This window comes from Roseovarius tolerans (assembly GCF_900109855.1).
Lineage (GTDB): Bacteria > Pseudomonadota > Alphaproteobacteria > Rhodobacterales > Rhodobacteraceae > Roseovarius > Roseovarius tolerans.
Window position 1 is genome coordinate 57672 of the sequence record NZ_FOBO01000013.1, and the last position, 54260, is coordinate 111931.

The window sequence follows — 54260 nt, forward strand, 5'->3', positions numbered from 1 at the left end:
AGCGTGCGCGTCGGGGCCTCGATCGGATAGACGCCCTGCCCACCGACCGCACCGCTGATCGCCACGGTCGAGCCGTTGCCCGCCAGACGGCGCACCTCGACCTGCGGATCGGGGGTCTGCTGATCGAGTTTTTCGGTGATCACCCGGCGCACGCCTTCGGGCGTATTGCCCGCCGCACGAATGCGGCCCGCATAGGGAACGAAGATAAAGCCGGACCCATCGACCTGCACCTCTTCGAGGATGGTCTGGTTCGACGTCTCGCCCGCCAGGAGCCCGTCATCGACGTTCTCCCAGATCGTCAGGCCAAGCGTGTCGCCGGGGCTGATCGTGTCCGACCCCAGAAGGCCTGCATTCTTGAACGCGTCGGTAAAGCCGAGCGCGGGCTGCACGGCGGTGGCCCGCGTCACCCGGTCATTGACCGATACGACAAAGGCATCGCCCTGCCGCTGCACCGAACCGGCGTAGATTTCTCGCTTGTTGGGGCCCACGCGGGGCAACGCGCATCCGGCCAGGATCAAGACGATCGCCAGTAGCGCGACGGGCTTCGCCCATCGGGTATGTCGGGATATCACTGCTCGGTCTCCTCGACCTGTTATTGTTCTGCCTCAGTTCTTTTTTTGCCAAGTTACCGGAGTTGCATCCCAAAATCCAGCTTTTGTGTGCCCCTGCGTCAGGGGACCAGCCGCAACTGTTGCCGTGGTGCCGCGGTGCCCCGGCTGAGCGCGTCATAGGGATCATCCGGGGCAAGCATCATGTCGACCACCTGCCGCAGCACCTGCCTGCGCCCGCGCGAGGAATAAAACCCGCCCGCGATCTGGCTGGTTTCCAACAGGAACCGGCGGTAATCTGCATAGGCGCTCCGGTCCGGACGCTCTGCCCCGGCGAAGAAATCGCGCAGCGGCTTGGTCGAGACGAATTGCGGCTTGGCATAGACCGCCTGCCCGAAGGTGCGCAACGGAATGCCTCGCCAGAGCACCTGTTGTGCGGCGGTGGAATTGACCGTGACAGCCGAGCGGGCCTCGTCCAGCAGCCGCGCCAGCTTGCCGCCACGCAGGTAATGCACGCGGCCCTGCAGCCCTTGCAGCCGGATCAGACGGCGCAGCGTGGCGCGAATGGGGGCACGCCCGTCCTCCAGCGGATGCGCCTTGATCACCAGATGATGATGCGGCGGCGCACCCCGTGCAAAGCCGTCGATCACCGCCTCGAGAAATTCAGAGACCGTGGAGAATGGCGAATGCGCCTGGAACGACGCGTCATGCTCCAGTTGCAACAACACGACGTGATAGGGAAAGCCGCCGGTGCGGACGCGCCGCGTGGTGATGCGTCGCTCGATTGCCTGCACCGGCATCAAGAGCAGCCGCTTGAGATAAAGCGAGAATTCCTGTCCCACGCTGAGGCCGCGATGCGGGCGAAATCCGCGATACCGCTGGTTCAGGAACAGCACGCAGCCATGATAAAGCGCACCGTAAAAGATGTGCTGACGCATGTCTCCCCAGCTTGCCGGGGGCATGGCAGCGTCCATGTCGGACTGCGCCAGCGCCGCGCGCATCTCGGGCACACTCATCTCCATCAGGCGTGAATTGCCGTTGGTGCCGCCACGCTCATAGGTCACCCAGTAGGGGCGCATGTAGCCTTCCTCGAAAACATGCACCGTCACCCCCGCCGCACGCGCGATCTCGACCGCCTGCGCATGGATCGGGCGGGTGTCGCCATAAAGCACGATATCGGTGATGGATTTTTCCGCGATCAGACTGCGCAGCGTCTCGGGCCAGTCCTCGGCCCGCCCGCGATAGGCGATATAACGCGTCGCGTCGCGCCAGAACATGCCGTCGCCCGCATTGAAGCCGACGCGCCAGACATCGACGCCCGCGCGTCGCAGCATCTCACCTAGCCGGTGAAAGAACGGCCCGTGCGGCCCCTGAAGAAACAGGAACGCGCGGCCTGTGCCGGTCAGCCCTGACATCGTCTACGCAGCCCCTCACGTTGATTTTCGCCTTGATAGCCTGAAATCCTGGCGAAAATAAGCCCCGTTTGACGGCGCGGCTTGTCTTGGCCGCGGTGCGAGGCTAGGTCCGGAGCACAGCAGAGGGAGAGCCGCACATGTTCACAGGGATCATCACCGATATGGGCCGTATCCGTGCCATCGAGCAGCGCGGCGACATGCGCGCGCGGATCAGCACAGGCTACGACACCGCGAAGATCGAGATCGGTGCCTCGATCGCCTGTGATGGCGTATGCCTGACGGTGGTCGGTCTGGGGCCTGACTGGTTCGACGTGGATATCTCCGCCGAGACGGTGTCGAAGACCAACCTCTCCACCTGGGCCGAGGCCAAGCGCGTCAATCTCGAGCGCGCGCTCAAGGTCGGTGACGAGTTGGGCGGGCATATCGTGTCGGGACATGTCGACGGGCTCGCCGAGGTGGTGGACCTGCGCGACGAGGGCGACAGCACCCGCGTCACCCTGCGCGCGCCCGAAGACCTCGCGAGGTTCATCGCGGCCAAGGGATCCGTGGCGCTGAATGGCACGTCGCTTACCGTGAACGAGGTCGCGGGCCGCGAGTTCGGCATCAATTTCATCCCGCATACCAAGCAAGTTACGACATGGGGCGACGTCGCCGTGGGCGACCGGGTCAATCTGGAGATCGACACGTTGGCGCGCTATGTCGCCCGGCTGGCCGAGGCGGGATAAGCGCGGACTGAACGGGCATTTGGGGCCTGTTGCTGCCGTTGCCGTGAGCCGCGCGAAACGCACCGAAGGTGCTATGTCCGCTGAAGGCCAAAATTACCCTCGCTCACCGTCCGGTTCAGTTCCCGGCCCGCTCCGCCTCGATTTCGCGCCAGCGCGCGACGTTGCGGTTATGCTCGGCCAGCGTTTCAGCAAAGGCATGCCCGCCGCTGCCATCGGCCACGAAGAATACGTAATCCGTGCTGTCGGGATCGACCGCCGCCTCGATGCTCGCGCGGCCGGGATTGGCGATTGGCGTGGGCGGCAGCCCCTCGATCACATAGGTGTTCCACGGCGTCGCCCCGCGCAATTCGCTCTGACGCAATCCGCGCCCCAGCACGCCGCGCCCCTCGGTGATGCCGTAGATCACCGTCGGGTCGGTTTGCAGGCGCATGCCGCGCTCCAGCCGGTTGACGAAGACGCTCGCCACCTGACGCCGCTCCTCGGCAACACCAGTCTCTTTTTCGATGATCGAGGCGAGGATCAGTGCCTCCTCGGCGCTGTCGAGCGGCAGCCCCTCGGCACGGCCCTCCCAAGCGGCGGCAAGGATAACGGCCTGTGCCTCGGCCATGCGGGTGAGCACGCTTTCGCGGCTATCGCCTGCGCGCACCTCATAGCTGTTTGGCGCGAGCCTGCCCTCGGCGGGCACCTCCTCCACGTCGCCTTCCAGCACGTCGACGACTTTCAGCCCTTCGACCACCTGCCAACTGGTGATCCCCTCGGCAAAGGCGATGCGATAGCGTGTGTCGGCCTGATCGCGCACCCGTTCGAATATCGCGGGCGCGCTGACCTCCTCAGCCATCGGATCAAAGGCAGCACGCTCCTCGTAGCGCCCCGTGGCGGTATCCAGTTCGCGCACCACGACCTCTGCCGATGTCACGCCGATCCGGTAAACCACCTCGGTGCCACAACTGCTGGCCCCGCCCCGGGTGATGATGTCGGTGATATCCGACATGCTGGCCCCCTGCGGAATAAGCCAGCTCCCGGCCTTCAGATCACTGGATTTCTCGGCATAATCCGCGCCGATGCGAAAGATCGCGCCGCTGGTGACCGCGCCCTCGCTTTCCAGCTTGCGCGACACGATGCGCATGTTGCTGCCCGGCTCCACTCGCAGGCAGATCGGATCACCATGCGGACCTTGGGCTGTGTACTGGCTTTGCCCCCAGAGGATCACCCCCCCCAGCAGGAACACCACCACCACCAGAAGCGTCAGGAAGTTCGAGGCGATATGACGCCACATCAGCGCGGCTTCCCAAGCACCAGCGCGGCATTGGTGCCGCCAAAGCCGAAGCTGTTCGACAACGCCACGTCGATCTTGCGCTCGCGCTTGGCATTGGGCGCAAGATCGAGCGGCGTTTCGACTGCGGGGTTGTCGAGATTGATCGTCGGCGGGGCCACCTGATCGCGGATCGCGAGGATCGAGAAAATCGCCTCGACCGCGCCAGCCGCCCCCAGCAGATGACCAACCGAGGACTTTGTCGAACTCATCGTGGCCTTGCCCGCCGCATCGCCCAACAGGGTCTCCACGGCTTTCAGTTCGATCGTGTCGGCCATGGTCGAAGTGCCATGTGCGTTTATGTAATCGATATCCGACGGCTCCATGCCGGCATTGCGCAGCGCCGACCGCATCGCCCGCAGCCCGCCATCGCCATCCTCGGATGGAGCGGTGATGTGATAGGCATCGCCCGACAGCCCGTACCCCAGCACCTCGGCATAGATCTTGGCGCCGCGTGCCTTGGCATGCTCGTATTCCTCGAGCACCACAACGCCCGCGCCTTCGCCCATGACGAACCCGTCGCGCTCCACGTCATAGGGGCGGCTGGCACCTTGCGGGTCATCGGCACGCTTGGTCGAGAGCGCCTTGCAGGCATTGAATCCGGCAATCCCGATCTCGCAGATCGAGGCCTCGGCCCCGCCAGCGACCATGACGTCGGCATCTCCGAACATGATCAGCCGTGCCGCGTCACCAATCGCATGCGCACCCGTCGCGCAGGCGGTCACCACCGAATGGTTCGGGCCCTTGAAGCCGTAGCGGATGCTCACCTGCCCGCTGATCAGGTTGATCAGCGCACCAGGGATGAAGAACGGCGACACGCGGCGCACGCCCTTGTCACGAATGATATTCGCGGTCTCCTCGATCGAGCGCAGACCGCCGATGCCTGAGCCCATCATCACGCCCGTGCGTTCGAGGCTTTCGGCATCGTCGGGCATCCAGCCCGCGTCCTCGACCGCCTGTTGCGCGGCGGCCAGTCCGAACAGGATGAAATGGTCCACCTTGCGGCGTTCCTTGGGCTCCATGTAGTGGTCGGGGTCGAACGTGCCGTCACTGCCATCGCCATAGGGCACTTCGCATGCGTATTTCGTGATCACGTTCACCGGATCGAATCGAGTGATCGTTCCGGCCCCGGACTGCCCGTCCAGAAGTCTGCTCCAGCTTTTTTCGACCCCATCGGCCAATGGGGTCACCAGACCCAGACCCGTGACAACGACACGCCGCATCATGCTGCCCTTTCTCGTTCGTTCGTTCGCCGCTCTTACCCCGGGTTGACCCCAAGGGGCAAGAGCGGCGAGGGCTGCGCGCAAGCGTCTGCCGGTTTCAAACCTCGCACATGCGCTTCCGGGTTACTGGAATTCGGCGGTCGGTTCCGGTGCCGGGCGCGCCACGGCCAGCGCCTCGGACAGATCAACGTCTTTCGACAACAGCGCCCGGCCGATCAGGGCACCCGCAATATTGGGGATGTAGCGCAGGCGCGCCACGTCATCGACGCTGCGCACCGTGCCGCGCGCCATGACCTGCTGACGGGTCTTGGCCGCAAGGCCGGAGATGACCCCGAGGCTGCCGTCGCTGTCCTCGATATCGGCGTCGATGTCGGTGATGATGATTCCCGCCAAGGGCACACCGTCGAAGGCGCGGATGAAATCATCGGCCCCGAACGCACTGGTCGAGCGCCAACCATCGCTCATCAGCTGACCCTGATAGACATCGACCGCAACGACGATCTGGTCGGGGTGATACTTGGCCAGTTCCTTGACGCCCTCGGGGTCCTGAATGGCCATCGTGCCCAGCACGATCCGGCCGGCACCCTTGTCGATCCAGCGGCTCGCCGCCTCGCGCGACCGGAACCCGCCGCCCAATTGCACTGGGATGCCCACGGCGCGGATGATCTCCTCGATCAGCGCCGCATCATCGCCCTCGCCACGCAGACCGTTCATGTCGGTGAGATGCATCCATTCGGCCCCGGCCTGTACGAATCCGCGCGCGGTCTCGACCGGATCGACATGCCAGATCACCGGCTCGTCGAGCCGACCGCGCGTGAGGCTCACGCATTTGCCATTGAGAATTTCCAGAGTCGGATAGAGGATCATCGTCAGGCCCCTTGTCAGGTAAAGCCCCCGGCGGATGTGCCGGGACGGGCCATTCCTGCACGCGCTTGCGGGCATGCGCTGTTCTCAAATCGGCATCATAGCCGCTGTTCGCGCCGCGCACGCGCGGGTTGCACCGTAAAACGATGCAGGCCAAAGGGCGCGTCCAGACCTCAGCCGCGCAGCGATGGCAGGCCGATCCCCGTAGCCTCGAACCCGCCATCTACAGCGATAATCTGACCGGTGACGTAGCTGGCTTTCTCCGAGCACAAAAAGCAGATCACATTCGCGAGTTCCTCCTCGGTGCCGTAGCGGTTCAGCGGGATCGCATCGTGATAGGCAGCGATGATGTCGGGCGTATGCACCGCCATGGCCAGCTTGGTGGCCACCGGACCGGGACAGACGCAATTGGCGCGCACGCCGAACTCGCCCAGCTCGGCGGCCTGCTGCAGGGTCAGGTGCTTCACCGCCGCCTTGGAAGTGCCATAGGCCACCCGCAGCGTCGAGGCGCGCAGGCCCGAGATGGATGCGATATTGACGATTGCTCCACGCGCGGCACAGAGCGCCTCGCGCAGCGCCTGCGACATCAGGAACACGCCGTCGAGATTGGTTTCCATGACAGTGCGCCAGCGGGCGAAATCGGTTTCGGCAAGGGGTCCGAAATCGGCCACACCGGCATTGTTCACCAGCGCATCCACGCGGTCAGTGGTCTCGGCGAGATAGGCGGCCATCTGATCGACCTGCCCGGGCTGCGACACATCGCAGACCACCGGATCGACACCCGCGAGCGGCGCGGCTGCCTCCTCCAGCGCGGGGGCGTCCCGGTCGATCATCACCACGCGCCAGCCCTCGGCCAGGAACGCCCGCGTGGTGGCAAGACCAATCCCGCGCGCCGCGCCGGTGACGACGGCGGTCTTTTGTGCTGCACCGCTCATGTCGCGGTCTGTCCGGTCTCTGCCGGGTCACGGCGAAAGCCTGTGCGTCCGACGCTCTCATAGGCGTCGAACCCAGCGCGCCGCGCATCGCGCGACGAGTAGATATTGCGCAGGTCAGCCATGCGCGGTGTCGCCATCTTGCGCGCCATGCGGTTGAGATCGAGTGCGCGAAACTCGTTCCATTCGGTCAGGATCACCAGCAGATCGGCGTTGTGCGCGGCCTTGTAGGGGTCGTCCTGCCAGATCACACCCGGAAGCAGCGCCTCGCCCTCGCGTTGGCCTTGCGGATCGCAGACCCGGACCTTGGCCCCGCCTCCGACCAGTGCGGGGATGATGGTCAGCGACGGCGCATCGCGCATGTCGTCGGTATTGGGCTTGAAGGTTACACCCAGCACCGCGATCGTTTTACCGTTGAACGTGTCGTCGCAGAGATCCAGCAGCTTGTCGATCATCCGGCGCTTGACCTCTTCATTGACGGTGATGACCTTCTCGGTGATCTGCATGGGCAGACCATGGTCCTGCCCGATCCGCGCCAGTGCCTTGGTATCCTTGGGAAAACAAGAGCCGCCATAGCCCGGGCCCGCATGCAGGAACTTGTTGCCGATGCGTCCGTCTAACCCGATGCCATGCGCCACTTTCTTGACATCCGCACCGGTGCGCTCACACAGCGCCGCGATCTCGTTGATGAAGGTGATCTTCGTGGCGAGGAACGCGTTGGCCGCGTATTTGATCATCTCGGCGCTTTCGAGATCGGTGGTAACGATCGGAAAATCGCGCAGGTAGAGCGGGCGGTAGATCTCGGCCATGACCTCTGCCGCACGATCGGTCTGCACGCCCACGACCACGCGGTCGGGCTTCATGAAATCGTCGAGCGCGGCGCCCTCGCGCAGGAACTCCGGGTTTGAGGCCACGTCGAATTCGAGGGCGGGATTGGCTTTTTTCACCGCCTGTTTGACGGCTCGGTTAGTGCCCACCGGCACGGTAGACTTGGTGACGATCACCACATAGTCCTTGGCGGCGCGCGCGACCTCTTCGGCGGCGGCCATCACATAGGTCAGATCCGCATGCCCGTCGCCGCGCCGCGTCGGCGTGCCCACGGCGATGAACACCGCCTCGGCCCCATCGATGGCCGTCTCCAGCTCGGTGGTGAACCGCAGCCGTCCGGCCTCGACATTCTTCGCCATGAGCGTATCGAGTCCCGGCTCGAAAATCGGCACTTCGCCGCGCTCCAGCATGGCGATCTTTTCGGGGTTCTTGTCGAGACAGACCACGTCATGCCCGAAGTCCGAAAAACACACCCCCGAGACAAGCCCGACATACCCCGTCCCGATCATCGCGATCTTCATGACCCCTGCCCTCGCTGCTCTATCACTTTTTATTCGGTATGCGCGGCTGGGGCGGCCCTGTCAATTGATCCGGCGATGCCCCGCCAAGCGGTGTTGCAAGGATTGGACAGGCCCCGCCTGCCGCGCTATGAGGCGCATACCGGGTCGGCTCCGCCGTGCAAGTCATTACTCAGGAGAAGTCACTTATGAGCAAGAAATTATTTGGCACCGATGGCGTGCGCGGGCTAGCCAATAGCTGGCCGATGACCGCCGACATGGCGCTGCGTCTCGGCGCGGCTGCGGGGCGCTATTTCCGGCAGGACAAGCAGGAACACCGGGTGGTGATCGGCAAGGATACGCGCCTCTCGGGGTACATGCTGGAATATGCGCTCACCGCCGGGTTCACCTCGACGGGGATGAACGTGTTTCTTCTGGGGCCAGTGCCGACCCCGGCCATCGGCTATCTGACCCATAGCCTGCGGGCCGATGTGGGGGTGATGATCTCGGCCAGCCACAACCCTGCCTCTGATAACGGGATCAAACTCTTTGGTCCCGATGGCTACAAGCTGAGCGACGAGGCCGAGGCCGCTATCGAAAAGCTGCTCAACGAGGGGGTGACGCCGTCAGCCCCGCAGCATATCGGCCGAGCGCGCCGCGTCGATGACGCACGCGGGCGCTACGTGGAATATGCCAAGACGACCTTTCCAAATCGCCGTCGGCTCGACGGGCTGCGCATTGTGGTGGATTGCGCCAATGGTGCCGCCTATCGCACCGCACCGGAGGTTCTGTGGGAACTGGGCGCCGAGGTCATACCCATGGGGGTAGAGCCCGACGGCTTCAACATCAACCTCAACTGCGGCTCCACCCGGCCCGAGGCCGCCGCGCGCAAGGTGCTGGAAACACGCGCCGATCTTGGCATCTGCCTTGATGGTGACGCCGACCGCGTGGTGCTGATCGACGAGCAGGGCCGGGTCGCCGATGGCGATCAGTTCATGGCGCTGATCGCGACACGGTGGGCGCAGGAGGGGCGGCTTGCGGGCAATGCGCTGGTGGCGACGGTGATGTCCAATCTCGGGTTGGAACGGCATCTGAATGCACAGGGGATCGAGCTCAAGCGCACCCCGGTCGGCGACCGTCACGTGGTCGAGGCGATGCGCGCCGGCGGGCACAATCTGGGCGGCGAACAATCGGGCCATATCGTGATGACGGATTACGCCACCACCGGCGACGGGCTGATCGGGGCGCTTCAGTTTCTGGCCGCCATGGTCGAAACCGGCCAGCGGGCGAGCGATCTGGCACAGGTATTCAAACCGGTGCCGCAGCAATTGATCAATGTGCGCTTTGCCAAGGGCAAGACGCCGCTGAAAACCGATCTGGTCCAGACCGCGATGGCCGAGGCCGAAAAGGAACTGGGCCAGGACGGGCGCTTACTGATCCGCGAATCGGGCACCGAACCGCTGATCCGCGTGATGGCAGAGGCGCTCGACCCCGGGCTGCTGGACAAGGTGATGGACAAGGTGGTGGGCGCGGTCCGGCAGGAAAGCTGACGCCGCGCGGGCGGTTCACCTAGCCACGTTTGCGCGCCACCTTGCGCTTGGCCTTGGCAGCCTTGTGCTTGGCCGCCGCGTGCTTGCGCCGGGGCGACTTGCCGCGCCCGCTGCCACGCCCGCCCTTGGGCATCTGCTCGCCCTCAATGCTCACCAGGTCAAGCGCGATGCCGCCCGAGACCGGGAGCGCCTCGGCCAGCCGCACCGTCACGCGCTGCCCCAGCCCGATGGTCAGCCCGGTATCCGAGCCCATCAGCGTGCCGGCCTCGCGGTCGAAATGGAAGAATTCCCGCCCAAGGCTGCGCACCGGAATGAGACCGTCCGCGCCGGTTTCATCCAGCCGCACGAAGACACCGAACTTGGCGACGCCGCTGATCCGCCCAGAGAATTCCTCGCCCAGCCGTTCCGACAGGAAGGCCGCGAGATAGCGGTCATTGGTGTCGCGCTCGGCCATCATCGACCGGCGCTCGGTCTCGGAAATATGCTGCGCGGTGTTCTCTAATTGCTCGATTTCAGCCGGGCTCAGCCCGTCCTTACCCCAGCCATGCGCGGTGATCAGCGCGCGATGCACGATCAGGTCCGCATAGCGTCGGATCGGCGAGGTGAAATGCGCATAGGACTGCAACGCAAGGCCGAAATGCCCGAAATTCTGCGGCGCGTAATAGGCCTGCGTCATGGCGCGCAGGGTGGACATGTTGATGACCTCGGAATGGTCGGTGTCCTGAGCTGCATGCAACAGCGCGTTGAGATGCGCGGTGCGCAGCACCTGCCCCTTGGCCAGCACCAGCCCTGCCGCCTCGGCCACCTCGCGCAGGCTGTCGAGCTTTTCGGGGCTGGGTTCCTCGTGCACGCGGAAAAGCAGCGGCGATTTGCGACCCACCAGCGTCTCGGCGGCGGCCACATTGGCCAGCACCATGCATTCCTCGATCAGCTTGTGCGCGTCCAGCCGGTCGGCGAAATTGACCGACAAAACCTTGCCCTCGTCGCTCAGCACCACCTTGCGCTCGGGCAGGTCGAGGTCGAGCGGCTGCCGCTTGTGACGGGCCTTTCGCAGCGCGTCATGGGCGGCATAGAGCGGGCGGATCACCTCGTCCATCAGGGGGCCGCATTTGTCATCCGGTGCGCCGTCCATCGCGGCCTGAATCTGCTGATAGCTCAGCGAGGCAGCAGAGCGCATCAGACCACGCACGAAACGGTGCCCGACCTTCTCGCCGTGGGCGTCGATCTGCATCCGCACCGCCAGGCAGGCGCGCGGCACGCCTTCGTGCAGCGAGCACAGATCGCCCGACAGCCGGTCGGGCAGCATCGGCACCACCCGGTCGGGGAAGTAGCTGGAATTGCCGCGTTTTCTGGCCTCGGCATCGAGCGCCGAGCCAGGGCGCACGTAATGCGCCACATCGGCGATCGCGACCCAGATGACATGACCGCCCTCGTTCTTCGGGTCGTCATCGGCATGCGCCCAGACGGCATCGTCGTGGTCGCGCGCATCGGACGGGTCGATGGTAATGAGCGGCATGTCCCGGAGGTGGTCGCGGCCCTTGAGACCGGCGGGTTTCATGGCGTCGGCCTCGGCGATCACGTCGTCGGGAAACTCGTCCGGAATGCCGTGCTGATGGATGGCGATGAGCGACACCGCCTTGGGGGCAGAGGGATCGCCCAACCGCTCCAGCACCCGGGCGCGGGGCAGGCCGAGGCGGGTCTTGGGGCCGGCCTGTTCGGCCTCCACCAACTCGCCGTCCTGTGCGCCGCCGGTGGCGTCGCGGGGGACCTGCCATTCCTTGCCGTCGCCCTTGTCGATGGGCACGATCCGGCCGCCTTCTTCGCTCTTGCGGAAAACACCCAATACTTTCCGAGGGTTGGCGCCAATGCGACGGATCAGACGGGCCTCATAATGATGCGCCTCGGCTTTCACCTCCTGCAGACGCGCAAGGATGCGGTCGCCCTCGCCCAGGGCCGGATCAGAGGCGCGGGGGATCAGCAGCACGACCGGCTCCACCCCTTCGCCCTGCCATTCCAAGGGCTTGGCCAAGAGCTCTCCGTCGGGGGTCAAGGCATTGATTTGCAATACAGATACCGGCGGCAGGCGGTCGGGGTCGCGATAGGTCTTCTTGCGCTTTTCGAGATGGCCCTCGTCCTCCAGCTCCTTCAGCAGGCGCTTGAGGTCGATCCGCGCAGCCCCCTTTATTCCAAAGGCCTTGGCGATATCGCGTTTCGCGGTGAGGGTCGGGTTGTCGGAGATCCATTCGAGGATTTCCGCCTTGCTGGGCATCTGGCTCATGGCTCGCACGTAGCACGATGCAGGCGGCGCGTCATCCGCGAAAACGGGGGCTGTATCACGTCGGTATCGCGTCGGTATTGCGTCGGTCCGACGGTCGCGCATGATTTAGAGATTGATTTTGTCATGGAATCGCCTCAGCGTGAAAATTATCGACAAATTTTCACGAGCCTCACCGCCCATGCATCAGTCCGACATCAAGCGCATGCAGAGCCTCGGCGCCGATCTGCGCGCCCTGCGCAAGGCCCGCGGGCTGACGCTGGCGGGGTTGGCGGGGCGGCTTGGCCGGTCGGTCGGCTGGCTGTCTCAGGTCGAGCGCGACCTGTCGGAGCCGTCGATCAGCGATTTGCGGCAGGTGGCCGTGGTGCTGGGCGTGCCGATGTCCCTTTTGTTCGGGCATGCAAGCGCGCCCGCCGAGGAACAGGGCTACGTGGTGCGCGAGGGCGCGCGGCGTCCCATGGGCTCGGGCGAGGAAGGGCTGATCGAGGAATTGCTGTCCCCCGATCTGACCGACGAGTTCGAGGTGATCCATTCGACCTTCGGCCCCGGCTCGAAAATGCAGCGCCCGGCGCAGCGACCCACGCAGGAGGTGGGCTATATCGTCTCGGGGTGGCTCGAACTGAAGATCGGCGAGCGGCGCTTCACCCTTGGCCCCGGCGACAGTTTCCGGTTTCGCGGCGAGCCCTATTGCTGGGCCAACCCATATGATGAGCCCTGCGTTGCGATCTGGGTGATCGCCCCGCCGGTCTATTGAGGGCGCGCGCATGAGCTGGGACGCATGGACCATCTTCGCGCTCTTCTGGGTGGTGTTCGTCACCACGCCGGGGCCCAATCACGTCAATTGCATCACCAATGGCATGACAGTGGGGTTCCGGCGCGGATTGTGGGGCGTGGCGGCGATTCTGGTGCAGGCGGTGCTGTTCCTGACCCTTTCGGCGGCGGGGATCACCGCGCTTATCGCCGCCTCGCCGGTAGCGTTCGAGGCGGCGAAACTGCTGGGCGCGGGGGTGCTGATCTGGCTGGGCGTGCGCGGCTGGATGCGGGCAACGCGGCCCATCGAGGCGGGCACGCAAACCGGTGGGTCGGTCTTTTGGCGCGGCTTCATGGTGGCCACGATCAACCCCAAGAGCGTGGCGGGTTATCTGGCCGCGTTCAGCCAATTCGTGCAACCGGATGTGCCGATCTGGGAGCAGATGTGGGTGATCTTTCCCACCGCCCTCACGATCACGGCGCTGAGTTACACCGGCTTTACCGCGCTTGGCGCGGGGCTGGGACGGGCGGCCTTGGGCGCGGTGTTCAACGTCTGGCTGCGGCGTGCGATGGCCGCCGCCTTCGTGATCTACGGCGTGGCATTGGGCAGCGCCGCAACACCGGGGAGGGTGTGATGCTGACAGGAGCGTGTCTGTGCGGCGATGTGACATTCACCGTGGGCGCAAGCCCGCAAGGGCCGAGCGTGTGCCATTGCGGGCAGTGCCGCAGGCAGTCCGGCCATCTCTGGGCGTCGGCCTATGTGGCGCGGTCGGATTTGAGTATTTCGGGAAAGGTGAACTGGTACGCGGCGAGCGAGACGGCCAAGCGGGGCTTTTGTCCGCGCTGCGGGGCGTTCCTGTTCTGGGCGGCGCACGCGGAGGACACGATGAGCTTTGCGCTCGGTTCGCTGGAGGCGCCCACGGGGCTGCGGCTGGAGAAGCATATCTTCGTCGCCGACAAGGGCGATTATTACGACATCGCGGACGGCGTGCCGCAGAAGGACTGAGGGAGGCGAGACATGGCTGACATACCAACCACCGCGCGGGCGGTCATCATCGGCGGCGGCGCGGTCGGGGCGTCCTGCCTTTATCATCTGGCCAAGGCGGGCTGGACCGACTCGGTGCTGTTGGAGCGCAACGAGCTGACCGCAGGCAGCACATGGCACGCGGCGGGCAATGTGCCGACGTTCTCCACAAGCTGGTCGGTGATGAACATGCAGCGCTATTCGACCGAGCTTTATGCCCGGCTGGGGGCCGAGGTCGATTACCCGATGAACTATCATCAGACCGGCTCGATCCGCCTCGCGCATTCACGCGAGCGGATGCAGGAATTCGCGCGCGCCAAGGGGATGGGCAAGCATCAGGGGATGGACCTGGAAATCCTCGGGGTGGACGAGATCAAGGCGCGCTATCCGTTCATCGAGACGCATGATCTGAAGGGCGCACTTTATGATCCCAACGATGGCGATATTGATCCGGCGCAGTTGACGCAGGCGCTGGCCAAGGGCGCGCGCGAGATGGGGGCACGCGTGATCCGTTTCTGCCCCGCCACGGGTGTGCGGCGCGAGAACGGCGAATGGATCGTCGAGACCGAGAAGGGTGAAATCCGCTGCGAGATCGTGGTGAACGCCGCCGGTTACTATGCGCAGCGGGTCGGCGAATGGTTCAAGCCCTATGGCGGGCGCACCGTGCCGATGATGGTGATGAGCCATCAGTATCTCTTGTCCGAGGAAATCCCCGAGATCGAGGCGTGGTCGAAGGAGCAGGGCCGCAAAATGCCGCTGTTGCGCGATGTCGATGTGTCCTATTATCTGCGGCAGGAAAAGCACGGCTTCAACCTCGGCCCCTACGAGCCACGTTGCCGGGCGCATTGGGTGGACCCAAGCGATCCGATGCCCGACGATTTCAGCTTTCAGCTCTGGCAGGAGGATATCGACCGGATCGAGGAGATCGTGACCGATGCGATGGCGCGGGTGCCTTTGCTGGGCACCTCGGGCATCAGCAAGATCATCAACGGGCCGATCCCCTATGCGCCGGACGGGATGCCCTTGCTGGGGCCGATGCCGGGGGTGCCGAATGCGTTCGAGGCCTGCGTCTTTACCTTCGGGATCGCGCAGGGCGGCGGCGCGGGCAAGGTGCTGGCGGAATGGATCACCGAGGGCGCGCCGGAATGGGATATGTGGTCTTGCGATCCGCGCCGCTATACCGATTACACCGATCCGGAGTATTGCGTCGCCAAGGGGATGGAGGTTTACGGCCACGAATACGGGATGCATTTCCCGTGGCACCGCTGGCCTGCCGCGCCTGATCGCAGGGTCTCGGCGCTGCATGAGCGGCTCAGGTCGGCGGGGGCGCAGATGGGGGCCTATAACGGCTGGGAGCGGGCCAATTGGTTCGCCGGGCCGGGTGATGACACTTCGGAAGAGGCGACGCAGACCTGGGACCGCGCGGGACCGTGGGAGCCGCGGATCCGCGAGGAGGCGCTCGCGGTGCGCGATCATGCGGGGGTGATTGCGATATCGGGCTTTACCCGGCTGGCTGTCGAGGGGCCGGGCGCGCGCGCGCATGTCGATGGGCTGACCGCCTCGCGGCTGCCGCGGCCGGGGCGGATCGGGCTGGCGTATTTCGGCGATGACCGGGGCCGTATCCTGACAGAGATGTCGGTGATCCCGCGTTCGGAGGATGAGATCTGGCTGATCACCGCCGGGGCGGCGCAATGGCATGACCGCGACGTGCTGGCCCAGGGCCTGCCCGAGGGGGTGACGGTCACCGACCGGAGCGAGCGGTATGACTGCCTGCTGGTCACGGGGCCTGCGGCGCGCGATATCCTCGGGCCGCTCACGGATGCGGACCTGTCGCTGCCCTCGCTGAGCGTGCAGGATACGCGCGTGTGCGGTGTCGGCTGCGTGCTGATCCGGGTGTCCTTTGCGGGGGAGTTGGGCTGGGAAATCCATTGCCCGGCGGCGGAGGTGCCGGTGATCTGGGACGCGGTGACGGCAGGAGGGGCCAAGCCGTTCGGCATGTGGGCGCTGAATTCCCTGCGCATCGAGAAAGGCTATCGGGCGTGGAAGGGGGATCTTTCGACCGATTACTCGTTGCTCGAGGGCGGGCTGGAGCGGTTCGTGAAATTCGACAAGCCGCAGGCGTTTCCGGGCAAGGCGGCGCTGCTGGCCGAGGCACAGAGGGGCGTGGCGAAGCGGTTCGCGCCGCTGATCGTCGAGGCGGGGGCGGCGGATGCGCCCTATATGTCCTCGATCTGGCACGGGGGCGAGATCGTGGGCGAGACCACATCGGGTGCCTGGGGCTACCGGGTGGGGGCGTCGGTGGCGCTGGCCATGCTGCGCGCCGATCTGGCGGTGCCGGGCACCAAGCTGGAGGTGGAAATCTTCGGCGAGCGGGTCCCGGCAGAGGTGCAGGCGGATGCGCCGCTTTGGGACCCGGAGAACGAAAGGCTCAAGGCATGACACTCGAAACCTATCTGCTCTATTTGGGGGTGGTGGCCGCGTTCTTCGCGACGCCCCCGGACACAAGCCAATTGCTGATCATCTCCAACAGCCTGCGCCATGGCCTGCGCCGCAGCCTCGCCACCGTGGCCGGCGACCTGAGCGCCAATGCTATTCAGATGACGCTGGCCGCCTTCGGGCTGACCGCGGTGATCGCCACCAATGCGGATGCGCTCTGGATCGTCAAATGGGCGGGGGTCGCGTATCTGGCCTGGATCGGGGTCAGGCTGCTGCTTGCCCGTCCCGAGACGACAGCGCCCGATGCCGCACCGGGTGGCAGGCTCTTTCGGCAGGGCTTTGTGACCTCCTCGGCCAACCCCTACGCGGTGGTGTTCTTCGGCGCGCTGTTTCCGCAGTTCATCAACCCGGGGCAGCCGATCTGGCCGCAACTCCTGATACTGGGGCTGACCTATCTGGTGGTGGACGGCCTGATCCTGCTGCTCTGGGGCTGGGCCGCGACCCGCACGCTTGGCCGGGTCCGGCGCCTGACCGGGATCTGGATCAACCGCGTCTCGGGCTGTCTGATGATCGGCGCGGCGGTCTTGCTGGGCTTCAAGGACATCGAACGAGAGGCCACGCGTTGACCCTGCCCGCCACCATGTCCGGCGTATACCTCACCCGCCACGGCGGGCCGGAGGCGCTGGAGTGCCGCGAGGATATCCCGGTGCCGCGCCCCGGGGCGGGCGAGGTGCTGGTCAAAGTGCGGGCGGCGGGGGTCAACAACACCGATATCAACACCCGCGAGGGCTGGTATGCGGCGGAGGTGACCGGGGCCACGGGCGAGACGGATGAGGGCGTCGCGGCGGGCGGCTGGTCGGGGGCGCTGCGCTTTCCGCTGATACAGGGCGGCGATCTCTGCGGCGAGGTGGTGGCGCGCGGCAATGGTGTCACCACGCCTGCGCTCGGTGCCCGCGTGACCTGTCCGATCAACATGCCCCGCCCGACGCACGACACCCCGGTGGGATTCGTGGCGCTCGGATCGGAGATCGACGGGGCCTTTGCCGAGTATTGCCTGATGAAGGCTGACGACTTGCACGATGTGACCGATGCGCCGCTGTCGGACGTGGAGATCGCCGCCATCCCCTGCGGTTTCGGCACCGCGATGGGGCTCTTGGATCGCGCCGGGGTCGAGGCGGGGCAGCAGGTGCTGATCACCGGGGCCTCGGGCAATGTGGGCCTCGCAGCGGTGCAACTGGCCGCAAAGATGGGCGCGCAGGTGACCGGCGTCGCGGCCCCCACCAAGGCCGCGACGGTCCGCGAAGAGGGCGCGGCGGAGGTCATCGCGCGTGATACCCCCCTGCCCCAAGACCACTATCACGCGGTGATCGACCTTGTGGGCGGGCCGGGCTTTGCTGCGCTGATCGACGCGCTCCGGCCCGGCGGGCATTACGCCGTGGCGGGGGCCATTGCGGGGCCGATGATTCATGCCGATCTGCGCCGCATCTACTTGCGCGACATCACCATTCACGGCTGCACCTATCAGGCCCCGCGCGTCTTTGCCCGACTGATGGACATGGTCCGCGCCGGAGAGGTAAGACCCCGGATCAGTAGCACCTATCCGCTGCGCGACATCGCCCGCGCGCAGGCAGATTTCCAGACCAAGGCCCATGCCGGCAAGCTGGTCCTCTTGCCACCGGAGACAGACACATGACCGACATCACATTGCTCGACGGCTCCATCGGACAGGAACTTGTCAAACGTTCGGGCGACCGGGCGACGCCGCTCTGGTCGACGCAGGTGATGATGGATCACCCGCAGATCGTGCGCGACGTGCATGACGCCTATTTCGCCGCCGGGGCCACGGTGGCCACGACCAACACCTACGCGGTGCTGCGCGACCGGCTGGTGCGGGTGGGGTTGGAGGATGCGGTGGACCGCCTCGCCGATACCGCTGTCAGTGCCGCCATCGCCGCCCGCGACGCGCATGGCGCGGGCCGGGTGGCGGGGGCCGTGGGGCCATTGGTGCAATCCTACCGCCCGGACCTGTGTCCGCCTGCGGCGGAGGCTGCAAAGATCTATGCCGAGCCGGTGGCGGCCATCGCGCCCCGCGTCGATCTGCTTTTGTTCGAGACCATGTGTTCGGTCGATCAGGCGCGCGGTGCGTGTCTGGCAGCACAGACGGCAGGCCTGCCGCTCTGGCTCGCGGTGTCGGTGATGGACGAGGATGGCACGCGGCTGCGCTCGGGCGAGCCGCTGTCGGCGCTTGCGCCGCTGCTGGCCGAATTCACGCCCGCCGCGATCCTGATCAACTGCTCCCCGCCCGAGGCGATCACCCAAGGCCTGCCGCATATCGCGGCGTTCGGCCTGCCGTTCGGGGCCTATGCCAACGGCTTTACCCGGATCAGCGAGGGGTTTCTGGGCGCGGCCCCGACCGTCGATGCGCTGGAGCAGCGCGGCGATCTCGGCCCGGCCGTCTATGCCGAGGCCGCCATGGGCTGGATCGCGGCGGGGGCCAGCATCGTCGGCGGTTGCTGCGAGGTCGGCCCCGATCACATCGCCGAACTGGCGCGGCGCATTCGCGAGGCCGGGCATGAGATTGTCTGACCCGGCGTTTCTTTTTGGTAAAAATACTCGATGCCCAACGCTGACAAGAGGCACGACATGACCGATCTTCCAAACCGGGCCCGCGTGGTCATCATCGGCGGCGGCGTGGTGGGATGTTCCGTCGCCTATCACCTGACCAAGCTGGGCTGGACCGACGTGGTGCTGCTGGAGCGCAAGGCGCTCACCTCGGGGACCACGTGGCATGCGGCGGGGCTGATCGGGCAGTTGCGCGCCAGTGCCAACATGACCCGGCTCGCGCGCTACTCAGCCGAGCTTTATACCGGGCTGGAGGCCGAAACCGGTATCGCCACGGGCTTCCGGCAGGTGGGGTCGATCTCGGCGGCGCTGACGGGCGAGCGGCTGGAGGAACTCAAGCGCAGCGCGGCGATGGCGCGCGCTTTCGGCGTGCCGGTGGAGGAGTTGTCGCCGTCCGAGATCGGCGAGCGCTACTCGCATCTCAACCTCGATGGCGTGACGGGCGGCGTCTGGCTGCCCACCGACGGGCAGGCCGATCCGGCGAATATCGCGCTGGCATTAGCCAAGGGCGCGCGGGGGCGCGGTGCGAAGGTGCAGGAGCGGGTGAAGGTGACGGGGATGGCCCGGTCGGGCCGCCGCGTCACGGGCGTAGACTGGCAGGGCGAGGATGGCAGCGCGGGCCATATCGCCTGCGAGATGATCGTGAATTGCGCGGGCATGTGGGGGCATGAGGTGGGGCGCATGGCGGGTACCAACGTGCCGCTGCATGCCTGCGAGCATTTCTATATCGTATCGGAGCCGATTGCCGGGCTGTCACAGCTTCCGGTGCTGCGGGTGCCGGATGAATGCGCCTATTACAAGGAAGATGCCGGGAAAATGATGCTGGGCGCGTTCGAGCCCAATGCCAAGCCCTGGGGCATGGCGGGCATCCCTGCGAGTTTCGAATTCGACCAGTTGCCGGAGGATTTCGACCATTTTGAGCCGATCCTGGAGGCCGCGGTGACCCGGATGCCGATGCTGGCCGAGGCGGGGATTCACACGTTCTTTAACGGTCCTGAAAGCTTTACCCCCGATGATGCCTATCATCTGGGGCTGGCGCCCGAGATGGACAATGTCTGGGTCGCGGCGGGGTTCAACTCCATCGGGATTCAGTCGGCGGGCGGCGCGGGGCATGCGCTGTCGCAATGGATGGAGGATGGCGAGAAGCCCTTTGACCTGGGCGATGTGGATATCTCACGGATGCAGCCGTTTCAGGGCAACCGGCAGTATTTGTTCGAGCGCTCGAAGGAGACGCTCGGGCTGCTTTATGCTGATCACTACCCGTACCGGCAGAAGGCCACCGCGCGCGGCGTGCGGCGCACGCCGTTTCATGCGCAATTGCTGGAACGTGGGGCTGTCATGGGCGAGACGGCAGGCTGGGAGCGGGCTAACTGGTATGCCGCGCCGGGGCAGGAGCGCGACTATCGCTATAGCTGGGGCCGTCAGAACTGGTTCGACAATGCCGCTGCGGAGCACCGGGCGATCCGGCAGGGCGTGGGCCTCTATGACATGTCGAGTTTCGGCAAGCTGCGGGTCGAGGGGCCGGAGGCGGAGGCGTTTCTCAACCATGTCTGCGGGGCGGAGATGGCGGTGCCGGTGGGCCGGATCGTCTATACGCAGTTTCTGAATGCGCGCGGCGGCATCGAGGCGGATGTGACGGTGACGCGGCTGAGCGAGACCGCTTATCTGGTGGTCACGCCCGCCGCCACGCGGTTGGCGGATGAGACATGGCTGCGGCGGCATCTGAGGGGGCGGCAGGCCGTCATTACCGATGCCACGGCTGGTGAGGGCGTGCTGGCGGTGATGGGGCCGAAGGCGCGGGATCTCATGCGCGCGGTGTCGCCCGATGACATGTCGAATGACGCGCACCCGTTTGGATGGGCGCGCGAGATCGAGATCGGCATGGGGCTGGCGCGGGCGCATCGTGTGTCTTACGTGGGTGAGCTTGGCTGGGAGATTTACGTGAGCGCCGACATGGCCGGCCATGTCTTCGAGGTGCTGAGTGAGGCGGGCGCGGATCACGGGGTGACGCTCTGCGGGCTGCACGCGATGGACAGTTGCCGCATCGAGAAGGCGTTTCGCCATTTCGGCCATGACATCACCTGCGAGGATCATGTGCTGGAGGCGGGGCTGGGCTTTGCCGTCAAGACCGACAAGCCCGAGTTCATCGGTCGCGATGCGGTGCTGAGAAAGCGCGAGACGGGGCTGGAGCGGCGGATGGTCCAATTCCGCCTGACCGACCCGGAACCGATGCTCTATCACAACGAGCCGGTTCTGCGCGATGGCGAGATCGTGGGCTATCTGAGTTCGGGGGCGTATGGCCATCATCTTGGTGCTGCCATCGGGATGGGCTACGTGCCGTGCAAGGGTGAGAGCGTGGAGCAGGTGTTGGCCTCGAGTTACGAGATCGACGTGGCGGGCACGCGGGTGCAGGCCGTGGCCAGCCTGCGGCCGATGTACGACCCGAAATCCGAGCGCATGCGCGGCTGAGGGCGCGCGCCCCGTCATGGCGGTGCAGGCGGGTATCTGTCGGGCAGCGGGAGATCCTCCGGTCAGGCCGGAGGATGACGGGCTTTGGAGCAGCCGAGATCGCGCCACGCGCAGGCAGACATCGCGCGGGTGCCGGGGAGATCCTCCGGTCAAGCCGGAGGATGACGGGGTGTAGGGGGCTGAGGTTTCGCCGTGTACGGCCGGAGGATGACGGGGTTTGGCGGGGTGACGTCGCGCGTGCTTTGCGGTTGGTCGCATTGATCCCGTCCCGGCTTGCGCTTATAGGCGAACACAACACACGCCATTGATCCGAAGGAAACGCCCATGTCCAACGCAGCCCTTGAGACCGCCATCGAAGCCGCCTGGGAGGCGCGCGACACCATCACGCCCAAAACCGGCGGCGAAACCCGCGAGGCCATCGAGGCGACGCTGAACGCGCTGGATAGCGGCAGCCTGCGCGTGGCCGAGCGGCAGGAGACCGGCGACTGGCACGTCAACCAATGGGCCAAGAAGGCGGTGCTTCTGGGCTTTCGCATCAAGGATATGGAAATCCATCCCGGCGGTCCGCAGGCGGGCGGCTGGTGGGATAAGGTCGACAGCAAGTTCAACGGATGGGGTGAAGCCGAATGGCGCAGCGCAGGCTTTCGCGCCGTGCCGAACTGCGTGGTGCGCAAATCCGCCTATATCGCGCCCGGCGTGGTGCTGATGCCGTCCTTCGTCAATCTGGGTGCCTATGTGGATGAGGGCACGATGGTCGATACCTGGGCCACCGTCGGCAGTTGCGCGCAGATCGGCAAGGGTGTGCACCTGTCGGGCGGCGTCGGGATCGGCGGCGTGCTGGAACCGATGCAGGCGGGGCCGACGATCATCGAAGACAACTGCTTTATCGGCGCGCGCTCGGAGGTGGTCGAGGGCTGCATCGTGCGCGAGGGTTCGGTTCTGGGCATGGGCGTCTATATCGGCAAGTCGACCAAGATCGTCGACCGCGAGACCGGTGAGGTGTTCATCGGCGAGGTGCCGCCCTATTCGGTGGTGGTCTCGGGCTCGATGCCGACCAAGAACAACCTCAACCTCTATTGCGCGGTGATCGTCAAGCGTGTGGATGCGCAGACCCGCTCGAAGACCGCGATCAACGAGTTGCTGCGCGACTGATCCGCGCGGCGGCATTGTGGCGAGGAAAGCGTTTCGTTTGGTGCGGGGCGATTTTGGCCTTGAGCGGACCTTGGCGGTTTCAGAGGTGAGCCGCGCGGTGCCCGACCGCCGGGTGGGCGCAGCAACCTCGGCGGACCGCACTTTATGCCCGCCAAGTACTCCCGCGTTATCAATGGCTTGAAACGTTGCAATAGCGCCCGCCCGAGGGGGCGGTCGGGCGCTGCGCGGCGGTGCCTGCGGCACCTTGATTCCGCGCATTGGGGCTGCACCTAAACGTACGCTCCAGGCCAATCGCTGCCTCGCGGCGCGACTGCCCCAGCCGTTCAGCCCTTTCGCGGTTTCTCGGCCACGGCACCCCCGGCCGCCTTCCAGCCCGAGAACCCGTCGCTCACATGGCTCACCCCCGCCAGCCCCATCTCCTGCGCCGTGCGTGCCGCGAGCGCCGAGCGCCAACCCGACGCGCAATAGAACACGAACCGCCCTCCGCTCTGGAATTGCGGCTTGGCATAGGGGCTTTCGGGGTCGATCCAGAATTCCAGCATGCCGCGCGGACAGTGAAACGCACCGGGGATCATGCCTTCGCGCTCCAACTCACGCGGATCGCGCAGATCGACGAAGGTCACGCCTTCGGTGCCATGCAGGTCCAGCATCTGCGCCGCCGGCGCATGCGCCACAACCGCATTCGCCTCGGCCACCATGTCCTTGATCCGTTTCATCGGCACGTCCTCCTGTCACGATCAAGTCAACGCTAACGCCACCCGGCCCCAATGAAAACCCGGCCAGCTTGACTTCACGGGCGGCTTGGCGCAGGGCTGCGCGGCAACGGAGGGCCGGAAATGAGCGAGACCGAGAAGAAACCGAAACGCCAGCAAGTCTATACCCTGCTGGTCGAGATTGGCCGCAAGGCCGGGGACGGTCTGCCTGCCAAGGCGACCGGGGCCGCGCTCATGGTCTTTGCCTCCGGCGTGGACGAGGCCGAGGCGGTGCGCGAGACGGTGGCGATCCTCAAACAGGCCGATACCGCACCGCTCGACGTGTCGGGCTATGGCACATTGGCAGAGCGCGAGGCCGAGGGCCACGAGATATCAGACGAGGAACGCACCCTGATGCAGCGGGCCCTCGACGAGAATGCAGTGATCGTTGCGCAGATGACCCCGTTTTTCGACTAGGTTCCCGGGCGGGGCACGGCGCTTGCAGGACGGCTCCGCGCTGCGCATCTCGCGAAACTGTCCCGCGTGCCGCGCACGCGTTGCAAAGCGAAAGATCATCAAAGGCCAGACTGGCGGAGAGACGCGAATGCTTGACGACATGGCAGAGGCGCGCAAGGGCTCGGAAAAGGCGATCATCCGCGCCCGCATTTCCTTTGCCTTCGTGCTCTTCGGACTGGTCTTTACCAGTGCCTGGCTCGCTCTCACGGCGCTCAGCGGGGAATTGCCGGTCTTTCTGATCGGCGCGCTTGCGTTTTCGGGGTTTGTCGCGGCACGTCTGCTGGCCTCGCACCTGCCGCTTGCCTGGGGCAACACGCTCTGGCTCGGCTCGACGAACCTGGCGATCTTCCTCGGGGCCTGCGTGGTGCACCCGGCGGGCGGTGTGGCGACGATCCTCATACCGATGGCCGGTTTTCCCTTTGCGGTGTTTTCACTGCACCGCGAGCGCGGGCATATCGCGGCGATGATCGCGGTGCCGGTGCTGCTCTGGGTGACGTGGTTCGTGCTGCATGACGGGTTGTCGCCGCTGATCGGGGCGCAGATGGCCACCCGGTTCTACGCCCCCATGTCAGGGGCCACGGCCTTTAGCATCATCATCTTTCAAGTGTTCTATTTCGCTTTTGTATCAAAGACCTACGAGGCAGAGTTGGAAGAGGCCAAACGTCAGGCCGACCAGACGAGCCGCGCCAAGACCGTGCTCTTGTCGGGCATCAGCCACGAAATGCGCACCCCGCTCAGCGCGGTGATCGGGCTGGCGGACCTGATCGAGGAGGACGCGGCCAAACGCGAGGACCGTCAACAGGCGCTTTATGCCGGGCGCATCATGGAGGCCGGTAAGACGCTTTTGTCGACCATCGAGAACACGGTGCAATTCGCCGATCTCGCCGCGCGGCGTGCGCCTGTCACGCTGAGCGCCGTACGCGTCGCGACGGTGATCGAGGATGTGCGCACGCAGTATCGCGCGACGGTGCGCGAGGACGCGATACACCTGTCGCAGGCGGACAGCCCGCTGGAGGTGTGGGCGGACCGGACCATGCTGACCGACATCCTGTCGCATCTGGTTGAAAACGCGCTGCGCTACAGCGGGCCGGAGGGCACCGTCAGCATCGGCATCACCCCGGCGCGGGATGATCAGGTGAGGGTGACGGTCGCCGATGACGGGCCCGGGTTTCTCACCGACGATCCCGAACAGGCCTTTGCCCCGTTCGAGCGGCTGGATCAGGCGACCGGCACGACCTTTGGCGCAGGCATGGGATTGGCCATCGCGCGGCTCAAGGCCGAGGCCATGCAGGGCCGCGTCGGCATTGACCGGACAGTGTCGCACGGCGCGCTGGTCTGGGTCGAGTTGCCCCGCGCCACGGGTGCCTGCGCCTGAGAGAGCCCCCCGGATCAGGCCGCGCGGTTCATCGCGAGGGTGATCGCCTCATAGGGTTTCAGCACCGGCCAGAGCGGCTTGGGATGTTCGGGCAGGCGGGCGCGATCACATCCCGCCAGCACGCTCAGTCCGACCATATCGGGCTTGCGTCGCAACCGTCCGACATAGAGGCTCTCGGTCTGCGTTCCGGCGGCATCGAGTTCCTCGTGACCGGGCAACAGCAGGTTGTGATAGCTTACCATCGTCGGGCTCTCGGCAAAAAGCGCCGAAAACCCGTTGACCAGATGCCGGGCGGGCACCAGCACCGCCTCGGAGTTGAAGAGATATTCCACCTCGGAGCCGCGGATCACCAGCCGCTGATGCGGGGCCACCACGATATCGCGGCGCAGGCCGAAATAGTGCGCCCGCAACCGCACGGGCCGGAAGCTGCCGAACGCGGGCACCCGGCGATGCAGGCTTTGCAGCACCGGCACGGGCGCGCCTTCGGTGGTCAACACCTTGTCGGCGCGCTTCAACCGGCCCACCGCCACATAGCCGCCGGGCGTGAGAACCGGGACCGACCCGCTTAGCCCCGGCATCGGCCCAACCGGCTCGATCCGGGACGAGAGCGCCGCAAAGATCACGTCCCGGTCCATCTGCCGCTGGCGCGGATCGGTGAAGATCGTGCGCATGTCCGAAAGCGGTATCGGATGCGGCGGCGGCAGTGCGATCGAGGCCACGCCGAACACCTCTGGCCGCTCGACCGAGAGCCGCCCCCACCGCGCGGGCGCGTCCCAGCTATAGGTGATGCGCAGGCTGTCGGTGCGATCATCGAGCCTGTAGGGCAGCGTGGCATGGCGCACGTCGCCCGCCTGCGTCTCGATCAGGCTGATCCCGCCCGACGGCAGCGCCTGCAGCGAAAAGCCACCATGCCACGGATGGCTGCGGCTGAAGGACAGCAAGGTCTGCGGGCGCGGCTCCATCGCCGGGCGCGTCTCGATCATCAGGGTGCCGCGCGCCATCAGATCGCTGGCATCCGGGATCACCTCGCGGTCCGATTGCGGCGCACCGAGGCCCTGCGGCATGAAATGCCCGCCGTCGTGATCGGTGACCGCGATCCAGCCCATCTCAGGCCGCGCGCGCGTGGGTCATCAGAAGCCGCGCCTCGTATCGCTTGAGCGTGCGCCGCGCGGCTGCACTGTAGCCCGCGCCGGTTGCCGGGTCGATCTCGGGAAAGAGCGCGCAGATCTCGTCGACGATCTCGGCCTCGAAGCTGTTGGCGGTTTGCGGTCCGGGCAGGAAGCTTTCGGTTGGCAATCCTTCGGAGAACACCACCTGATGCCGGTCGAAAAGGATATGTACATACTCCACTTCGCCGCCCTCGATCCGCCGGACCGAGCGGTCATTGACCAGATCGCGCGCCGCCACCAGCACCTCGCGCTCGCCGAACAGCAACTCTGCCAGACTGTCGCGAATGAGCACCCGGTGCAGCGGTGACAGAAGCAATTCGCGATGCGAACCAAAGGTTTCGGCGGCAATGCGAATGGGCGCAAAATCGCCCGCCGCCATCACCTTGCGCCGACCAATCCAGCGCAGCGGTTGCGCGCCCTCATCCTGCGTCAGCACCAGATCGCCCGGCTGCAACGTCTCTACCGGCACCTCGCCGCCGGGCGTGCGAATGAGGGTTCCGGCGACGAAACAGGGCACTGAATCCACCGTGACAAAGCCGACATCGGTCTGCCCGGTGCTGCTTTCGACCTCGTAGGTAAAGTTGAAAAGTTCGGTATCGCCATCGCCGATCACCTCGATCGTGCCATCGGCGTTGAGCTGGATCTGCTGCCCGGAATTGAGCGTGACGATATCGCCCGCCGACACCGCCTGCCCGTTCAGATGGGTGATCGACAGCGTTCCGGCCGTGTTGTTGATGTCATTGGCCAGAAGATCGAGCGTGCGCGAGCCATCGGGAAACAGCGTGGTCGTGTCATCGCCCGCCACGAGCGTTGTCTGCACGCTGTCCGCCGCAATCATCACCGTGGAATCGTAGTTGCTGTCGGTCACGTCGGCGATGCCGATCCGGATCGAATTCACCTCTCCCGCATTCACCGGCATGGTCAGCGTCAGCGTCGCGGTGAAGCCGTCCATCTCGGTGTTGAACTGGTCGGCCGTGTTGTCGATGAAGAGGTTGCCGTTCGACCCGGCATTGAGGTTGTTGGGGTCGATATCGCCATCGCCGATGCTGAGCGGCACGAGACTGCCGTTGACCCAGACGCCGAAGAAATCCTGGAACGCGCCGGTGGCGTATTCGGGATATTCCTCGGAGGCGAAGACGAATTGCATCGTCATCACGTCACCGGTCGGGATGAAATCGACATCGAGGTAAGAGGCGTCGAACGTCCGGGACCCTGCCGCATTGTCAAAATCGTTGACCCCGTTGGGCCCGCTCGACGACGTCGTCGTACTGGCGCTCTGGTTCGACTGAAAGAAATTGTTGTTGGTGAACCCGCGCAGATCACCGGTCGAGAACATCACGCCGGTGTCGCCCGGGGTCACCCCCGGCGAGATGCTGTCGCCATTGGTGTAGATGCCCGAACTGTCGCGGTCGCCCGTGTAGGAGGCCCCGATCACCGTGACGCCGTCGCCAAAGATCGTCTGCGCCATTTCCGTCGCGGACGCACCGCGGTCGATCGGTATCTCGACGCCTGAAACCATGCTCTGCCCCACCTCTTTGAAAGGCAGTGCAAACGCAGCGTTACATGGCCCGAACGGGGCCATCCGATCCTGAATGACGGGGACGCGCGTCCTTGCCTGATGACACGCGGCCTGCCCGGATGTCGGGGCCATTGTCCTTGAGGATCTATGTCCTTTTGCGGAACTGGCGGCCCGTAAGTCTGTCTTGCCCTGCCTCGGGTTTTTTTATTGACTGTCCTTAAATACCAAAAACTTCCATCGGTGTTAAGGTTTATTCGCGTGACGCAGAGTCAGCCTTGCAAACCGGCCACGGGGTCCGGGTTTGCGCTTGGGCGCGATCCGCGCTAACCGGTCGGGGATGTTGATCTGAGAGGACCCGCCGAAATGCCACATAGCCCGCTCGATGCCGCGCAGCTGACCGCTGATCTAATCAAATGCCCCTCGGTCACGCCCGAAGAGGGCGGCGCGCTGCAATTGCTCGAAAAGGTGCTGGACGGCGCGGGCTTTGCCTGCACGCGGGTGGATCGTGGCGGGGTCAGCAACCTCTTTGCGCGGTGGGGCGACAAGGGCGCGGCGCGCAGCTTCGGCTTCAACGGTCATACCGATGTGGTGCCGGTGGGCGATGAGGCGGCATGGACCGTGCCGCCCTTCGGCGCGGTCGAAAAGGACGGCGTGCTATACGGGCGCGGGGCCACGGACATGAAATCCGGCGTCGCGGCCTTTGTCGCGGCGGCGGTGGATTTCGTGGCCGAAACCCCACCCGAGGGCGCGCTGATCCTCGCCATCACCGGGGATGAGGAAGGCGACGCCGTGGACGGCACCACCGCCCTGCTCGACTGGATGGACGCGCAGGGCGAGCGCATGAGCGCCTGTCTCGTGGGGGAGCCGACCTGCCCCGAGCGCATGGGCGAGATGATCAAGATCGGGCGACGCGGTTCGCTTGTCGCACGGATCACGATCACTGGAGTGCAGGGCCATTCCGCCTATCCGCACCGCGCCTGCAATCCGCTGCCCGCCATGGCGCGGCTGATGGACCGGATGGCCTCGCATACCCTCGATGTGGGCACCGAGCATTTCGATCCCTCGACGCTGGCCGTGGTCACCATCGACACCGGCAACCCGGCCACCAACGTGATCCCCGCCGAGTGCCGCTCCACGGTCAATATCCGCTTCAACGATGCCCATGACAGCGCCAGCCTGACCCAATGGATGCAAGCCGAGATCGACCGCGTGGCGGAGGAATTCGGCGTCACGGGCGCGATGCAGGTGAAGGTCTCGGGGGAGTCGTTCCTGACCCCGCCCGGCCCGCTCTCGGATCTGGTGGCGGGCGCGGTCGAGACCGAAACCGGCGTGGTGCCGGTGCTCTCGACGACCGGGGGCACGTCGGACGCGCGCTTTGTCAAGGATCACTGCCCGGTGGTGGAATTCGGCCTTGTGGGCCAGACCATGCATCAGGTGGATGAGCGGGTGGAGGTGGCGCAAATCCACCAGCTCAAGGCGATCTATGCCCGTATCCTGCGCGACTATTTCGCCTGATGCACCCGATGCGGCGGCAGCTGATCGTCATGGTCAAGGAACCGCGACCTGGCCGCGTCAAGACCCGGCTCGGGCGTGACATCGGCATGACGGCGGCGGCGTGGTGGTTTCGCCATCAGGTGGCGCGGCTCCTGCGCGAGGTGGAGGACCCCCGCTGGCATCTGAGCCTTGCCGTCAGCCCGGACCGCGCGGGCCTGCAAAGTCGCGTCTGGCCCGCGCATCTGCCGCGTCTCCCGCAAGGGCCGGGCGATCTGGGCGACCGCATGGGGCGGCTCTTGCGCGGCGAGCCGCCGGGGCCGGTCTGTGTCATCGGAGCGGATATCCCGGGCATTCGCGCCGCCCATGTCGCGCGCGCCTTTGACGCCCTCGGGCGGCATGACGCGGTGTTCGGTCCGGCGCATGACGGCGGCTATTGGCTGGTCGGGTTGCGCCGCACGCAGCGCGTGCCCACAACGCTATTCGACGGGGTGCGCTGGTCGAGCGAACACGCGCTGGATGACACGGTGCGCAGCCTTGACGGCCAGAGCGTGGCACTGATCGACCGGCTGCAAGACGTGGACACGGTCGCGGACCTGGTCCGCTAGCGCCGCCGTCCGCGCAGCCACCGCCAGAGCGGCACCACGTCAAGCGCCGCGACCGCAAGGCCGAGCGGGATCATCCAGAAGCCGAGCACCGGCAGGAAGCCCAGAAAACCACCGCAGATCAGCAACAGCCCCGCGACAAGGCGCAGGCCGGGCGGCAGGTTACGCCCGGTCCACAGCTGCACCCGGCGTCGCCATTGCCGCAGCTTTCCCTTGGCATAGGGCTCGGGCCTTTGGTCTTGCTCAGGCATCCACGCGGTTCTGCAGCATCAAGGGCCGTTTCAACCACCCCCGAAGCGCCGCTGTCGTCACCTCGGGCTGCTCCAGCACCGGCAGATGCCCGGCATCCGGGATCACTGTCAGCGTCGCATTGGGGATCATTTCGGCCATGAATTCATGCCGTTTGAGCGGGGTAAGCGTGTCATACGCGCCGCAGAGCACAAGCGCGGGCACCTTGCAGCGACGCAGCACCGATTGGTAATCCCGGCGGCGCTGCAGGGCGCGCGTCTGGCGGATGATCGCCGCCACGCCCAGATCTTCGGCCATCTCGACCAGCGCCGACATCACGCCCGCCCGGGCCGGGCCGGGTGCCAGAACATCGCGGCCCAGCATCATCTCGACCGCCTCAGAAATGCGCCCGGCGCGCAACTTGATGATGAAAGGCTCGTACCCGGCGGCGGATTGCGGGGTTTCGGCCAGGGAATTCGTATCCATCAGGGCGATGCGCGTCACCCTGTCGGGCGCACGGCGCAACACCTCCATCGCCACGATACCGCCCATCGACAGCCCTGCCAGGGCAAACCGCTGGGGCAGCACGTCGAGAAGCCCCGAGGCGATTTCCTCGATCCGGTCGCCGCCGGTGACCGGCGCGACCGTGACCGCCATGTCGCGGCTCAGATCGGCGAGTTGCGGCGCGAAAAGGCGCGCGTCGCACATCATGCCGGGAAGAAACACAACCGGGTCACTGCTCATCGGACATCTCGCTCTCCCGGGGGTCTGCGCCCCCGCTACTGTGCCAAAGCATGACACCGCTCAGGGCAAAAGGGCAAGCCCCGGCTGCGCCGGTGCGTCAGATTACGCCAGAAATCCAGTCGCGCATCGTGTCAATCGCGCGCGCCGTGTTCCCCGGTGACATGATATCGCCCGCGATGACATGGGCAAAGGGATCATCCTCGGGACCCAGATCGGGGGTGCTGCGCGTCACCGGGCCGCCCCAGCGGGCCGCCACCTCTGCCGTGATATCAGGCCGCACGACGCGGTCGGCGTCGGAATAATAAAAGAGCGCAGGCAGCGTCACGCCGGTGTAATCGAGATCACGCGCATGGGCGACGATGGCGGCCATCGGAAAGACCGCAACACTGGGATATTCCGTCGTCCATTCCGCCGCCTGCCCGGGGTTGCGCGGCTCGAAACTGCGTCTCTGACCGGCCAGCAGCGGCAGCCAGTGACGCGCCCCCGGCAGCGTCAGCAGGGGCGCCACCGGGTTGTTGATCCCGAAATTCGGCGAGACCATGATGATCCCCGCCACGCCGTCGCGCAGCGCGGCCTCCTGCAGCGCCACCGCCGCGATGCTTGCCCCGGTCGAGGTGGCGAGCACGATCACCCGCTCGCCGGTGGCCCGGCCGAGCGCCAGCGCCTCGGCCGCGTCCTCCAGCCAGTCGGATGCCGTTGCCTCGCCCATGGCGTCAGGCGTGCGCCCGTGGCCGCGAAACCGGGTATAGACGAGGTTCGCGCCGAAGGCCTCGGCCAGCCGGTCCGGCACCGGGCGGATTTCCTGGCTCGATGCGGAAAACCCGTACAGATAGACGATCGAAATCGGCGTGCGCGTCTCGCGTTGCCCGGCCCAGATCACGCGCTTTTCGCTGCCGGGGCGAATGTCGTCATAGGCGGATTCGACCACCTCCAGATAAACACCGATCCCCTCGCCGAACTTGCGCGGCTCGAACGGTGCGGGCGCGGCCACCTCTTCGCGCGGGGCAAGGACAAGCGCCAAGGCACTGACCGCGATCAACGCCAGCGCCAGCCGCCCCAGCCCGCGCAGCACCCGCCGCATCACACCTGACCCGCCCGTGCGATCACCTCTTCGACCGAGGCCTCGATCAGCGCCAGACAGTCGGGATCAGAGAACCGGTGATCGGCCCTGTCGACCAGAACAAGCCGCTTATCGGGCCCGACAGAATGGTCTAAAAGCGATAATGCAACGGATTTATCCACATCTTGATCGGCAGTTCCTTGCAGAAATCGAATAGGAAAGGGCAAATCGAGCGGGCTGCGCAAAACCAGGTTCTCGCGCCCTTCCTCGATCAGGCGACGGGTGATGATATAGGGCTCGCCATAGTCGCTTGGCAGGGCGAGTTGCCCCTCATTCTGCAACGTCGCGCGCTGTGCCGCGTCAAAGCCGGCCCACATCGAATCCTCGGTGAAATCCGGGGCGGCGGCAATCGTGACCAGCCCCGCCACGCGCTGCGGCATCGCCCGCGCCAGCAAGAGCGCGATCCAGCCCCCCATGGATGAGCCCACGAGAATCTGCGGCCCCTTGGTCAGCGCCTCGATCGCCGCCCTTGCATCCGTTGCCCAATCGCCGATGCACCCGTCGGTGAACGCCCCCGAGGATTGCCCGTGGCCGGAATAGTCGAACCGCAGGAAGGCGTGGCCTGTGCGCCGCGCCCACTCCTCCAGCCAGAGCGCCTTGGTCCCTTCCATGTCGGATTTGAACCCGCCCAGAAACACCACGCCCGGCCCCTGCCCCGGCGTGAGGTGATAGGCCAGTTGACGCCCCTCGGCGGTGGTCAGATAAGACGGCTCTTGCATCGTGTCCTCCCGCGTTGTCCGGGCCGATCATGCACGCGCGGCCCGATCAGGGCAAACCGGTTTCGGATCACTCTGCCACGCGACGCAACGTCAGGGCAAAGGCACCGCCTGCCAGCGCCATTGCGGCAAAGCCCGCCAGCGCCCCCAGCGGCCCGACAAAGGACAGCCCGCCGCCGATGACCCCGGCCAAAAGCAGGATGCCCCCAATGGCGGTATTGGCAATCGCGGCATTCTGCGCCCGCAACTCCGGGTCGGAGATATCCACGAGGTAGACCGAGCGCGCCTGCCGCACGCCGTGATAGGCCAGCATCAGCACAAACAGGATCGCCGGGATCACACCCGGCCCTTGCGCAAGCCCGATCACCTGCGCCGCAATCGCCGCAAGCATCGCCATCCCGGCAAAACCGCCCGCCAGAGCCAGCACCCGGGCGCTGTCGCGATCCGCCAGCCGCCCCCAGACGTAGGAACTGACAAACGCCGCCACCGACGAGGCCAGCAGCATCGCCCCCAGCGTGCCCAATGCGCCGCCCTCCTGTGCGGTCAGCAGGACCATGTAAGGCGGCGCAAGTGCGGTCGAGACCAGCAGGCCCCGCACCAGAATGAAGCGGCGCAGGTTGGCGTCGCGACGCAAAATCTCTCGATAGGTTTCGACCGGCGAGGCGTCATCGGGGGTGCTGTCCTGCTCGCGCAGTCCCGCCAGAACCATCGCCGCCACCAGCCACGCCAGCCCGGCGAACGCGATGGCCGCGATCAGCGCGTCTTGGGATTTCAGCACCCCGGTCAGCATCAGCGCCGCGAAAATCACCACCGCCGCCGCCGAGACCGACCCCGCAAGGCCCGTCACCGCACCGCGGCGCGATTGCCCCACGGTCTTGCCCAGAATATCCTTATATGAGACCGAACAGGCGGCGCGCGCCACCGCGAGACAGGCAAGCAAGGCGCAGACCAGCACCCCGGCCAATACGCCCCCGGTCCATAGCGCGGTGAGCGCAATGCCGATGGCCGCAGCCCCCTGCACGGCGCTGCCGGTGACCCAGACCCACCGCCGTTGCCGCAACCGGGTCAGCCAGCCACCAAGCACAATCTGCGGAAGAAGTGCCCCGGCTTCGCGGATCGGCACCAGCATGCCGATGAAGGCGGCAGGCACGCCCATGGTGCCCAACAGCCAGCTTAGCACGAGTTTCGGATCAACCAGCCCGTCAGAAAGCTTGCTCAGGCTGAGGGCCGCCACGTGAAGCCGGGCATTGCGCGCCGCATGCGGCGCCATATCCGGCGCGATCAGCCGGTCGGTGAGCAAAGACATCAGATCAGCGGCAGGCCCGTTCGATCACCCGCCGATATAGGCCCCGCGACGCGGACGGTAAAAGACCTTCTGGTTGTGCAGACGGCCCAGCAGATCGTGGATCTGGCGCAGCGTCTCATCGGCCTCGCCGATGCTGTCCTCGGTCTTGTCGTGCTGTTCCATGTCGGGCAGCACACGCGCCGAAAGTTCGGATTTGGTCTGACGCAGCGCCGCCTCGATCAGATCCATATCCTCGACCGACAGTTCGAATTTGGAATTGTAACCCGGCATGTCTGTGGCCTCCTCAGCCCTTGCTGCTCCCCGCTATTGTGCAGGCGCAGCGTAATATTGTTTCGCGACCGATAAACGGCATTTAGGCCATCAATTCCGACATGTCCAATTCTTTTTGGGTATGCATCGGTATGGTGTCTTGCGCCGATGCGGTCTGCCTCTTTCGGAGGCAGGTCTTGACCTGCGGGCGCGCGCCGGGCATTAGGCGGCAACCATACCCGCAACCGGGCGTTCCGTGGGCGCCAAACCGACGAGGAGCCAGAGCAATGGCCGATATCTCCCTCACCTTCCCCGATGGCAATGCGCGCGACTACCCCGCAGGCATCACCCCTGCCGAAGTCGCATCGAGCATTTCGACCTCGCTGGCGAAAAAGGCGATTTCAGCGCATGTCGATGGCCAGCACTGGGATCTGCAATGGCCGATCCCGCAGGACGCGGCAATCAGCATCAACACGATGAAGGACGAGGCGCCTGCGCTCGAACTCATTCGCCATGATCTGGCGCATATCATGGCCCGCGCGGTGCAGGAACTCTGGCCTGATGTGAAGGTCACCATCGGCCCGGTGATCCAGAACGGCTGGTATTACGATTTCGACCGCGCAGAGCCCTTTACCCCCGAAGATCTCGGCCTCATCGAGAAAAAGATGAAGGAGATCATCAACCTGCGCGACCCGGTGCGCACCGAGATCTGGGAGCGCCCGCGCGCCATCGAGCATTATCGCGGCACCGGTGAGCCCTACAAGATCGAGCTGATCGAGGCCATTCCCGGCGACGAGCCGCTGCGCATGTACTGGCACGGACACTGGCAGGATTTGTGCCGCGGCCCGCATCTGCAACATACCGGTCAGGTGCCCGCCGATGCCTTCAAGCTGATGAGCGTCGCCGGGGCCTATTGGCGCGGCGACAGCAGCCGCCCGATGCTGCAACGCATCTATGGCGTGGCGTTCCAGTCCAAGGAAAAGCTCAAGGACTACCTCACCTTTCTGGAGGAGGCCGAGCGCCGCGATCACCGCAAGCTGGGCCGCGAGATGGATCTGTTCCACATGCAGGAAGAGGCCCCCGGTCAGATTTTCTGGCACCCCAACGGCTGGAAAATCTACACCACGCTGCAGGATTACATGCGCCGCCAGCAGACCCGTGGCGGCTATGTCGAGGTGAACACGCCGCAGGTTGTCGACCGCAAGCTGTGGGAGGCCTCGGGCCATTGGGAGAAGTACCAGGAGCACATGTTCATCGTCGAGGTCGACGAGGATCACGCCCGCGAGAAATCGGTAAACGCGCTCAAGCCGATGAACTGCCCCTGCCATGTGCAGATCTTCAATCAGGGGCTGAAAAGCTATCGCGACCTGCCGTTGCGCATGGCTGAATTCGGCTCGTGCAACCGCTACGAGCCCTCGGGCGCGCTGCATGGCATCATGCGGGTGCGTGGTTTTGTGCAGGATGACGCGCATATCTTCTGCACCGAGGATCAGATCGAAGCGGAAACGCGCCGCTTCATCGACTTCCTGTCCGACATCTACCGCGACATCGGGTTCGAGAATTTCTCGGTCAAGTTCTCTGATCGGCCCGACACGCGGGCCGGCAGTGATGACGTCTGGGACAAGTCCGAAACCGCCCTGAAGGCCGCGACCGAGGCGGCGGGCTGCGACTTCAGCCTCAATCCCGGCGAGGGCGCGTTTTACGGCCCCAAGCTCGAGTTTGTGCTGACCGACGCCATCGGGCGTGACTGGCAATGCGGCACGCTGCAGGTCGATTTCGTCCTGCCCGAGCGGCTGGACGCCACCTATATCGGCACCGACGGGGCCAAGCATCGCCCGGTGATGCTGCACCGCGCCGTGCTGGGCAGCTTCGAGAGGTTCATCGGCATCCTGATCGAGGAACATGCCGGGCGCCTGCCCTTCTGGCTGGCCCCGCGTCAGGTTGTCGTGGCCTCGATCACCTCCGAGGCGGATGACTATGTGCATGAAGTCGTTGAGAAATTGACCGCTCTCGGCATCCGCGCCGAGGCCGATACGCGCAACGAAAAGATCAATTACAAGGTGCGCGAGCACTCGGTCGGCAAGGTGCCGGTGATCCTTGCCTGTGGCATGCGCGAGGTCGAGGAGCGCACGCTATCGGTCCGTCGGCTTGGCGAAAAACAGACCAGCATGCGCGGCCTTGACGAGATGGCCGAGGCGCTGGCGCGTGAGGCGACGCCGCCGGACCTGCTCTGAGGCGCGCGCCTCAGAAATGTGATTTCGGCTCGTCCGGCTTGCCCGCGGTCACCGCGAGCAGCCCGGCGAGACCGGTCATGCCGATGGGGAACATGGTGAACACGTTGAACCCGAAGGCGTAGTACATCAGCCCCGCCGACAGGATCAGCAGCAGGCCTCCGCTGAGCGCGCGAATCTTGGCCATCGCCCCGCCGGCGATTGCCAGCATCGGGGCGAGAAAGCTGGCGGTGCGGATGAGCGCGGGGTCGGTCACCTGCGTCATCAGCCCCTCGACCTCGCCGAAGCGGTTGACCGCCTCGGTATAGCCATAGCTGAAGAACCCCACGAGGATCGCCAGACAGCCACCGATAATCCCCAGAACCATTGCCGCGCTGCGCATGAACTATACCTCCTAAAGCTTTGATATATATAGGGATTGCCGCGCGTTATCCAAGCAGTGCGGCCTGCGTGTCCGCACCCCACCCCAGATAGAGCGTGCCGCGGTCGTCGATCAGCGGGCGCTTCATCAGCGTCGGGTGATCGGCCAGCAGCGCAAGCGGGTCGCGGCTGCGTTCGTCGTCGGGGAGCGCGCGCCACGTAGTGGATTTGCGATTGAGCAGCGCGTCGCCGAATTGCGCCAGTGCCGCCTGCGCCAAATCTTTGGGCAAGCCCTCGGCGCGGACATCGCGGAATTCGGCCTTTTCAAGGGATTTCAACGCCTTGCGGCACGTATCGCAGGTTTTCAAGCCGTACAGGATCATTGCGTCGCCTCGTCATTTTTTGCCTGCTTATCCGGCATTTCCACACAGGTCACGGAGTTTCGCTTGATTTTTACATTGGCGGTGCAATCATTGTAACCGTCACGACACGGGTAATATCTCCGATTTTGCGTGCGGTTTCGGGGGTTTGCGCGATTTTTCGTGTCATGGTCGGGCATTTTCCCGGGAAGCGAAGACAAAGGAGAAGCGGCATGCCGACTGGCACCGTGAAATGGTTCAATACGACAAAGGGTTACGGCTTCATCGCGCCGGACGACGGCGGCAAGGATGTGTTCGTCCACATCTCTGCGGTCGAGCGGTCCGGGCTGACGGGGCTGGCGGACAATCAGAAGGTCGGGTTCGAGCTTCAGGATGGGCGCGACGGGCGGCAGATGGCGGCCGATCTCAAACTGCTCTGAGCCCCCGGCGCAGACAGGATGCAGGGGGCCCGGGTCAGGGGCCTCTGCGTGATCATGCGCTGATCCGGCTCAGTTACAGCCCTTGGCCCCGACCGGGCAATCGAAATTCGCCCGCGCGCTGCGCGTCGGGCGCGGCTTGTACGTGACCGGGTGCGACTTGGCCTGCTGATAGGTCTGATCGGCGGTCGGCTTGCCGCAACAGATCACGCCGTTCAGGCTGACCGGTTGCAGGCCCGAGGGGCAATAATTGGCATGGCTTTGATAAGCATAGACTTTCGGTGCCTCGGCGAGGGCCGGACCGGCCAGAAAGGCGAGCGCCAGGGCGGGGAAAAGCGATGTCTTGGAAACGCGCATGGGAAACCTCTTGAACAGGTGATGCAGGTGGGCTGGATGGTAACCACTCCACCCCGCCTGTCAATTTCTTTCGGGTAAACAACACGTTCTGTGTGGGGGCCCTGTGGGGCGGGGTTTCACGCTGCGGATGAGGTGCAGGTGGTTGGTTGGAAACCATCCCTGCGTAGACTCACTACAGGCTTCTTTCTTTAGTTAAACCATGCAACGATAGGAAAACGAGAAAATTCCTCCCCGTTTGAGTAATACTATACACATCTTCGCTAATCTCGATGAATTCAAACCTAAACAAGAACGTTAAATATTTCTCCAAAGTCCAAACCTTGAACGGCTCAAATTCTCGCTGCAACTCTTTGAACATTAAATCCGCTTCGCTCTTTGAAATGTTACGAGAGTTTAGCTCTTCTAAGGCGCGAATCTGACTTCCAAAAATGTCGGCGTATGCTGCAAAGAATGTTTTTTCTAATAACCTATACGTCAGACCCCTTATTAGCTTTTCTTGTCGTTTATCAGCAGGGATCGCCTCCAATTCTAGCAAAAATATTGTCTTCAATCCTTTTCGCGGCGGGATCTGTCAAAGGATCGAGTTCAATGTCGGCTAGTTTTTGCTTGGTCTCAGATTCCAATGATTGCGAAGATTGGCTGACTTGAGAAAGTTTAACTCCACTCGGTCCAAAGCTTTCGATTTTTGCTAGCATTGGCCTTAAATCGTTGCGAAAAATCCACAGGGCAAGGACGATAGCCATAGGCCAAGCCACAGCGCGCAACAATTCTACGAATAGTTGTAGATACGGTATTCCAGTAGTAGCCTCATACGGCGGCTCAAACATCAATCACCCCCTCAAACTCCCGCCATTCGCCCTTGGACATGCCGGAGTTTTCCTGCGTGACCTCTTCGCCCTTCAGCATCCGCCGCACGCAGTCGAGCGCCGTGGACGACAGCGTGGCACCACCCATGCGATAGTCGGCGAAGGCCTTGTAGGCGGCGGGCACCCAATCGGCGACGATGTCGCAGATCGCGTCGGCGTAGACCCGGATTTCGTATTGCGCGTGGGCATCCGCCCGCAGGCGCAGGAAATGCAAGAGGTTGTGCAGATCGACCTTCCAGTACCACTGGGTGTAGATATTGGCGGGCAGGTTCATGCGGGCCAGTTCGCGCGCCAGCCCCTGCTGCCCCTCGTCCGAGATCATCGCCTCGTAATGGTCATAGCAGCGCATCGCGTCCTCGGTCAGCAGACGCAGCACGCGGTCGGCCTCTTCGCCCTCGAGCGCCGCCCCACGCCCCTGATTGTTGGTGGTCGATTGCGCGGCGAGCGCGTCGGGCGCGGGGATGTAGAACTCGCGGTCGAGGATCGAGTAGCGCGCCGAATATTCGTTGACATTGGCGGTGCGGTGCCGGATCCACTGGCGCGCGACGAAGACGGGCAGTTTCACATGCAGCTTGATCTCGCACATCTCGAACGGGGTCGAGTGCCAGTGCCGCATGAGGTAGCGAATGAGCCCCTCGTCATTGCTCACGGATTTGGTGCCGCGCCCGTAGGACACCCGCGCCGCCTGACAGATCGCGGCATCGTCGCCCATATAGTCGATCACCCGCACGAAGCCGTGGTCGAGCACGGGATGCGCGGTATAGAGATGCTTTTCCATCCCCGGGGCGGTGGCGCGCAGGGTCTGCTGCGTTTCGCTGCGTTGCGCGTCGATTTCGGCCTGCTGGTCTGGGCTGAGGGGCATGGCGGGGCCTTTCATGGGCTGGTCAGGGCGGAGATGAGTCGCTGCCGACTATATCTTGCGGGGGGGCGATGCGCCAAGCCGATATCGGGTGGTTTCGCTGCCGGAATTGCGCCTCTCGACATCGCGGCGCGGGCCACTATCCTCTGGCGGGACGTAAATAAGGAGGCACGCGATGAAAATCAGGTATCTGCACACCATGGTCCGGGTCAAGGATCTGGACGCGACGATGCGGTTCTTTGGCCTGCTGGGCCTGAAGGAAACGCGTCGCTGGGACAATGACGGGGGCCGGTTCACGCTGGTCTTCATGGCGCCCGAGGGGCAGGAGGAATGCCCGGTGGAGCTGACTTATAATTGGGATGGCGATGATGCGCTGCCCGATGACAGCCGGCATTTCGGCCATCTGGCCTATTCGGTCGGCAATATCTACGAGATGTGCCAGCATCTGCAGGACAATGGCGTGGTGATCAATCGCCCGCCGCGCGACGGGCGCATGGCCTTCGTGCGCAGCCCCGACAATATCTCGGTCGAGTTGCTGCAGGAGGGTGACGCGCTGGAGCCCGCCGAGCCATGGGCGAGCATGGAAAACACCGGCCATTGGTAAGGTGGGCGGTTCTTTTGTCGGGGCTGATCGCGGCCCCGGCAGAGGCGGCCTGCCGCCTCGCGCTGGTGCTGGCGCTCGATGTGTCGTCTTCGGTCGATGCGCGGGAATATGACCTGCAGCGCGCCGGGCTGGCGGCGGCGCTCGATGCGCCCGATATCCGCCACGCGATCCTGACCGGTGAGGGCGATGTGGCCCTCTCGGTCTATGAGTGGAGCGGGCGGTTTCAGGAAAAGCTGCATCTCGACTGGACCTATCTGCGCAGCCACGCCGATATCACCCGTGCTGTGGCGGTGCTGGTCGGGATGGAACGCTCGACCTCGGATTATCCCACGGCGCTCGGCTCGGCGCTGGGCTATGGCGCGCAGGTGATGACCCGCGCGCCCGATTGTGTGCGGCGGGTGATCGACGTGTCGGGCGACGGGATCAACAATCAGGGGTTTGCGCCCGCGCTGGCCTACAAGCATTTTCCGTTTCAGGGGATCACGGTGAACGGGCTGGTGATCCTGGGGCATGACACCACCGTGCTGCGGCATTACCGCGACGAGGTGCTGCGCGGGCCCGGCGCATTTCTGGAACTGGCGCAGGGGTTCGAGGATTTCGAGCGCGCGATGGGACGCAAGCTCTACCGAGAGATCAGCGATATCGTGCTGGGCGCGCTGCCCGCTCAGTAGATATAGCGGATCTGGTCGGTCCAGTACCGCTCCACCCGGCGCAGCGACGAGGTGATCTGGTCGATCCCGTCAGGCCCAAGCACGCCGCGCCCTTCCAGCCCCTCGGCGTGTCGCGCGAAAAGGCTGGCCACCACATCGCGGATGCCGCGCCCCTTTTCCGTCAGGCGCACCCGGACCGAGCGGCGATCCACCTCGCAGCGCTGGTGGTGCATATAGCCCATCTCGACCAGTTTCTTGAGGTTGTAGCTGACATTGCTGCCCTGATAGTAGCCGCGCGATTTCAACTCCCCGGCGGTGACCTCGTGATCGCCGATGTTGAACAAGAGCAGCGCCTGCACCGCGTTGATATCAAGGATGCCGACGCGCTCGAACTCGTCCTTGATGACGTCGAGCAAGAGCCGGTGCAGCCGTTCGACCAGCGACAGCGCGTCGAGATAGGCCATGATGAACGCGGTCTGCCCGGTCGGCGGGCTCAGGGGTTTTTGAAAGCTCATATCCATCTCCGTGCGTGTCTGCTCGCATCGGAAACTGGGGCAAAAAGCCCAATAATCGGTTAAACCGCGACAATGACGCGTAAAATCCGATCTATTTTCCCGAACAGGCCACGCCCGAGATATCGCTGACCAGATCGGCAAAGCGCGGCGGGGGGGCGACCTGCCCGGTCACCCACTGGTAGAGATCCTGATCGTTTTCCGACAGGAGCGATTCGTAGGTGCCGAGGGTGCCATCGTCCATTGCCGCCAGCCGGGTCTCGGCATAGCGGCTCAGGATGATGTCCATCTCCTTGATGCCGCGCCGCATGGAGCGCATCGAGAGACGCTTGAGACGGTGCTCGCGCGGCTCGTCACTCAACGGCTTCTTCCCGCAGCTTGGCGCGCAGGCTTTTCTCGATCCGGCCGAGACGGTCGGTGGAAAAGGTGAGCTGCGCGCGGATGTCGCGGATCTCGGTCAGCATCTGGCTGATATCGGGGGACAATTCGCCGACCGCGGGCGTATCGGGCCCGTCGCCCTCACCCGAGAGCAGCCAGAGCAGGGAAACATTCAAGAGCCCCGCCATCATCGACAGCTTGTTGGCGCGCGGCTCGGACTGGTCGTCCTCCCAGGCTTTGAGTGTCTTGAGCTTCACGCCGAGGCGCTTGGCGAGGTCGCCTTGGGTCATGCCCGCGCGTTCGCGCGCGCCCGCTACGCGATCGCCGAAGGTGGTGGCATCGGGGTCGAACCAGCTGTCATTGGTGTCTGTCGTCATCTCATCCCTTTCCGGCGATCGTCCTTGATCAACCTTTGGCGGCAACCTATGAGATTTGTCAGGTGAATTCAAACCGGAGGCGGCCATGTCCGATCTGTCCGCGACATTATCGCGCGTGAAGCCCTCGCCCACCATCGCGGTGACGACGAAGGCGCAGGAGTTGAAAGCAGCGGGGCGCGACGTGATCGGCCTTGGCGCGGGCGAGCCGGACTTCGACACGCCCGATCATATCAAGGCGGCGGGCATCCGCGCCATCGAGGAAGGCAAGACGAAATACACCGCCGTCGATGGTATCGCCGAGTTGAAGGCGGCGATCTGCGCCAAGTTCAAGCGCGACAACGGGCTGGAGTATGTGCCCGCACAGGTCAGCGTCGCCTCGGGCGGCAAGCAGATCCTCTACAACGCGCTGATGGCGACGCTCAATCCCGGCGACGAGGTGGTGATCCCCGCGCCCTATTGGGTGAGCTATCCCGACATGGTGCTGCTGGCGGGTGGCGAGCCGGTGGTGGTACCTGCGGGAATCGAGACCGGGTTCAAGCTTACGCCCGAGGCGCTGGAGGCGGCGATCACGCCGAAAACCCGCTGGTTCATCTTCAATTCGCCCAGCAACCCCACCGGGGCGGGTTATACATGGGACGAGTTGAAGGGTCTGACCGACGTGTTGATGCGCCATCCGCACGTCTGGGTGATGACCGACGACATGTATGAACACCTCGCCTATGACGATTTTCAGTTCTGCACCCCCGCACAGGTGGAGCCCAGCCTTTATGACCGCACGCTGACCTGCAATGGCGTCTCCAAGGCCTATTGCATGACCGGCTGGCGGATCGGTTATGCGGCGGGGCCGGAGCGGCTGATCGGGGCCATGCGCAAGATCCAGTCGCAGTCCACCTCCAACCCCTGTACGATCAGCCAATGGGCGGCGGCCGAGGCGCTGAATGGCAGCCATGACTTCATTGCTGAGAACAACGCCGTTTTCACGCGCCGCCGCGATCTGGTGGTGTCTATGCTGAACGAGATCGACGGGATCGAGTGCCCGGTGCCCAATGGGGCGTTTTACGTCTACCCGTCGATTGCCGGGCTGATCGGTAAGACGAGTGCCGGGGGGGCCGTGATCGAGGATGACGAGGCGTTTGCCACGGCACTACTGGAGGAAACCGGCGTCGCCGTGGTCTTCGGCGCCGCCTTCGGGCTTTCGCCGAACTTCCGGGTCAGCTACGCTACCTCCGACACGGCGCTGAAAGAGGCCTGCGGGCGGATACAGGCGTTCTGCGAAGGGATGAGATAGGGACGGACATGGCGGGCGATCTCCCCGATTATTACTTCCGGGTCCGCGAGAACGGGGCCTTCGTGTTCCGGGTGGATACCGAGAACCGGCAGCGCCGGATCGACATGGACCAGATCGCCGTGGTCAACATCCGCAAGTCCGAGATCAAGCCGCATGGTGACCGTGAACTCAGCGAGGCGGATGTCGCCGCGATCACTGAGTGGATGACCGAGCGGCTCAAGCTGATCGAGCATCGCGATATCGACGATATCCTGCGGGCGGTGGATTATCTCAACACGACAACCCATTGGGCGCAGTCGCGGGCCACGGAAGAGCAGTTGGAGCAGGTGACGGATGCGCTGTTGCTGGCGATGCATGACCTACGCACCGTGCTGGTACGCAAGAAGGCGGACCGGTTGCTGAAGGACGGGTGAGGGGGATGTCGCCGTGAGCCGCGCATCTACGGGCCGCGGTGCGGCGATCCAACGCTAGTTTGGTAGACCTTTATCTCTGCCACGTTGGGAAAACATTAACGCGATGCGCAGGTTGCAGCCAAATCGCCGTGCCGTCGGGGCGGCGTCAGGCCGAAGGCATGCCTCTGGCATGACGATGCGCGGCGGCCTAACGGCCGCGTATCGCGCGGGTACTTCATTCAGAAGCAGTAATTTCTCTCACGCCGCCACGCCGCGCGCCGACCAGCCCCAGAAGCGCAGCAGCATGAACACCCCCGCCAGTGCCAGCCCCGCCGCAAGGCCAAGCCAGATGCCCGCCCCGCCATAGCCGAGGGTAAAGCCCAGCACGTAGCTCACCGGCACGCCGACGGCCCAATAGCTCAGCGCCGCGATCACCATCGGCACGCGGGTATCCTGCACCCCGCGCAAGAGGCCCAACGCCATGACCTGCGCCGCATCGACCAGCTGAAACAGCGCGGCCGCCGCCAGCAGCCCGCGCCCGATCTCGATCACGGCGGCGCGGTCCGGGTCACCGGGGTCCAGAAAGAGGCCGATCATCGGGTCGGGCAGCGCCAGAAACAGCGTCATCGTCACCAGCGCCACGGCCCCCGACAGCCCCAGCACGACCCGCGCCCCGTCGCGCAACCCCTGCCCGTCGCCACGGCCAAACGCCTGGCCCGCGCGCACCGTGGCGGCGTTCGAGAGGCCCACATGCACCATGAACACCACCGATGTCACCTGCAGCGCGATGCCATGCGCGGCCAGCGGCAGCGTGCCCAGCCAGCCCATCATCACCGACGCGGCGGCAAACAGCCCGACCTCCGCGAGATTGGTGATGCCGATGGGCCAGCCCAGGCGAAAGACGCGTGTCAGCGCCTCCCAGTCGGGCCGCCAGAGGCGGGTGAAGAGCGCGTGTTCGGGGGCCACGAGGCGCACATAGAGCATCAGCGCCACCAGAGAGCCGATATGCACCGCGAGCGAGGCGATGGCCGCGCCGCGCACGCCCAGTTCCGGAAAGCCGAAATTGCCGAAGATCAACAGGTAGTTGACCACGATGTTCATCGCCACTGCCGCCAGCGTGATCCACAGCACCACCGCCGTGCGTTCCAGCGCGGCGAGATAGGATTTCAACACCATCACCATCAGCGCGGGCAGGATGCCCCATCCGGCAATGATCAGGTAATCGGCGGCCAGCGCCGAGGTGGCCGGGGCTTGCCCCAAGAGACCGAACACCGTCTCGGAGCCCAGCATCAGCGGCAGTGTGACAAGGCCGAAGAGCACCGACGCCCAGAGCCCCATGCGGGTGACGCGGCGCACCTGTGCACCTTCGCCGCTGGCCTCGGCGGAGGCCACCATCGGCATCACCGCCCAGGCAAAGCCCGAGCCCATGATGAACAGCACGAAAAACATCGTGCCGCCCAGCACCTCGGCGGCCAGCGCCTCGACCGAGTACCAGCCGAGCATCAGCGCATCGGTCAGGGTTATGGCGAATTGCGCCACGTGGCTGCCGACGAGCGGCAGGCCAAGGCCCATCACGGCGCGAGCGTGCTGGCGATATGAAAGACGCGGTTGCATAGGATTGGCGTTAGCCGGGGCCGTCCGCGCGCGCAAGCCCCGTCAAAGCACTGCCAGCATGAGTTGCAGCGACAGCGCCGCAATCACCACACCCGCCGCAAGCTCCAACAGCGGCAGGGCGCGGGCAAGGCCGCCGTCCTGCCCCGCAGTGAGCCGCGCCAGCGCCCCTTCGCGCAGCGTGACCGAGGCCAGCGCCACCGCAAGCGTAACGCTGGCGGTGCCCAGCCCCATGGCAAAGGTGCCGAGGATGCCCGCCATTTCCAGCCCCATGCGCCAGGTCAGGATCAGCAGGAACAGCGCCCCGGTGCAGGGCCGGATCGCCACGGCGGCGATCAGTGCCAGCGCATCGCGCCAGCCGGTGACCGATGCGGCTTCGTCCGCCGTGGGGCCATGCGTGTGCCCGCAACTGGCGCAGGTGCCGTCGTGGTCGTGATGCACCACACGCGCGGCGCGCAGCCGCCGCAGCCCGCGAAGGGCCAGCCATGCCCCCACGGCGGCGATGGCGCCGTAGCTGGCCGGGGCCATGATATCCTCGGCCAGCCCGGTCATGCGCTGGCGCGTGAGATCAAAGACGAACACGCCCGCATAGACCAGCACCACTGCCGAGCCCGCCTGCGCAAGGCTGGAGGCGAGCGCCAGCCCCGACAGGCGCAGCGCGCTCACGCGGGCGGCCATGCCATAGCCGCCGATCAGCAGCTTGCCATGCCCCGGCCCCGCCGCGTGGAAAAAGCCATAAGCGAAACACAGCGCCATGAGACCGGTCAGCGCCCCCGGATCGCCCGCCCGCAGGCTGCGCAACAGCCGCGCCATCGCCTGCTGGGTCTCGGCCTGCCCGGCATTGGCCCAGGCCGACACGGCCCCGGCCCCGCCGAACCCCCAGAGCCAGATCACCAGCGCCAGCAGACCAAGGGCCGCAAGGCTCAGGACGGGGCGGCGCATGACAGATACATCGCCTGTGAAAAGAGATTGCCCACCTCGACGCCCTCATATTGCTCTTCGGCGCTGAGCTGGCCCAGCATCTCGCGGAAGGCGCGTTGCGAGGCGTCGAGATCGGGCTCGCGGATCGTGTGGCTGCAGCCCTGCGGCAGGCGGATCGGGCCGGTCAGCGTGTGCTCGACGTAATAGGTCGGATCATAGGCCTCGACCTTCAGGCCATCACCGGGCACCGGGCCGAACGTGCGGGTATGCGTGGCGACGATACGGCCCTCCTTTAACGCGATGCCGGTGGGCACCGGATGATCGAGCGCGATCTTGTCCTCGCCGTGATGCATGTAGAGATCGCCCTCGAACCCCTCGGGCCACTCCACCAGATCAAAGCCCTTGAGCCTCGCCAGTTCATCTTCGGTCAGTTCGCCATCGCCATCGGAGTCGAGCCCCATATCGCTGAGGATGAGCAATGAGAAGAAATCGTCATAGGTCCACGTCACCTCGACGCGGGCCAGATTGCCCTCCTCGTCGCCGGTGAACTCCAGCGCCACATCGACAAATACATGCGGATGCGCGCCCACACCGCCGACAGGCAGACAGAGGCAGAGCGCGAGCGCGAGGCGGCGGGTCCAGATCATGGCGACATGATTACTCGGGCCGCCGCGCGCGGGCAAGCGCGCAGCACGCCCGACCGACCCCGATCAGCAAAAATCAGCGCGGCTTGCGGTCGTCGGGATGCAGCGACTTGCCCAGGATGTGATCGCTCTTGTGCAGCACATGCTGCGCGGTCGAGACGATCAGCGGATCGGGCGCATGCGCCACTTTCGGATCCTTGCCCGGATAGTCCAGCGAATTGAGGAAATGCAGCATGCAATTGAGCCGCGCGCGCTTCTTGTCGTTGGATTTCACCACCGTCCAGGGCGCATCGGCGGTGTCGGTGTAAAAGAACATCGCCTCCTTGGCCTCGGTGTAATCCTCCCACTTGTCGAGGCTGGCGCGGTCAATCGGGCTCAGCTTCCAGTGTTTCAGCGGGTCGGTCTCGCGGCTGGCGAAACGGGCGCGCTGTTCGCCTTGCGTGACCGAGAACCAGTATTTGAAAAGCCGGATGCCGGAGCGCACCAGCATGCGCTCCAAATCGGGCGTCTGGCGCATGAATTCCAAGTATTCCCACGGCTCGCAAAAGCCCATCACCCGCTCGACACCGGCGCGATTGTACCAAGAGCGGTCATAGAGCACGATTTCGCCGACGGTGGGCAGATGCTCCACGTAGCGCTGGAAATACCACTGGCCCCGTTCCTGATCGGTGGGCTTGTTGAGCGCCACGACCCGCGCGGTGCGGGGGTTGAGATGCTCGGTGAAGCGCTTGATCGTGCCGCCCTTGCCCGCGGCATCACGCCCCTCAAAGAGCAGCACGAATTTCTCACCCGCATCCTGCGCCCAAAGCTGCACCTTGAGCAATTCCGCCTGCAATTTCGCCTTTTGCGCCTCATAGCTGCGGCGGCTGAGCCGCGTCGCGTAGGGGTATTCGCCATTCTCGAAGGCCAGCCGGAGCGCGGTCGCCTCTTGCTGGCGCGGCGGGGATGGAGGGGTTTGCGTGTCCGCCATATCGGTCGGCGCGGTCTGAGTTTCTGTCATATGGCGATCCCTCATCTGTTGTTGTTTTTGATGAGAGACAGCTTACCGCAACACGTGCAAAACTGCCTTGATGCGTGTCAATCCAGCCTGTTGCCGCATGAGTCGGCATAATTGACGTGAGGTCACGACTACAGCTTCACCTCACAAGCATCGGAAATATATCTATATTTATATTTTACTAGCTATTTTGAATTCAAAACCTAGACTCATGCATAGTGGCGGAGTGCTGTGATTTATGCCAGAAGATGTGGAAACGGGACACTCTAAATCGCCCATCCTCCGGCATGGTCGCCACGATGGGCGAAAGCATTCTAAACTTGAGGACGTTGAGCATGTATGGAGCGCGTGAGTATGCCGCTTGAACATCCGGAACAGGCCGAGTTCGACATGGACGCATTTTGCAAGCGCCTTGCACATTACATGGCGCAGGAAGGCATGAACCCTGCACAACTGTCGAAACGTGCAGGGCTCAATGCCCGTGCGGTGACCGATATTCAGCAAGGCCGCATCAAGAGCCCCCGCGTGCTAACGGTTATGGCCCTCGAAAAGGCGCTTGGGCTCAGTCCCGGGGCCCTTCTTGGTTTTGGTCCGGCGGCTGTGTCGTCGGAATTGCAAGAGCTTCTGAATGAGCTTGACGAAGCAACGCAGCAACAGCTGCTGGTGACGCTTCGATCGCTGCGCAAGATGTGAATCCAGAGCACCTCAACTTCATGGCGAAAATAAGGCGGGCCGTCTCATCCATGGTGGCGTCGAACTCTGTCATGAAGTGACTTTCGTTCATTGTAGGGGCACCTCAATTGCCTTGCAGGACGATTGGCGCACCGACAGATATCCCCCTCTGAAACCGATAACTCATAATCTGGGCATGAACCCGTGCTGCCAATGACCAAAGATGGTGATTTAAATACATTGAACCGTGTTGAAAATTGTTACCCTCATCATTGATTAATCACGTATCTTCTTGAGCGGTCAATGCAAGTGATGGGTTACCTAGGGTTGCGCAATATTTCGCCTAGGTCAGCATGCCTGCAAGAAAAGCTAGTTTTTAAAGGTAAAATATGATTGCGTATATCCTATGGGTGCATCATGGACAATGAAGCGACCTAAACGCTCTCCTTTAAGTTGCAACAAAATGCTTGAGTAGTGTGTTTTATCACATATACTGAAATCAAGGTCGAGATGGAGGACGTCAATGAGCTTTGAATCGCTGAAAATGCCCTTGCGGTCATCGCTTTTCGAGCGCCTGGTGTCATATCTCAAGCCCGCCCCGGCACCTGCGCCGCGCAGCTGGGAAGAGCCGCACCTGCCCGGCCTCGCAACTCGCCTGTTCCGGGAAAGCGAGCGTCGCCTCGACGCGGTCGGCCTGGACAGCCCGCAGGCGACCGCCCGCGAGATCGAGCTGCGCGGCGCGTTCACGCATCAGAGCGTGCTGATCCTGGCCAAGCCGTCGCATAACATCACCAACCTTCAGATCTGGCTCGAATCGATCTTCGGGCTCGATGTCACGGTGGTGCATGACCCGGCCTTTTTCTATGAATGGCTGTTCCGGTTTGCGGGTCTGACCGACCTCGTGGTGATCGACCGCGACAGCTTTACCGACGAGCGGCCCACCTTCGGCACCTTTCTCAGCGCCGCCGAGGAGGCCTGCGACGATATCCCGATGATCGTGATGTCCGAGGACTTCGCGGCCAATGATTTCGCGCCGAGCTGGCAGGACAAATGGGATATCACGCTCAGGGCTCCGGTCGCGCAGACCACGCTTTGGCTGGCCATCAAGACGGCCGCGGATATGGCGCTCAACGGCAAGTGCCGCTGAACGCCGCACAGGATCGGTCAGTGTCAGTCCCCAGATTTCACTGACCGCGCAAGCGGCGCCGGGATGCGGGTTCCCCCAGATCCCTCCCCGGTGCTGCTTCCCTTCTTCAGTGCTGGTCCGGGCCGACCGCGCAAGGTCTTTGCAAAGACCTTGGCAACGCGGTTTGAAAACCGCGTTGAAAGCCGTTTGCAAACGGCTTTGGCGCAGCCCTCAGAAGTCGAGGATACTGTCGAAGTTGTTGAGGATCGCGACCATCAGGAACACCCCACCGATAAACAGCGCCATCCAGAACAGGTATTGCATCAGAAAGGCACCGGTTCCAAAGCCGAGGGCCAGGAGCGGCAGGCTGCGCGGTTCACGACGAAAGAGACCGATCGCCCCGCACAGCGCGGCCCCTCCAGCCACGACCGGAATGGCGAGGGTGATGATCGTGGCCAGGGTCATCGCCGGGGTTTCGGGCACCGGTTGCGCTTCGCCCATCATGCTGCGCATGGCCGATTTGCGGATTTCAGCCGCCATTTCGCCGATCTGCGAGGCCATACCGGGCTGCGGCTCGGCAAAGATCGACGACAGGCTGAGCGTCACCAAGGCGACGGCGATCAGACCGGCGATGACGCCGGCCAGGCCCCAGACAGGGTGCGGGGATTCGATGGTGGGTGTCATCAGGGGGTCCTCGCGACAAGATTCATCGCAAGGGGCAATACCCCCCGAAAGCGGCAGGATTATGGAAAAACGCGGGCCCCTGTCAGAGCGCCCCTGTCAGTGGGTCCAGACCTGACGACGATTGGTGGCGAAATTGTCACCGTATCCGCCGGGGCGGATGTTCGTCTTGCGCTTGTGCGGCTCCTGAACGACGGCGTCGATACCGTGCTCCTTGGCGTATTGCAGCGCCGCCTCCTTGGTGGAAAAACGCAGCCGCACCTGGGCCTGCGTGTCCTCATTCGAGGTCCAGCCCATCAGCGGATCAACCTCGCGCCGGGTCTCCGACACGAATTCCAGCACCCAGTGCCTGGACTTGGCGGTGCCGGACTGCATGGCGTTACGGGCCGGTTTGTAGATGCGCGCGGGCATGAGCCTCTCCGTGTTTGATCTGACGATGGTTATCCCAAATCGCAGGGGTTTGGGCAAGGGGCGAATGGCCGCGCGCCGGACTGTCGGTTGGTGCAGCTGTTGGCGTGGGGCGCCCGTTGCCGTTTCAGGGAAAAGCCGCGCGGTGCCCGACCGCGGGTGGGCGCTGCAACCTCAGTGGGGTGCGCTTTATGCCAGCCAAATACTGCAACGACTACGCGGGCTTGTGACGTCGCAAAAGCGCCCGCCCGCCACGCCTGAGGCGTGCCGGTGCTATCGGCGCACCTTAGGTGCGACGGGGCGGTCGGGCGCTGCGCGGCGGCGCGTGCCACGCCTTGACTCCGCGCATTGGGGCTGACGTCAACGGCCGCTCAAGCCCCCTCACGCCGCCTCGCCATCGGTGAATTGCAGCCGCGCCAGCCGCGCGTATAGCCCGTTTTCCGCCACCAGACTGTCATGCGTGCCCTGCGCCACGATCCGGCCCTGATCCATCACCACGATCCGGTCGGCCTTTTTAACCGTGGCCAGACGGTGTGCCACGATGATCGTGGTGCGGGTCCGCGCCATCGCATCGACCGCCTGCTGCACCGCGCGCTCGCTCTCGGCATCGAGCGCCGATGTCGCCTCGTCGAGCAGCAGAACGGCGGCATCGCGCAGGATCGCGCGGGCGATGGCGATGCGCTGTTTCTGCCCGCCCGAGAGCATCACGCCGCGCTCACCCACATAGGTATCATAGCCCTCGGGCAGCCGCGCGATGAAATCATGCGCATTGGCCGCGCGCGCCGCGGCCTCGATTTCGGCATCGCTCGCATCAAGACGGCCAAAGCGGATATTCTCGCGCGCCGAGGCGGCGAAGATCACCGGGTCCTGCGGCACCAGCGCAAGATCGGCGCGGAACGCGTGCCGCGCCATATCCCAAAGCGGCACACCGTCAAGCGTGATCTGCCCCTCATCGGGGTCATAGAACCGCTGGATCAGCTGAATGACCGAGGTCTTGCCCGCCCCCGACGGCCCGACCAGCGCCACCGTCTCGCCGGGCTTGATGCTCAGGTTGAAATCGTCAAGCGCCGGGGTTTCGGGCCGCGCGGGATAGGCAAAGCGCACCGCGTCAAATTCTATCCCGCCGCGCGCGGGGCGCGGCACCGCCACCGGGGCGGCCGGGTCCTTGACCGGGTCATCGGCCTGCAACAACTCGACCAGCCGCTCGGTGGCGCCCGCCGCGCGCTGCAACTCGCCCCAGATTTCCGACAGCGCCGCCACGGCCCCCGCCACCATCACCGAATAGATCACGAATTGCACAAGGCTGCCGGGCGTCATGTCGCCTGCCCGCACGTCGCGCGCGCCGATCCAGAGCACGCCGACGATGCCGGTGAACACGAGGAAAATCACGATCACCGTCATCAGCGCGCGGGTGTTCACCCGGCGGCGCGCCGCGTCATGGCTGCGCTCGGTCACATCGGCGAAACGCGCCCGGCTCTCGCCCTCATGGGTGAAGGCCTGCACCGTCTGTACCGACAAGAGCGCCTCGGAGGCGTTGCCGGAACTGTTGGCGATCCAGTCCTGATTCTCACGGCTGAGCACCCGCATCTTACGGCCCAGAAAGAGGATCGGGAAGATCACCAGCGGCACGATCAGCAGGACAAGCCCGGTCAGCTTGGCCGAGGTCAGCAGCATCAGGACCATGCCGCCGATGAACAACAGCAGGTTGCGCAACGCGATCGAGACGGACGAGCCGATGACCGAGAGGATCAGAGTGGTATCGGTGGTGATCCGGCTCAGCACCTCGCCGGTCATCAGCCGTTCGAAGAACGCGGGGCTCATGCCGATCACCCGGTCGAACACGGCCTTGCGGATATCGGCAACCACGCGCTCGCCCAGACGGGTGACCAGCAGGTACCGCGCGCCGGTGCCAAGCGCCAGCAGCGCCGCGATGAAGAGCGCGCCGCCGAAATACTGATCGAGCAGCGCGCCGTCCTCGGTGCCGAAATTATCCACCACCCGGCGCACCGCCATCGGCAGCACCAAAGCCACCGCCGCAGTCAGCACCAGCGCCGCAATCGCCGCGCCCAGAAGCGCGCGATAGGGCCGCAGGAACGGCCATAATTCGGCCAGCGCCCCAACCCGCTTCGATCTCTCGCGATCCAGCTGATCGGCCCCGTTCTCGGCCTTTCGCACCATCGGTTCTCTTCCCTCGTCATTTTGCACAGGGTCTTGGCGCGCGGGCGCGCCGGGGTCAAGGGGCTGTTCAGCCGCAGGGCGAAAGGATTGGAGCGGGCGACGGGAATCGAACCCGTATCATCAGCTTGGAAGACAGGCGTCTAAATATAAATTTGTCTTTTTTTATCAATTACAAGCAGGCGATCTTTGCCAGTATTTGTAGGTAAAATGTCGGAAAGGAAACTCTGGAGCGGGCGACGGGAATCGAACCCGTATCATCAGCTTGGAAGGCTGAGGTCTTACCATTACACAACGCCCGCTCAGCATGTTCCGGCTTATTTCATGGGCCTCCAGACGTCAAGTATCTGCTGGACAATCGGGAAGGAAATTCGATGACCAAACCGCAAGCTGTGATCATAGGAGTCGGAGATGGACTGTCGGCCGCCGTGGCGCGTGAACTTGTAGCGGACCATGCTTTAACTCTGGCAGCGCGCAGTCAGAACAAGATCGAGGCTCTCGCTGACGAGATCGGAGCCCACACAGTGCGTCTGGATGCAACGGAGGAAGCAGCCGTCGCCAAGCTTTTTGAGGATCTGCCAGAAGCGCCACGGGTTGTGATTTACAATCCCTCCGCACGGGTGCGCGGGCCTATCGCGGATCTGTCCGTAGAGGATGTGCGCAAGGCTGTCGATGTCACGGCCATTGGCGCTTTCCTGGCCGGAAAGCACGCGGCAAAACGTATGCTGGCAAATGACCCCATAGGCGGGACGCGAGGCACCATCCTGTTCACGGGCGCCTCCGCCGGCGTGAAAGGCTTTCCGCAATCTGCGTCCTTTGCCATGGGCAAGTTTGCGCAGCGCGGCGTGGCGGAAAGCATGGCGCGCGAGTTGCACCCCAAAGGCATTCACGTTGCCTGGATCAACATCGACGGGGCGATCCTGAACCCCGGCCGCACCGAGCCGGATGACAAGCCCGGCTGCATGCTCCGGCCGGAAGCGATCGCCCGCACCTATCGCCACCT

Annotated in this window: 57 protein-coding genes and 1 tRNA gene (2 of these 58 cut by a window edge); 24 read left to right on the forward strand and 34 right to left on the reverse strand. The window is 64.6% G+C overall.

Going from position 1 to position 54260, the window contains the following annotated elements:
- Both BMX04_RS13210 and BMX04_RS13215 read right to left on the reverse strand, forming a co-directional pair.
- Positions 1 to 572 carry the beginning of a polysaccharide biosynthesis/export family protein gene (locus BMX04_RS13210; protein WP_082237502.1) on the reverse strand. 577 nt of this gene lie to the left of the window's left edge, so only the first 572 of its 1149 coding nucleotides appear in the window; it begins with the start codon at positions 570 to 572; its stop codon lies off the left edge, out of view.
- 98 nt (positions 573 to 670) lie between these two features.
- A complete protein-coding gene (locus BMX04_RS13215) occupies positions 671 to 1963 on the reverse strand; it encodes a capsule biosynthesis protein (RefSeq protein ID WP_074787240.1) in 1293 nt (430 codons plus the stop codon).
- Between the two features lie 137 nt (positions 1964 to 2100).
- On the opposite strand from BMX04_RS13215, the gene BMX04_RS13220 reads away from it, so the two are divergent.
- On the forward strand, positions 2101 to 2688 hold the full coding sequence (locus BMX04_RS13220) for a riboflavin synthase (RefSeq protein WP_074787242.1): 588 nt from the start codon (positions 2101 to 2103) through the stop codon (positions 2686 to 2688).
- Between the two features lie 115 nt (positions 2689 to 2803).
- Here the strand turns inward: BMX04_RS13220 and mltG are convergent, their stop codons facing one another.
- The 5 genes from mltG to BMX04_RS13245 all read right to left on the reverse strand — a co-directional run bounded on the left by mltG (position 2804) and on the right by BMX04_RS13245 (position 8368).
- Positions 2804 to 3964: an endolytic transglycosylase MltG gene (gene mltG / locus BMX04_RS13225; RefSeq protein WP_050662239.1), complete on the reverse strand. Its 1161-nt coding sequence runs from the start codon at positions 3962 to 3964 to the stop codon at positions 2804 to 2806.
- Positions 3964 to 5223: a beta-ketoacyl-ACP synthase II gene (gene fabF, locus BMX04_RS13230; protein ID WP_074787324.1), complete on the reverse strand. Its 1260-nt coding sequence runs from the start codon at positions 5221 to 5223 to the stop codon at positions 3964 to 3966. Before fabF ends, mltG begins: the two co-directional genes overlap by 1 nt.
- A gap of 123 nt (positions 5224 to 5346) precedes the next feature.
- On the reverse strand, positions 5347 to 6090 hold the full coding sequence (locus tag BMX04_RS13235; protein ID WP_050662237.1) for a 1-(5-phosphoribosyl)-5-[(5-phosphoribosylamino)methylideneamino]imidazole-4-carboxamide isomerase: 744 nt from the start codon (positions 6088 to 6090) through the stop codon (positions 5347 to 5349).
- A gap of 170 nt (positions 6091 to 6260) precedes the next feature.
- On the reverse strand, positions 6261 to 7022 hold the full coding sequence (locus tag BMX04_RS13240) for an SDR family NAD(P)-dependent oxidoreductase (protein WP_050662236.1): 762 nt from the start codon (positions 7020 to 7022) through the stop codon (positions 6261 to 6263).
- Positions 7019 to 8368, reverse strand: a complete 1350-nt coding sequence (locus BMX04_RS13245) for a UDP-glucose dehydrogenase family protein (RefSeq protein WP_050662235.1) — start codon at positions 8366 to 8368, stop codon at positions 7019 to 7021. Before BMX04_RS13245 ends, BMX04_RS13240 begins: the two co-directional genes overlap by 4 nt.
- A gap of 185 nt (positions 8369 to 8553) precedes the next feature.
- On the opposite strand from BMX04_RS13245, the gene glmM reads away from it, so the two are divergent.
- Positions 8554 to 9894, forward strand: a complete 1341-nt coding sequence (glmM, locus tag BMX04_RS13250; RefSeq protein ID WP_050662234.1) for a phosphoglucosamine mutase — start codon at positions 8554 to 8556, stop codon at positions 9892 to 9894.
- 19 nt (positions 9895 to 9913) lie between these two features.
- On the opposite strand, the gene rnr is transcribed toward glmM, so the two are convergent.
- Positions 9914 to 12172, reverse strand: coding sequence for a ribonuclease R (gene rnr, locus BMX04_RS13255; RefSeq protein WP_050662233.1), 2259 nt, complete (start codon positions 12170 to 12172; stop codon positions 9914 to 9916).
- Positions 12173 to 12350: 178 nt separating this feature from the next.
- On the opposite strand from rnr, the gene BMX04_RS13260 reads away from it, so the two are divergent.
- The 9 genes from BMX04_RS13260 to dapD all read left to right on the forward strand — a co-directional run bounded on the left by BMX04_RS13260 (position 12351) and on the right by dapD (position 22622).
- Entirely contained in the window at positions 12351 to 12923 is a 573-nt protein-coding gene (locus tag BMX04_RS13260; protein ID WP_074787244.1) for a helix-turn-helix domain-containing protein, read from the forward strand.
- A 10-nt stretch (positions 12924 to 12933) separates the two neighbouring features.
- Positions 12934 to 13554 (forward strand): LysE family translocator, encoded by a 621-nt coding sequence (locus tag BMX04_RS13265; RefSeq protein ID WP_074787246.1) that lies wholly within the window; start codon positions 12934 to 12936, stop codon positions 13552 to 13554.
- Positions 13554 to 13925 (forward strand): GFA family protein, encoded by a 372-nt coding sequence (locus tag BMX04_RS13270; protein WP_175477368.1) that lies wholly within the window; start codon positions 13554 to 13556, stop codon positions 13923 to 13925. The genes BMX04_RS13265 and BMX04_RS13270 overlap by 1 nt, the downstream gene beginning before the upstream one ends.
- Before the next feature lie 12 nt (positions 13926 to 13937).
- Positions 13938 to 16382 carry a GcvT family protein gene (locus BMX04_RS13275; RefSeq protein ID WP_074787250.1) on the forward strand — a complete coding sequence of 815 codons (2445 nt, stop codon included), beginning with the start codon at positions 13938 to 13940 and terminating at the stop codon, positions 16380 to 16382.
- Positions 16379 to 17005 carry a LysE family translocator gene (locus BMX04_RS13280; protein ID WP_074787252.1) on the forward strand — a complete coding sequence of 209 codons (627 nt, stop codon included), beginning with the start codon at positions 16379 to 16381 and terminating at the stop codon, positions 17003 to 17005. The genes BMX04_RS13275 and BMX04_RS13280 overlap by 4 nt, the downstream gene beginning before the upstream one ends.
- A 14-nt stretch (positions 17006 to 17019) precedes the next feature.
- Positions 17020 to 18072: a zinc-binding dehydrogenase gene (locus BMX04_RS13285; protein WP_074787326.1), complete on the forward strand. Its 1053-nt coding sequence runs from the start codon at positions 17020 to 17022 to the stop codon at positions 18070 to 18072.
- Positions 18069 to 18965: a homocysteine S-methyltransferase family protein gene (locus BMX04_RS13290; protein WP_074787253.1), complete on the forward strand. Its 897-nt coding sequence runs from the start codon at positions 18069 to 18071 to the stop codon at positions 18963 to 18965. The genes BMX04_RS13285 and BMX04_RS13290 overlap by 4 nt, the downstream gene beginning before the upstream one ends.
- Before the next feature lie 57 nt (positions 18966 to 19022).
- Positions 19023 to 21470: a GcvT family protein gene (locus tag BMX04_RS13295; protein ID WP_074787255.1), complete on the forward strand. Its 2448-nt coding sequence runs from the start codon at positions 19023 to 19025 to the stop codon at positions 21468 to 21470.
- Between the two features lie 324 nt (positions 21471 to 21794).
- On the forward strand, positions 21795 to 22622 hold the full coding sequence (dapD, locus tag BMX04_RS13300; protein WP_074787257.1) for a 2,3,4,5-tetrahydropyridine-2,6-dicarboxylate N-succinyltransferase: 828 nt from the start codon (positions 21795 to 21797) through the stop codon (positions 22620 to 22622).
- Between the two features lie 323 nt (positions 22623 to 22945).
- On the opposite strand, the gene BMX04_RS13305 is transcribed toward dapD, so the two are convergent.
- A complete protein-coding gene (locus tag BMX04_RS13305) occupies positions 22946 to 23338 on the reverse strand; it encodes a rhodanese-like domain-containing protein (protein WP_074787259.1) in 393 nt (130 codons plus the stop codon).
- Positions 23339 to 23458: 120 nt separating this feature from the next.
- Between BMX04_RS13305 and BMX04_RS13310 the strand changes: the two genes are divergently transcribed.
- Both BMX04_RS13310 and BMX04_RS13315 read left to right on the forward strand, forming a co-directional pair.
- Complete coding sequence (locus BMX04_RS13310; protein WP_074787261.1) at positions 23459 to 23791, forward strand: hypothetical protein; 333 nt, start codon at positions 23459 to 23461, stop codon at positions 23789 to 23791.
- A 127-nt stretch (positions 23792 to 23918) separates the two neighbouring features.
- Positions 23919 to 25205 (forward strand): sensor histidine kinase, encoded by a 1287-nt coding sequence (locus tag BMX04_RS13315; protein WP_244888550.1) that lies wholly within the window; start codon positions 23919 to 23921, stop codon positions 25203 to 25205.
- 14 nt (positions 25206 to 25219) lie between these two features.
- On the opposite strand, the gene BMX04_RS13320 is transcribed toward BMX04_RS13315, so the two are convergent.
- The gene (locus tag BMX04_RS13320) at positions 25220 to 26311 is read right to left on the reverse strand and encodes a Hint domain-containing protein (protein ID WP_074787263.1); all 1092 of its coding nucleotides are present in this window, start codon (positions 26309 to 26311) and stop codon (positions 25220 to 25222) included.
- A 1-nt stretch (position 26312) separates the two neighbouring features.
- Complete coding sequence (locus tag BMX04_RS13325) at positions 26313 to 27893, reverse strand: Hint domain-containing protein (RefSeq protein ID WP_074787330.1); 1581 nt, start codon at positions 27891 to 27893, stop codon at positions 26313 to 26315.
- 363 nt (positions 27894 to 28256) lie between these two features.
- Here BMX04_RS13325 and dapE point away from each other — a divergent pair, with 363 nt between their 5' ends.
- The gene (dapE, locus tag BMX04_RS13330) at positions 28257 to 29408 is read left to right on the forward strand and encodes a succinyl-diaminopimelate desuccinylase (protein WP_074787265.1); all 1152 of its coding nucleotides are present in this window, start codon (positions 28257 to 28259) and stop codon (positions 29406 to 29408) included.
- Positions 29409 to 29416: 8 nt separating this feature from the next.
- Positions 29417 to 29992: a TIGR04282 family arsenosugar biosynthesis glycosyltransferase gene (locus BMX04_RS13335; RefSeq protein WP_074787267.1), complete on the forward strand. Its 576-nt coding sequence runs from the start codon at positions 29417 to 29419 to the stop codon at positions 29990 to 29992.
- On the opposite strand, the gene BMX04_RS13340 is transcribed toward BMX04_RS13335, so the two are convergent.
- The 6 genes from BMX04_RS13340 to BMX04_RS13365 all read right to left on the reverse strand — a co-directional run bounded on the left by BMX04_RS13340 (position 29989) and on the right by BMX04_RS13365 (position 34373).
- Complete coding sequence (locus BMX04_RS13340) at positions 29989 to 30240, reverse strand: hypothetical protein (protein ID WP_074787269.1); 252 nt, start codon at positions 30238 to 30240, stop codon at positions 29989 to 29991. The two genes, BMX04_RS13335 and BMX04_RS13340, sit on opposite strands and share 4 nt — an antisense overlap.
- On the reverse strand, positions 30233 to 30961 hold the full coding sequence (locus BMX04_RS13345; RefSeq protein WP_050662218.1) for an alpha/beta fold hydrolase: 729 nt from the start codon (positions 30959 to 30961) through the stop codon (positions 30233 to 30235). Before BMX04_RS13345 ends, BMX04_RS13340 begins: the two co-directional genes overlap by 8 nt.
- Positions 30962 to 31058: 97 nt before the next feature.
- On the reverse strand, positions 31059 to 32042 hold the full coding sequence (locus tag BMX04_RS13350; protein ID WP_074787271.1) for an alpha/beta hydrolase: 984 nt from the start codon (positions 32040 to 32042) through the stop codon (positions 31059 to 31061).
- Positions 32042 to 32800: an alpha/beta hydrolase gene (locus BMX04_RS13355; protein ID WP_074787273.1), complete on the reverse strand. Its 759-nt coding sequence runs from the start codon at positions 32798 to 32800 to the stop codon at positions 32042 to 32044. Before BMX04_RS13355 ends, BMX04_RS13350 begins: the two co-directional genes overlap by 1 nt.
- Positions 32801 to 32867: 67 nt before the next feature.
- Positions 32868 to 34103 carry an MFS transporter gene (locus BMX04_RS13360; RefSeq protein WP_074787275.1) on the reverse strand — a complete coding sequence of 412 codons (1236 nt, stop codon included), beginning with the start codon at positions 34101 to 34103 and terminating at the stop codon, positions 32868 to 32870.
- A gap of 24 nt (positions 34104 to 34127) precedes the next feature.
- On the reverse strand, positions 34128 to 34373 hold the full coding sequence (locus tag BMX04_RS13365) for a hypothetical protein (protein ID WP_050662214.1): 246 nt from the start codon (positions 34371 to 34373) through the stop codon (positions 34128 to 34130).
- Between the two features lie 266 nt (positions 34374 to 34639).
- Here BMX04_RS13365 and thrS point away from each other — a divergent pair, with 266 nt between their 5' ends.
- On the forward strand, positions 34640 to 36586 hold the full coding sequence (gene thrS, locus BMX04_RS13370; RefSeq protein WP_074787277.1) for a threonine--tRNA ligase: 1947 nt from the start codon (positions 34640 to 34642) through the stop codon (positions 36584 to 36586).
- Positions 36587 to 36596: 10 nt separating this feature from the next.
- Here thrS and BMX04_RS13375 read toward each other — a convergent pair whose 3' ends face one another.
- Both BMX04_RS13375 and BMX04_RS13380 read right to left on the reverse strand, forming a co-directional pair.
- Entirely contained in the window at positions 36597 to 36965 is a 369-nt protein-coding gene (locus tag BMX04_RS13375; RefSeq protein ID WP_050662212.1) for a hypothetical protein, read from the reverse strand.
- A 46-nt stretch (positions 36966 to 37011) separates the two neighbouring features.
- Entirely contained in the window at positions 37012 to 37326 is a 315-nt protein-coding gene (locus BMX04_RS13380) for an arsenate reductase family protein (protein ID WP_074787278.1), read from the reverse strand.
- Between the two features lie 209 nt (positions 37327 to 37535).
- Here BMX04_RS13380 and BMX04_RS13385 point away from each other — a divergent pair, with 209 nt between their 5' ends.
- Positions 37536 to 37742 (forward strand): cold-shock protein, encoded by a 207-nt coding sequence (locus BMX04_RS13385; protein WP_074787280.1) that lies wholly within the window; start codon positions 37536 to 37538, stop codon positions 37740 to 37742.
- 69 nt (positions 37743 to 37811) lie between these two features.
- Here BMX04_RS13385 and BMX04_RS13390 read toward each other — a convergent pair whose 3' ends face one another.
- From BMX04_RS13390 to thyX, 4 genes are all read right to left on the reverse strand, one after another.
- Positions 37812 to 38096, reverse strand: coding sequence for a hypothetical protein (locus tag BMX04_RS13390; RefSeq protein WP_074787282.1), 285 nt, complete (start codon positions 38094 to 38096; stop codon positions 37812 to 37814).
- A 172-nt stretch (positions 38097 to 38268) separates the two neighbouring features.
- The gene (locus BMX04_RS19440; RefSeq protein WP_074787284.1) at positions 38269 to 38646 is read right to left on the reverse strand and encodes a hypothetical protein; all 378 of its coding nucleotides are present in this window, start codon (positions 38644 to 38646) and stop codon (positions 38269 to 38271) included.
- Positions 38603 to 38923 carry a hypothetical protein gene (locus BMX04_RS19100; RefSeq protein WP_139194557.1) on the reverse strand — a complete coding sequence of 107 codons (321 nt, stop codon included), beginning with the start codon at positions 38921 to 38923 and terminating at the stop codon, positions 38603 to 38605. The genes BMX04_RS19440 and BMX04_RS19100 overlap by 44 nt, the downstream gene beginning before the upstream one ends.
- On the reverse strand, positions 38916 to 39824 hold the full coding sequence (thyX, locus tag BMX04_RS13400) for an FAD-dependent thymidylate synthase (RefSeq protein WP_074787286.1): 909 nt from the start codon (positions 39822 to 39824) through the stop codon (positions 38916 to 38918). Before thyX ends, BMX04_RS19100 begins: the two co-directional genes overlap by 8 nt.
- Positions 39825 to 39996: 172 nt before the next feature.
- On the opposite strand from thyX, the gene BMX04_RS13405 reads away from it, so the two are divergent.
- Both BMX04_RS13405 and BMX04_RS13410 read left to right on the forward strand, forming a co-directional pair.
- The gene (locus BMX04_RS13405; RefSeq protein WP_050662208.1) at positions 39997 to 40425 is read left to right on the forward strand and encodes a VOC family protein; all 429 of its coding nucleotides are present in this window, start codon (positions 39997 to 39999) and stop codon (positions 40423 to 40425) included.
- A complete protein-coding gene (locus BMX04_RS13410) occupies positions 40392 to 41096 on the forward strand; it encodes a DUF1194 domain-containing protein (protein WP_074787288.1) in 705 nt (234 codons plus the stop codon). Before BMX04_RS13405 ends, BMX04_RS13410 begins: the two co-directional genes overlap by 34 nt.
- On the opposite strand, the gene BMX04_RS13415 is transcribed toward BMX04_RS13410, so the two are convergent.
- From BMX04_RS13415 to BMX04_RS13425, 3 genes are all read right to left on the reverse strand, one after another.
- Positions 41090 to 41590, reverse strand: a complete 501-nt coding sequence (locus BMX04_RS13415; RefSeq protein ID WP_074787332.1) for a MarR family winged helix-turn-helix transcriptional regulator — start codon at positions 41588 to 41590, stop codon at positions 41090 to 41092. The two genes, BMX04_RS13410 and BMX04_RS13415, sit on opposite strands and share 7 nt — an antisense overlap.
- 91 nt (positions 41591 to 41681) lie before the next feature.
- On the reverse strand, positions 41682 to 41906 hold the full coding sequence (locus BMX04_RS13420) for a succinate dehydrogenase assembly factor 2 (protein ID WP_050662206.1): 225 nt from the start codon (positions 41904 to 41906) through the stop codon (positions 41682 to 41684).
- A 34-nt stretch (positions 41907 to 41940) separates the two neighbouring features.
- A complete protein-coding gene (locus tag BMX04_RS13425; RefSeq protein ID WP_050662205.1) occupies positions 41941 to 42342 on the reverse strand; it encodes a helix-turn-helix domain-containing protein in 402 nt (133 codons plus the stop codon).
- An 85-nt stretch (positions 42343 to 42427) separates the two neighbouring features.
- Here BMX04_RS13425 and BMX04_RS13430 point away from each other — a divergent pair, with 85 nt between their 5' ends.
- On the forward strand, positions 42428 to 43630 hold the full coding sequence (locus BMX04_RS13430; protein ID WP_074787290.1) for a pyridoxal phosphate-dependent aminotransferase: 1203 nt from the start codon (positions 42428 to 42430) through the stop codon (positions 43628 to 43630).
- Between the two features lie 8 nt (positions 43631 to 43638).
- Positions 43639 to 44043, forward strand: coding sequence for a hypothetical protein (locus BMX04_RS13435; RefSeq protein WP_050662202.1), 405 nt, complete (start codon positions 43639 to 43641; stop codon positions 44041 to 44043).
- Between the two features lie 237 nt (positions 44044 to 44280).
- Here the strand turns inward: BMX04_RS13435 and BMX04_RS13440 are convergent, their stop codons facing one another.
- From BMX04_RS13440 to ppk2, 4 genes are all read right to left on the reverse strand, one after another.
- On the reverse strand, positions 44281 to 45636 hold the full coding sequence (locus tag BMX04_RS13440; protein ID WP_074787292.1) for an MATE family efflux transporter: 1356 nt from the start codon (positions 45634 to 45636) through the stop codon (positions 44281 to 44283).
- Positions 45637 to 45678: 42 nt separating this feature from the next.
- A complete protein-coding gene (locus BMX04_RS13445; RefSeq protein WP_074787294.1) occupies positions 45679 to 46575 on the reverse strand; it encodes a nickel/cobalt transporter in 897 nt (298 codons plus the stop codon).
- The gene (locus BMX04_RS13450) at positions 46557 to 47201 is read right to left on the reverse strand and encodes a DUF1007 family protein (protein WP_074787296.1); all 645 of its coding nucleotides are present in this window, start codon (positions 47199 to 47201) and stop codon (positions 46557 to 46559) included. Before BMX04_RS13450 ends, BMX04_RS13445 begins: the two co-directional genes overlap by 19 nt.
- A gap of 73 nt (positions 47202 to 47274) precedes the next feature.
- Complete coding sequence (gene ppk2, locus BMX04_RS13455; protein WP_074787333.1) at positions 47275 to 48168, reverse strand: polyphosphate kinase 2; 894 nt, start codon at positions 48166 to 48168, stop codon at positions 47275 to 47277.
- Between the two features lie 381 nt (positions 48169 to 48549).
- Here ppk2 and BMX04_RS13460 point away from each other — a divergent pair, with 381 nt between their 5' ends.
- Together BMX04_RS13460 and BMX04_RS13465 are read left to right on the forward strand one after the other, a co-directional pair.
- Positions 48550 to 48888, forward strand: coding sequence for a helix-turn-helix domain-containing protein (locus BMX04_RS13460; protein ID WP_175477370.1), 339 nt, complete (start codon positions 48550 to 48552; stop codon positions 48886 to 48888).
- Between the two features lie 502 nt (positions 48889 to 49390).
- Positions 49391 to 50014 carry a hypothetical protein gene (locus tag BMX04_RS13465; RefSeq protein WP_074787300.1) on the forward strand — a complete coding sequence of 208 codons (624 nt, stop codon included), beginning with the start codon at positions 49391 to 49393 and terminating at the stop codon, positions 50012 to 50014.
- A gap of 210 nt (positions 50015 to 50224) precedes the next feature.
- On the opposite strand, the gene BMX04_RS13470 is transcribed toward BMX04_RS13465, so the two are convergent.
- The 4 genes from BMX04_RS13470 to BMX04_RS13485 all read right to left on the reverse strand — a co-directional run bounded on the left by BMX04_RS13470 (position 50225) and on the right by BMX04_RS13485 (position 53559).
- On the reverse strand, positions 50225 to 50677 hold the full coding sequence (locus BMX04_RS13470) for a hypothetical protein (protein WP_074787302.1): 453 nt from the start codon (positions 50675 to 50677) through the stop codon (positions 50225 to 50227).
- Between the two features lie 96 nt (positions 50678 to 50773).
- Complete coding sequence (locus BMX04_RS13475; protein ID WP_050662576.1) at positions 50774 to 51085, reverse strand: ETC complex I subunit; 312 nt, start codon at positions 51083 to 51085, stop codon at positions 50774 to 50776.
- A gap of 378 nt (positions 51086 to 51463) precedes the next feature.
- Positions 51464 to 53260, reverse strand: coding sequence for an ABC transporter transmembrane domain-containing protein (locus BMX04_RS13480; protein ID WP_074787304.1), 1797 nt, complete (start codon positions 53258 to 53260; stop codon positions 51464 to 51466).
- A 225-nt stretch (positions 53261 to 53485) separates the two neighbouring features.
- A tRNA-Gly gene (locus BMX04_RS13485) sits at positions 53486 to 53559 on the reverse strand.
- 72 nt (positions 53560 to 53631) lie between these two features.
- Here BMX04_RS13485 and BMX04_RS13490 point away from each other — a divergent pair.
- Positions 53632 to 54260: the 5' portion of an SDR family NAD(P)-dependent oxidoreductase gene (locus BMX04_RS13490; protein ID WP_074787306.1), read on the forward strand. 67 nt of this gene lie beyond the right edge of the window; 629 of the gene's 696 nt are visible here — the first part of the coding sequence; it begins with the start codon at positions 53632 to 53634; the stop codon falls past the right edge of the window.

What these genes read in the sequence shown, in the direction of transcription:
- BMX04_RS13215 (WP_074787240.1), bottom strand. Translation starts at nt 1,963, where the DNA reads ATGTCAGGGCTGACCGGCACAGGCCGCGCGTTCCTGTTTCTTCAGGGG.
- BMX04_RS13220 (WP_074787242.1), top strand. Translation starts at nt 2,101, where the DNA reads ATGTTCACAGGGATCATCACCGATATGGGCCGTATCCGTGCCATCGAG.
- mltG (WP_050662239.1), bottom strand. Translation starts at nt 3,964, where the DNA reads ATGTGGCGTCATATCGCCTCGAACTTCCTGACGCTTCTGGTGGTGGTG.
- fabF (WP_074787324.1), bottom strand. Translation starts at nt 5,223, where the DNA reads ATGCGGCGTGTCGTTGTCACGGGTCTGGGTCTGGTGACCCCATTGGCC.
- BMX04_RS13235 (WP_050662237.1), bottom strand. Translation starts at nt 6,090, where the DNA reads ATGATCCTCTATCCGACTCTGGAAATTCTCAATGGCAAATGCGTGAGC.
- BMX04_RS13240 (WP_050662236.1), bottom strand. Translation starts at nt 7,022, where the DNA reads ATGAGCGGTGCAGCACAAAAGACCGCCGTCGTCACCGGCGCGGCGCGC.
- BMX04_RS13245 (WP_050662235.1), bottom strand. Translation starts at nt 8,368, where the DNA reads ATGAAGATCGCGATGATCGGGACGGGGTATGTCGGGCTTGTCTCGGGG.
- glmM (WP_050662234.1), top strand. Translation starts at nt 8,554, where the DNA reads ATGAGCAAGAAATTATTTGGCACCGATGGCGTGCGCGGGCTAGCCAAT.
- rnr (WP_050662233.1), bottom strand. Translation starts at nt 12,172, where the DNA reads ATGAGCCAGATGCCCAGCAAGGCGGAAATCCTCGAATGGATCTCCGAC.
- BMX04_RS13260 (WP_074787244.1), top strand. Translation starts at nt 12,351, where the DNA reads ATGCATCAGTCCGACATCAAGCGCATGCAGAGCCTCGGCGCCGATCTG.
- BMX04_RS13265 (WP_074787246.1), top strand. Translation starts at nt 12,934, where the DNA reads ATGAGCTGGGACGCATGGACCATCTTCGCGCTCTTCTGGGTGGTGTTC.
- BMX04_RS13270 (WP_175477368.1), top strand. Translation starts at nt 13,554, where the DNA reads ATGCTGACAGGAGCGTGTCTGTGCGGCGATGTGACATTCACCGTGGGC.
- BMX04_RS13275 (WP_074787250.1), top strand. Translation starts at nt 13,938, where the DNA reads ATGGCTGACATACCAACCACCGCGCGGGCGGTCATCATCGGCGGCGGC.
- BMX04_RS13280 (WP_074787252.1), top strand. Translation starts at nt 16,379, where the DNA reads ATGACACTCGAAACCTATCTGCTCTATTTGGGGGTGGTGGCCGCGTTC.
- BMX04_RS13285 (WP_074787326.1), top strand. Translation starts at nt 17,020, where the DNA reads ATGTCCGGCGTATACCTCACCCGCCACGGCGGGCCGGAGGCGCTGGAG.
- BMX04_RS13290 (WP_074787253.1), top strand. Translation starts at nt 18,069, where the DNA reads ATGACCGACATCACATTGCTCGACGGCTCCATCGGACAGGAACTTGTC.
- BMX04_RS13295 (WP_074787255.1), top strand. Translation starts at nt 19,023, where the DNA reads ATGACCGATCTTCCAAACCGGGCCCGCGTGGTCATCATCGGCGGCGGC.
- dapD (WP_074787257.1), top strand. Translation starts at nt 21,795, where the DNA reads ATGTCCAACGCAGCCCTTGAGACCGCCATCGAAGCCGCCTGGGAGGCG.
- BMX04_RS13305 (WP_074787259.1), bottom strand. Translation starts at nt 23,338, where the DNA reads ATGAAACGGATCAAGGACATGGTGGCCGAGGCGAATGCGGTTGTGGCG.
- BMX04_RS13310 (WP_074787261.1), top strand. Translation starts at nt 23,459, where the DNA reads ATGAGCGAGACCGAGAAGAAACCGAAACGCCAGCAAGTCTATACCCTG.
- BMX04_RS13315 (WP_244888550.1), top strand. Translation starts at nt 23,919, where the DNA reads ATGCTTGACGACATGGCAGAGGCGCGCAAGGGCTCGGAAAAGGCGATC.
- BMX04_RS13320 (WP_074787263.1), bottom strand. Translation starts at nt 26,311, where the DNA reads ATGGGCTGGATCGCGGTCACCGATCACGACGGCGGGCATTTCATGCCG.
- BMX04_RS13325 (WP_074787330.1), bottom strand. Translation starts at nt 27,893, where the DNA reads ATGGTTTCAGGCGTCGAGATACCGATCGACCGCGGTGCGTCCGCGACG.
- dapE (WP_074787265.1), top strand. Translation starts at nt 28,257, where the DNA reads ATGCCACATAGCCCGCTCGATGCCGCGCAGCTGACCGCTGATCTAATC.
- BMX04_RS13335 (WP_074787267.1), top strand. Translation starts at nt 29,417, where the DNA reads ATGCGGCGGCAGCTGATCGTCATGGTCAAGGAACCGCGACCTGGCCGC.
- BMX04_RS13340 (WP_074787269.1), bottom strand. Translation starts at nt 30,240, where the DNA reads ATGCCTGAGCAAGACCAAAGGCCCGAGCCCTATGCCAAGGGAAAGCTG.
- BMX04_RS13345 (WP_050662218.1), bottom strand. Translation starts at nt 30,961, where the DNA reads ATGAGCAGTGACCCGGTTGTGTTTCTTCCCGGCATGATGTGCGACGCG.
- BMX04_RS13350 (WP_074787271.1), bottom strand. Translation starts at nt 32,042, where the DNA reads ATGCGGCGGGTGCTGCGCGGGCTGGGGCGGCTGGCGCTGGCGTTGATC.
- BMX04_RS13355 (WP_074787273.1), bottom strand. Translation starts at nt 32,800, where the DNA reads ATGCAAGAGCCGTCTTATCTGACCACCGCCGAGGGGCGTCAACTGGCC.
- BMX04_RS13360 (WP_074787275.1), bottom strand. Translation starts at nt 34,103, where the DNA reads ATGTCTTTGCTCACCGACCGGCTGATCGCGCCGGATATGGCGCCGCAT.
- BMX04_RS13365 (WP_050662214.1), bottom strand. Translation starts at nt 34,373, where the DNA reads ATGCCGGGTTACAATTCCAAATTCGAACTGTCGGTCGAGGATATGGAT.
- thrS (WP_074787277.1), top strand. Translation starts at nt 34,640, where the DNA reads ATGGCCGATATCTCCCTCACCTTCCCCGATGGCAATGCGCGCGACTAC.
- BMX04_RS13375 (WP_050662212.1), bottom strand. Translation starts at nt 36,965, where the DNA reads ATGCGCAGCGCGGCAATGGTTCTGGGGATTATCGGTGGCTGTCTGGCG.
- BMX04_RS13380 (WP_074787278.1), bottom strand. Translation starts at nt 37,326, where the DNA reads ATGATCCTGTACGGCTTGAAAACCTGCGATACGTGCCGCAAGGCGTTG.
- BMX04_RS13385 (WP_074787280.1), top strand. Translation starts at nt 37,536, where the DNA reads ATGCCGACTGGCACCGTGAAATGGTTCAATACGACAAAGGGTTACGGC.
- BMX04_RS13390 (WP_074787282.1), bottom strand. Translation starts at nt 38,096, where the DNA reads ATGCGCGTTTCCAAGACATCGCTTTTCCCCGCCCTGGCGCTCGCCTTT.
- BMX04_RS19100 (WP_139194557.1), bottom strand. Translation starts at nt 38,923, where the DNA reads ATGTTTGAGCCGCCGTATGAGGCTACTACTGGAATACCGTATCTACAA.
- thyX (WP_074787286.1), bottom strand. Translation starts at nt 39,824, where the DNA reads ATGCCCCTCAGCCCAGACCAGCAGGCCGAAATCGACGCGCAACGCAGC.
- BMX04_RS13405 (WP_050662208.1), top strand. Translation starts at nt 39,997, where the DNA reads ATGAAAATCAGGTATCTGCACACCATGGTCCGGGTCAAGGATCTGGAC.
- BMX04_RS13410 (WP_074787288.1), top strand. Translation starts at nt 40,392, where the DNA reads ATGGGCGAGCATGGAAAACACCGGCCATTGGTAAGGTGGGCGGTTCTT.
- BMX04_RS13415 (WP_074787332.1), bottom strand. Translation starts at nt 41,590, where the DNA reads ATGAGCTTTCAAAAACCCCTGAGCCCGCCGACCGGGCAGACCGCGTTC.
- BMX04_RS13420 (WP_050662206.1), bottom strand. Translation starts at nt 41,906, where the DNA reads ATGCGCTCCATGCGGCGCGGCATCAAGGAGATGGACATCATCCTGAGC.
- BMX04_RS13425 (WP_050662205.1), bottom strand. Translation starts at nt 42,342, where the DNA reads ATGACGACAGACACCAATGACAGCTGGTTCGACCCCGATGCCACCACC.
- BMX04_RS13430 (WP_074787290.1), top strand. Translation starts at nt 42,428, where the DNA reads ATGTCCGATCTGTCCGCGACATTATCGCGCGTGAAGCCCTCGCCCACC.
- BMX04_RS13435 (WP_050662202.1), top strand. Translation starts at nt 43,639, where the DNA reads ATGGCGGGCGATCTCCCCGATTATTACTTCCGGGTCCGCGAGAACGGG.
- BMX04_RS13440 (WP_074787292.1), bottom strand. Translation starts at nt 45,636, where the DNA reads ATGCAACCGCGTCTTTCATATCGCCAGCACGCTCGCGCCGTGATGGGC.
- BMX04_RS13445 (WP_074787294.1), bottom strand. Translation starts at nt 46,575, where the DNA reads ATGCGCCGCCCCGTCCTGAGCCTTGCGGCCCTTGGTCTGCTGGCGCTG.
- BMX04_RS13450 (WP_074787296.1), bottom strand. Translation starts at nt 47,201, where the DNA reads ATGATCTGGACCCGCCGCCTCGCGCTCGCGCTCTGCCTCTGTCTGCCT.
- ppk2 (WP_074787333.1), bottom strand. Translation starts at nt 48,168, where the DNA reads ATGGCGGACACGCAAACCCCTCCATCCCCGCCGCGCCAGCAAGAGGCG.
- BMX04_RS13460 (WP_175477370.1), top strand. Translation starts at nt 48,550, where the DNA reads ATGCCGCTTGAACATCCGGAACAGGCCGAGTTCGACATGGACGCATTT.
- BMX04_RS13465 (WP_074787300.1), top strand. Translation starts at nt 49,391, where the DNA reads ATGAGCTTTGAATCGCTGAAAATGCCCTTGCGGTCATCGCTTTTCGAG.
- BMX04_RS13470 (WP_074787302.1), bottom strand. Translation starts at nt 50,677, where the DNA reads ATGACACCCACCATCGAATCCCCGCACCCTGTCTGGGGCCTGGCCGGC.
- BMX04_RS13475 (WP_050662576.1), bottom strand. Translation starts at nt 51,085, where the DNA reads ATGCCCGCGCGCATCTACAAACCGGCCCGTAACGCCATGCAGTCCGGC.
- BMX04_RS13480 (WP_074787304.1), bottom strand. Translation starts at nt 53,260, where the DNA reads ATGGTGCGAAAGGCCGAGAACGGGGCCGATCAGCTGGATCGCGAGAGA.